Annotated in this window: 52 protein-coding genes (1 of these 52 cut by a window edge); 14 read left to right on the top strand and 38 right to left on the bottom strand. The window is 70.4% G+C overall.

Annotated elements, in window-relative coordinates; translation table 11 throughout:
- Positions 1–7: 7 nt before the first annotated feature.
- Positions 8–631, bottom strand: coding sequence for an IS607 family transposase (locus ACFQ87_RS14825; protein WP_380611128.1), 624 nt, complete (start codon positions 629–631; stop codon positions 8–10).
- Between the two features lie 182 nt (positions 632–813).
- Complete coding sequence (locus ACFQ87_RS14820; RefSeq protein ID WP_380611127.1) at positions 814–1,035, bottom strand: hypothetical protein; 222 nt, start codon at positions 1,033–1,035, stop codon at positions 814–816.
- On the opposite strand from ACFQ87_RS14820, the gene ACFQ87_RS14815 reads away from it, so the two are divergent.
- The gene (locus ACFQ87_RS14815) at positions 1,024–1,374 is read left to right on the top strand and encodes a hypothetical protein (RefSeq protein WP_380611126.1); all 351 of its coding nucleotides are present in this window, start codon (positions 1,024–1,026) and stop codon (positions 1,372–1,374) included. The two genes, ACFQ87_RS14820 and ACFQ87_RS14815, sit on opposite strands and share 12 nt — an antisense overlap.
- A 1-nt stretch (position 1,375) precedes the next feature.
- On the opposite strand, the gene ACFQ87_RS14810 is transcribed toward ACFQ87_RS14815, so the two are convergent.
- The 3 genes from ACFQ87_RS14810 to ACFQ87_RS14800 form a co-directional block, all read right to left on the bottom strand.
- Positions 1,376–1,891, bottom strand: coding sequence for a pyridoxamine 5'-phosphate oxidase family protein (locus ACFQ87_RS14810; protein WP_380611125.1), 516 nt, complete (start codon positions 1,889–1,891; stop codon positions 1,376–1,378).
- Between the two features lie 166 nt (positions 1,892–2,057).
- On the bottom strand, positions 2,058–2,726 hold the full coding sequence (locus ACFQ87_RS14805) for a phosphatase PAP2 family protein (protein ID WP_380611124.1): 669 nt from the start codon (positions 2,724–2,726) through the stop codon (positions 2,058–2,060).
- Positions 2,726–3,355, bottom strand: a complete 630-nt coding sequence (locus tag ACFQ87_RS14800) for a DedA family protein (RefSeq protein WP_380611123.1) — start codon at positions 3,353–3,355, stop codon at positions 2,726–2,728. The genes ACFQ87_RS14805 and ACFQ87_RS14800 overlap by 1 nt, the downstream gene beginning before the upstream one ends.
- A gap of 153 nt (positions 3,356–3,508) precedes the next feature.
- Here ACFQ87_RS14800 and ACFQ87_RS14795 point away from each other — a divergent pair, with 153 nt between their 5' ends.
- From ACFQ87_RS14795 to ACFQ87_RS14785, 3 genes are all read left to right on the top strand, one after another.
- Complete coding sequence (locus ACFQ87_RS14795) at positions 3,509–3,916, top strand: BlaI/MecI/CopY family transcriptional regulator (RefSeq protein ID WP_380611122.1); 408 nt, start codon at positions 3,509–3,511, stop codon at positions 3,914–3,916.
- A complete protein-coding gene (locus ACFQ87_RS14790) occupies positions 3,916–5,040 on the top strand; it encodes a M56 family metallopeptidase (protein ID WP_380611121.1) in 1,125 nt (374 codons plus the stop codon). The genes ACFQ87_RS14795 and ACFQ87_RS14790 overlap by 1 nt, the downstream gene beginning before the upstream one ends.
- 137 nt (positions 5,041–5,177) lie before the next feature.
- The gene (locus ACFQ87_RS14785) at positions 5,178–6,740 is read left to right on the top strand and encodes a GAF domain-containing protein (RefSeq protein WP_380611120.1); all 1,563 of its coding nucleotides are present in this window, start codon (positions 5,178–5,180) and stop codon (positions 6,738–6,740) included.
- Here the strand turns inward: ACFQ87_RS14785 and ACFQ87_RS14780 are convergent.
- On the bottom strand, positions 6,656–7,159 hold the full coding sequence (locus ACFQ87_RS14780; RefSeq protein WP_380611119.1) for an SsgA family sporulation/cell division regulator: 504 nt from the start codon (positions 7,157–7,159) through the stop codon (positions 6,656–6,658). The two genes, ACFQ87_RS14785 and ACFQ87_RS14780, sit on opposite strands and share 85 nt — an antisense overlap.
- A gap of 330 nt (positions 7,160–7,489) precedes the next feature.
- Between ACFQ87_RS14780 and ACFQ87_RS14775 the strand changes: the two genes are divergently transcribed.
- From ACFQ87_RS14775 to ACFQ87_RS14760, 4 genes are all read left to right on the top strand, one after another.
- Entirely contained in the window at positions 7,490–8,758 is a 1,269-nt protein-coding gene (locus ACFQ87_RS14775) for a hypothetical protein (protein WP_380611118.1), read from the top strand.
- A gap of 197 nt (positions 8,759–8,955) precedes the next feature.
- Entirely contained in the window at positions 8,956–10,266 is a 1,311-nt protein-coding gene (locus ACFQ87_RS14770) for a TerD family protein (protein ID WP_380611133.1), read from the top strand.
- A 134-nt stretch (positions 10,267–10,400) separates the two neighbouring features.
- Positions 10,401–11,366, top strand: a complete 966-nt coding sequence (locus ACFQ87_RS14765) for an SGNH/GDSL hydrolase family protein (protein WP_380611117.1) — start codon at positions 10,401–10,403, stop codon at positions 11,364–11,366.
- 71 nt (positions 11,367–11,437) lie between these two features.
- The gene (locus ACFQ87_RS14760) at positions 11,438–11,926 is read left to right on the top strand and encodes a GNAT family N-acetyltransferase (protein WP_380611116.1); all 489 of its coding nucleotides are present in this window, start codon (positions 11,438–11,440) and stop codon (positions 11,924–11,926) included.
- 16 nt (positions 11,927–11,942) lie between these two features.
- On the opposite strand, the gene ACFQ87_RS14755 is transcribed toward ACFQ87_RS14760, so the two are convergent.
- Entirely contained in the window at positions 11,943–12,635 is a 693-nt protein-coding gene (locus ACFQ87_RS14755) for an RraA family protein (RefSeq protein ID WP_380611115.1), read from the bottom strand.
- Between the two features lie 149 nt (positions 12,636–12,784).
- Between ACFQ87_RS14755 and ACFQ87_RS14750 the strand changes: the two genes are divergently transcribed.
- The gene (locus ACFQ87_RS14750) at positions 12,785–13,384 is read left to right on the top strand and encodes a Uma2 family endonuclease (protein ID WP_380611114.1); all 600 of its coding nucleotides are present in this window, start codon (positions 12,785–12,787) and stop codon (positions 13,382–13,384) included.
- Between the two features lie 739 nt (positions 13,385–14,123).
- The gene (locus tag ACFQ87_RS14745; protein ID WP_380611113.1) at positions 14,124–14,738 is read left to right on the top strand and encodes a GntR family transcriptional regulator; all 615 of its coding nucleotides are present in this window, start codon (positions 14,124–14,126) and stop codon (positions 14,736–14,738) included.
- Between the two features lie 42 nt (positions 14,739–14,780).
- On the opposite strand, the gene ACFQ87_RS14740 is transcribed toward ACFQ87_RS14745, so the two are convergent.
- From ACFQ87_RS14740 to ACFQ87_RS14730, 3 genes are all read right to left on the bottom strand, one after another.
- Positions 14,781–14,948, bottom strand: a complete 168-nt coding sequence (locus ACFQ87_RS14740) for a hypothetical protein (protein ID WP_380611112.1) — start codon at positions 14,946–14,948, stop codon at positions 14,781–14,783.
- A gap of 42 nt (positions 14,949–14,990) precedes the next feature.
- Complete coding sequence (locus tag ACFQ87_RS14735) at positions 14,991–15,473, bottom strand: hypothetical protein (protein ID WP_380611111.1); 483 nt, start codon at positions 15,471–15,473, stop codon at positions 14,991–14,993.
- An 88-nt stretch (positions 15,474–15,561) separates the two neighbouring features.
- Positions 15,562–15,735 (bottom strand): hypothetical protein, encoded by a 174-nt coding sequence (locus ACFQ87_RS14730; RefSeq protein WP_380611110.1) that lies wholly within the window; start codon positions 15,733–15,735, stop codon positions 15,562–15,564.
- 500 nt (positions 15,736–16,235) lie between these two features.
- Here ACFQ87_RS14730 and ACFQ87_RS14725 point away from each other — a divergent pair, with 500 nt between their 5' ends.
- The 4 genes from ACFQ87_RS14725 to ACFQ87_RS14710 all read left to right on the top strand — a co-directional run bounded on the left by ACFQ87_RS14725 (position 16,236) and on the right by ACFQ87_RS14710 (position 18,384).
- Positions 16,236–16,997: a helix-turn-helix domain-containing protein gene (locus tag ACFQ87_RS14725; protein WP_380611108.1), complete on the top strand. Its 762-nt coding sequence runs from the start codon at positions 16,236–16,238 to the stop codon at positions 16,995–16,997.
- On the top strand, positions 16,984–17,451 hold the full coding sequence (locus ACFQ87_RS14720; RefSeq protein WP_380611107.1) for an NUDIX hydrolase: 468 nt from the start codon (positions 16,984–16,986) through the stop codon (positions 17,449–17,451). The genes ACFQ87_RS14725 and ACFQ87_RS14720 overlap by 14 nt, the downstream gene beginning before the upstream one ends.
- A 35-nt stretch (positions 17,452–17,486) precedes the next feature.
- On the top strand, positions 17,487–17,747 hold the full coding sequence (locus ACFQ87_RS14715) for a hypothetical protein (protein WP_380611106.1): 261 nt from the start codon (positions 17,487–17,489) through the stop codon (positions 17,745–17,747).
- 94 nt (positions 17,748–17,841) lie between these two features.
- Positions 17,842–18,384, top strand: coding sequence for a hypothetical protein (locus ACFQ87_RS14710; protein WP_380611105.1), 543 nt, complete (start codon positions 17,842–17,844; stop codon positions 18,382–18,384).
- 243 nt (positions 18,385–18,627) lie between these two features.
- Here the strand turns inward: ACFQ87_RS14710 and ACFQ87_RS14705 are convergent, their stop codons facing one another.
- From ACFQ87_RS14705 to ACFQ87_RS14570, 28 genes are all read right to left on the bottom strand, one after another.
- Positions 18,628–19,134 carry a CopG family transcriptional regulator gene (locus tag ACFQ87_RS14705; protein WP_380611104.1) on the bottom strand — a complete coding sequence of 169 codons (507 nt, stop codon included), beginning with the start codon at positions 19,132–19,134 and terminating at the stop codon, positions 18,628–18,630.
- A gap of 24 nt (positions 19,135–19,158) precedes the next feature.
- Positions 19,159–19,674, bottom strand: coding sequence for a hypothetical protein (locus ACFQ87_RS14700; protein WP_380611103.1), 516 nt, complete (start codon positions 19,672–19,674; stop codon positions 19,159–19,161).
- A gap of 110 nt (positions 19,675–19,784) precedes the next feature.
- Entirely contained in the window at positions 19,785–20,027 is a 243-nt protein-coding gene (locus ACFQ87_RS14695; RefSeq protein ID WP_380611102.1) for a hypothetical protein, read from the bottom strand.
- A gap of 26 nt (positions 20,028–20,053) precedes the next feature.
- Positions 20,054–20,335 carry a hypothetical protein gene (locus tag ACFQ87_RS14690; protein WP_380611101.1) on the bottom strand — a complete coding sequence of 94 codons (282 nt, stop codon included), beginning with the start codon at positions 20,333–20,335 and terminating at the stop codon, positions 20,054–20,056.
- Between the two features lie 12 nt (positions 20,336–20,347).
- Positions 20,348–20,569, bottom strand: coding sequence for a hypothetical protein (locus ACFQ87_RS14685; protein WP_380611100.1), 222 nt, complete (start codon positions 20,567–20,569; stop codon positions 20,348–20,350).
- A complete protein-coding gene (locus ACFQ87_RS14680; RefSeq protein ID WP_380611099.1) occupies positions 20,566–21,267 on the bottom strand; it encodes a glycoside hydrolase family 25 protein in 702 nt (233 codons plus the stop codon). The genes ACFQ87_RS14685 and ACFQ87_RS14680 overlap by 4 nt, the downstream gene beginning before the upstream one ends.
- Entirely contained in the window at positions 21,267–21,545 is a 279-nt protein-coding gene (locus ACFQ87_RS14675; RefSeq protein ID WP_380611098.1) for a hypothetical protein, read from the bottom strand. The genes ACFQ87_RS14680 and ACFQ87_RS14675 overlap by 1 nt, the downstream gene beginning before the upstream one ends.
- Entirely contained in the window at positions 21,542–21,988 is a 447-nt protein-coding gene (locus ACFQ87_RS14670) for a hypothetical protein (RefSeq protein WP_380611097.1), read from the bottom strand. The genes ACFQ87_RS14675 and ACFQ87_RS14670 overlap by 4 nt, the downstream gene beginning before the upstream one ends.
- A 51-nt stretch (positions 21,989–22,039) precedes the next feature.
- Entirely contained in the window at positions 22,040–22,375 is a 336-nt protein-coding gene (locus ACFQ87_RS14665) for a hypothetical protein (RefSeq protein WP_380611096.1), read from the bottom strand.
- A 12-nt stretch (positions 22,376–22,387) separates the two neighbouring features.
- Positions 22,388–22,885: a hypothetical protein gene (locus ACFQ87_RS14660; protein WP_380611095.1), complete on the bottom strand. Its 498-nt coding sequence runs from the start codon at positions 22,883–22,885 to the stop codon at positions 22,388–22,390.
- Between the two features lie 47 nt (positions 22,886–22,932).
- Complete coding sequence (locus ACFQ87_RS14655; protein WP_380611094.1) at positions 22,933–25,770, bottom strand: hypothetical protein; 2,838 nt, start codon at positions 25,768–25,770, stop codon at positions 22,933–22,935.
- A 9-nt stretch (positions 25,771–25,779) separates the two neighbouring features.
- The gene (locus tag ACFQ87_RS14650; protein WP_380611093.1) at positions 25,780–28,572 is read right to left on the bottom strand and encodes a phage tail tape measure protein; all 2,793 of its coding nucleotides are present in this window, start codon (positions 28,570–28,572) and stop codon (positions 25,780–25,782) included.
- 39 nt (positions 28,573–28,611) lie between these two features.
- Positions 28,612–29,043 carry a hypothetical protein gene (locus ACFQ87_RS14645; protein WP_380611092.1) on the bottom strand — a complete coding sequence of 144 codons (432 nt, stop codon included), beginning with the start codon at positions 29,041–29,043 and terminating at the stop codon, positions 28,612–28,614.
- 16 nt (positions 29,044–29,059) lie between these two features.
- The gene (locus ACFQ87_RS14640; protein ID WP_380611091.1) at positions 29,060–29,284 is read right to left on the bottom strand and encodes a hypothetical protein; all 225 of its coding nucleotides are present in this window, start codon (positions 29,282–29,284) and stop codon (positions 29,060–29,062) included.
- 26 nt (positions 29,285–29,310) lie between these two features.
- The gene (locus tag ACFQ87_RS14635) at positions 29,311–29,655 is read right to left on the bottom strand and encodes a hypothetical protein (RefSeq protein WP_380611090.1); all 345 of its coding nucleotides are present in this window, start codon (positions 29,653–29,655) and stop codon (positions 29,311–29,313) included.
- Positions 29,656–29,767: 112 nt separating this feature from the next.
- A complete protein-coding gene (locus ACFQ87_RS14630) occupies positions 29,768–30,937 on the bottom strand; it encodes a hypothetical protein (protein ID WP_380611089.1) in 1,170 nt (389 codons plus the stop codon).
- Entirely contained in the window at positions 30,934–31,155 is a 222-nt protein-coding gene (locus tag ACFQ87_RS14625; RefSeq protein ID WP_380611088.1) for a hypothetical protein, read from the bottom strand. Before ACFQ87_RS14625 ends, ACFQ87_RS14630 begins: the two co-directional genes overlap by 4 nt.
- Before the next feature lie 29 nt (positions 31,156–31,184).
- The gene (locus ACFQ87_RS14620; RefSeq protein WP_380611087.1) at positions 31,185–31,688 is read right to left on the bottom strand and encodes a hypothetical protein; all 504 of its coding nucleotides are present in this window, start codon (positions 31,686–31,688) and stop codon (positions 31,185–31,187) included.
- Positions 31,685–32,191, bottom strand: coding sequence for an NUMOD3 domain-containing DNA-binding protein (locus tag ACFQ87_RS14615; protein ID WP_380611086.1), 507 nt, complete (start codon positions 32,189–32,191; stop codon positions 31,685–31,687). The genes ACFQ87_RS14620 and ACFQ87_RS14615 overlap by 4 nt, the downstream gene beginning before the upstream one ends.
- Positions 32,192–32,283: 92 nt before the next feature.
- Entirely contained in the window at positions 32,284–32,952 is a 669-nt protein-coding gene (locus ACFQ87_RS14610) for a hypothetical protein (RefSeq protein WP_380611085.1), read from the bottom strand.
- Positions 32,953–32,955: 3 nt separating this feature from the next.
- Positions 32,956–33,165, bottom strand: a complete 210-nt coding sequence (locus ACFQ87_RS14605; RefSeq protein WP_380611084.1) for a hypothetical protein — start codon at positions 33,163–33,165, stop codon at positions 32,956–32,958.
- A 73-nt stretch (positions 33,166–33,238) separates the two neighbouring features.
- Positions 33,239–34,612: a phage major capsid protein gene (locus ACFQ87_RS14600; RefSeq protein WP_380611083.1), complete on the bottom strand. Its 1,374-nt coding sequence runs from the start codon at positions 34,610–34,612 to the stop codon at positions 33,239–33,241.
- A 133-nt stretch (positions 34,613–34,745) separates the two neighbouring features.
- Positions 34,746–36,245, bottom strand: coding sequence for a DUF6582 domain-containing protein (locus ACFQ87_RS14595; RefSeq protein ID WP_380611082.1), 1,500 nt, complete (start codon positions 36,243–36,245; stop codon positions 34,746–34,748).
- Positions 36,246–36,247: 2 nt separating this feature from the next.
- Positions 36,248–36,637, bottom strand: a complete 390-nt coding sequence (locus ACFQ87_RS14590) for a hypothetical protein (protein WP_380611081.1) — start codon at positions 36,635–36,637, stop codon at positions 36,248–36,250.
- 13 nt (positions 36,638–36,650) lie between these two features.
- Entirely contained in the window at positions 36,651–37,448 is a 798-nt protein-coding gene (locus ACFQ87_RS14585) for a hypothetical protein (RefSeq protein ID WP_380611080.1), read from the bottom strand.
- Positions 37,449–37,565: 117 nt separating this feature from the next.
- The gene (locus tag ACFQ87_RS14580; RefSeq protein ID WP_380611079.1) at positions 37,566–39,164 is read right to left on the bottom strand and encodes a phage portal protein; all 1,599 of its coding nucleotides are present in this window, start codon (positions 39,162–39,164) and stop codon (positions 37,566–37,568) included.
- Entirely contained in the window at positions 39,143–40,744 is a 1,602-nt protein-coding gene (locus ACFQ87_RS14575; protein WP_380611078.1) for a phage terminase large subunit, read from the bottom strand. Before ACFQ87_RS14575 ends, ACFQ87_RS14580 begins: the two co-directional genes overlap by 22 nt.
- Positions 40,659–41,110, bottom strand: the 3' portion of a protein-coding gene (locus ACFQ87_RS14570) for a hypothetical protein (RefSeq protein ID WP_380611077.1). The gene runs 16 nt beyond the window's last position; only the last 452 of its 468 coding nucleotides appear in the window; the start codon falls outside the window, past its right edge; the stop codon is at positions 40,659–40,661. The genes ACFQ87_RS14575 and ACFQ87_RS14570 overlap by 86 nt, the downstream gene beginning before the upstream one ends.

Below are 41,110 nucleotides of genomic sequence, written 5' to 3'. Positions count from 1 at the left end.
TTTCGGCTCATCGGACATCACCGTCCGGCAGGCACTGCCCGGACTCCGCCAGCAGACGCCGGCGGGCGTCCGCTGAACGCATCCCGTACAGTCGAGCGGCGAATGTGGTGACCAGGGAGATGAAGTCCTCCAGGAGTTCCTGCCGCCCGCCGGTCTTCTTCGGATGCAGGATCTCCACAGCGGCGCCGTGGGCGGCGAACAGGCGCTTGAGCCAGCCGACACCAAAGCGGGCCAGCCGGTCCTCGTGCGTCGCCCGAACCACCGTCACCGACCCGTCCGCCACTGCCGCAAGCAGCTTGTTCAAACCAGGCCGCTCCTCCCGCAGACCGGAGGCTCGATCCTTGAACACCCTGACGACCTTGCCCGTGGCAGTGGTCCGCAGTTCGGTCTCCTGTGCCTCCAGCGAGGACTCCTGACCGGTCGAGCCCGAGACGCGAACGTACAGGCCCTCCAAGCGAATCCGGTCACCACCACCAGCGGTGACCTTCATCGCCTCCACATCGACCGAGGAGAACCGGCGCTCACGCCCGACCCAAGTCACCGGGATCTTTCCCGAATCAGACCACAGGCGAAGCGTCACCGGGTGAACACCCAAGCACTTTGCGGCTTTTGACAGTCGGAGTGGCTCCACAGGGTAACCATATGATCACTGAGTGTCTTTAATCAAATTCGTGCGCCTTCCACCCCGTCACACCGAGGATCGGGGGGAGCATGGCGGGCAGGAGGACCCGGCGCGGGACCGTCGCGCTGGCGGGCGGCCGCGCTGGCGGCAGCGGTGCCCATCGGAACCTTCGGGCTGGTGCTGCTGAGCACCTACGTCAGCTGGGGCCTGGCCTGGTTCCTCGGCCTGGGGATCGGGATCGCCTGGATCGTGGGCGTGATCCGGCTGATCGGGCCGGTGGGCTGCTGGGTGGCGGTCGTGGCGGTGGCGCTGTGGGGCGGGGCGCTGGGGGAGGTGGTCGGGGCCCGGGACGCGGTGATCCTGAACGCCGCGGGGTCACCGTCACCGCCCGGGTCGCGCAGGTGCACGACCATCCGCAGGACAAGCACCCGAACTCGACGTACGACCTGGTCGGCGAGCTCGGCCTGCCGATCCCGAACGGCACGGTGTACGGCGGCCTGCACGCGCACGCGGTCGGCGACCGGCTGCTGATCCGCTACGACCCGGAGGGCGTCGCGGCCGCGAGCGCCCCGGACGACATCGACGCCGCCGCGCACCTGGCCGTCGCCGCCTCCCTGGACGCCGTCCTGATGGCCATCACCGCCGGCCTGGGCGTAGCGGTCGTCCGAAACGGCCGCCCGCGCCGGGTCCCGTTCCGGCGGGCGGGCGGCGTCGGCGGGACCCCCCGCGACTCCGCCCGCCCCCAGCGGTGACCTACCCCCGCGTGACCCGCGCCCGCAGGTAGTTGCGCCGCCCGAAGTTCGGCTCGTCCACCGCCGTCAGCTCCTCCACCTGGAACCGGTACAGCGCCGCCGCCCCGCCCCCGGTGAGGAACTGCCGCCGGACCTCCTCGTCCTGCGCGAAGGACGGGTAGCGCCCCTGGTACGCCGCCAGCGCGGCCTCCGCCTGCTGCCCCCAGGCCTCGCCGGCGCTCCCGGTCAGCTGCAGCCCGCGCAGCTGCTCGCCGAAGACCGGCGGCGGCAGGAAGACGGTGGCGGCGGCCCGGGCCTCCTCGGCGAGGTGGTGGCTGTGCCGGGTGGAGCGCTCGCTGACGAAGTACAGGACGAGGTCGTCGTCGTACGCGAAGAAGGCCAGGTTGGCGTGCGGCCCGTGCTCGTGGCCGGCGGTGGCGAGGGTGAGCACCATGGCCTCGGCGAGCAGTCCTTCGACGCCCTTGTGCAGCAGGTCGCCCGGCCAGTCCCCTTGCGTGATGTCGAGTCGGTACGGCATTCGGCAATCCCTCCGCTGGCACGCCCGGTGCCTTCGCGCACCGAGCACGACTGAGCCGGGCGGGCGCCCCCTGGAAGGGGGCCCCACGCCCGGCTCACATGCTCCACCCGCCGTCCGAAACCGGACAAGGGGCAGGGCGGAACACCGATCAGTACGACCGCTGGTACTACCGCGCCCGGTGCGACGCGTACCCGCGGGTCACCACCGGCAGCGCACCGGGGCCCAGCAGCGGACGCAGCGCGCCCGAGCGCATCCGGTCCACCAGCGGCCCGCAGCGCCCGGCCACCGGCGCCAGCACCAACGCGACCAGGATGCCGACCAGCGCGCCGACCGCCACGTCGTGCGGGTAGTGCACGCCGACCCAGACCCGGGAGGCGGCCATCAGCGCCGCGAAGACCGTGGCGACGACCCCGAGCCGCCAGCTGACGAACCAGAGCGCGATCGCGGCGGCGAAGGCGATCACCGAGTGGTTGCTCGGGAAGGACCAGTCAGCGCTGGTCGCGCTCGGGCAGGTCTCCAGCGAGACGCTGCCGCGGATCTGGTCGCAGGGCCGGAGCTCCTGGACCTGGCCCTTGAGGACGGAGTTGACGCCGTACGCGATGACCACGATCACCGGCGAGGCCAGCACCCTGGCCATCAGCACGGAGTCGGCGCCGCGCGCCCGCCACCAGGCGTGGAGCATGAAGAGCGCGAACAGTCCGAGGCCGATCGCCGACCAGACCTTGATCACGTCGTTCAGCCAGTGCGGCGCCGACTGCACCCACCCGTTGACCCGGGTGTACAGGCTGCCGTCGATGCCGCTGCCGTCGTAGACGGCCAGAGCCCGAGAAGACATCACACGTCACCTCCGTGACGGCGCGCCTTACGGGCGCGGAACAGTTCGAGAACAATGGGAAGCACGGAGACAACTACTACCAGACCGATGATCGGCAGCAGATATCGGTCGATGCTGGGAATCGAGGATCCGAGCCCGTACCCGGCCAGCACCACGCCGACCGTCCAGAGCGCACCACCGGCCACCTGCCAGAAGGTGAACGAGCGGGCCGGAACCTCCAGCACGCCGCAGAGCGGGTTCAGCACCGTTCGCACCACCGGGATGAACCGGGCCAGCACGATCGCCTTGCCGTGCCCGTACCTGCCCAGCAGTTCCTCGGCCCGCTCGACGCCCTCCAGCAGGCTCTTGCGCTTGGTGCGGCGCAGCAGCGCCCGGCCGCCGCGCCGGCCGATCACGTAGCCGACCTGGGCCCCGAGCAGGGCCCCGACCAGGGCGGCGGGCAGCACCTGCCACAGGTGCAGCTGCGGGCCCTTGGTGGCACCGGGCACGCAGAGCAGGCCTGCGGTGAACAGCAGCGAGTCGCCGGGCAGGAAGAAGCCGACCAGCAGGCCCGTCTCGGCGAACAGCACGACGGCGATGCCGAGCGCGCCGAAGGCGGCGAGCAGCGAGGACGCGTCCAGCGGGTTCACCGCTAGGTGAACGGCCGCATCCGCGGGGAACTGAAGCAAGGCTGGCGGACCTCCCGTACGTTGGAGGCGGTTCCCAGCGGAACCCGCCCCGACCGTCTACAGTGACGTAGACGGTCTACACGACTGTAGACGAATCCTGGAGGAAGCGCCGCCATGTCCGACGTACCGTCCGCCCGCCGGCCCGCCGGGGAGCTGGAGGCCGAGGTGCTGGCCGCCCTCTGGTCGGCCCGGCAGCCGATGACGCCACAGGACGTCCAGACGGCGCTCGGCGGGGACCTCGCCCGCACCACCATCGCGACGATCCTGGCCCGGCTGCACGACAAGGGGACGGTCGAGCGCACCCGGGCCGGCCGCGCCTACGCCTACACCCCGACCGTCCAGGACACCGCGGGCCTGGCCGCCCGCCGGATGCACACCGAGCTGGGCCGCGAGGCCGACCGCTCCACCGTGCTCGCCCGCTTCGTCTCCGACCTCTCCGCCGAGGACGAGCAGCTGCTGCGCGAACTGCTCGGCGACGGCGCGCCCGGACCGTCGGGCGGACCGGGGGCCGGCACCCCGTGATGCTCGCCGTCTGGGCCCCGTTGCTGCTGCCCGTCCTGGCCGCCCCGCTGGCCCGCCGCCTCGCCGAGTCGCTGGCACCCCGGGCCGCCGCCTGGCTGCTGGCCGGCACCGCCGTCGTCCTGGCCGGGGGCACCCTGTGCTCGCTCGGCCTGCTGGCCACCGCCGGGCTGCTCCACCTGCCCCCGGTCGCCGCCCTCGGCCACCTCTCGCTGCCCTGGCTCACCGCCGCCGCCCCGGACGCCCCGATCGCGGCCGCCGCGGCCGCTCCCGTGCTCGCCGCGCTCACCGCGCTGGCGGTCCGCACCGCCCGCCGCCGACGACTGGACCTGCGGACCGCCCGGGCCGCCCTGCCCGGGCCCACCGCGCCACCCGTCGACCCCGCCAACGCTGCCGACGTTGCCGACGCCGCCGACCAGCATCCGGACATGCGCCCCCGGCGCGCCTCCATGCGCCGGGCGCGCGCCGCGCGATGGCTGCGGCCCGGCGAGAACCCGCTCACCGCCGTGCTGTCGCGGCCCGAGGACCACCCGCTCACCGTGCTGGACGACGACCGCGCCGACGCCTTCGCCCTGCCCGGCCGCCTGCGCCGCCCCGGCCGACCGGGCGAGCCCGGCCGGATCGTGGTCACCTCCGGCATGCTGCGCGCCCTCAGCGGGCCCGAGCGCTCCGCCCTGCTCGCCCACGAGCGCGCCCACCTGGCCGCCCGCCACCACGTCTTCCTCGCCCTCGCCGAGCACGCCGCCGACCTCCACCCGGCGCTCCGCCCACTGCGCGCACCCCTCGGGTACCACCTGGAGCGCTGGGCCGACGAGGTAGCAGCGGCCCGGGTCGGCGACCGCGCCGTGACCGCCCGCGCGGTCGGCCGGGCAGCCCTCGCCGCGAACCGTTCGCCCTGGCCGGCCCGGCCCCGGCTGGTCGCCGCCGCGCACTCCGGCCCGGTCCCCCGCCGGGTCGCCGCGCTGCTCCAGCCCCGCCCCGCCGCCACCCCCGGCACCCGGCTTCGGGCCGTCGCCCTGGCCCTGGCCGCCTGCCTGGCACTGACCACCGGCGCCACCCTGGAGGCCACCGCGGACCTGCACCACACCGTCGAGGCCGCCCAGCACGAACCCGGCGCGGAACGCTAAGGCGCCTCAGGACGGTTTCCGTACCGACCGGTCCGGCGACTTGGCGGACCCCATGCCCACAGGCCCACCACACCCGTACGCTTTCGTCAGCGCGTCGACCCCGGCGCGCCCTCGATCGGCGGCGAGGAGCAACGCGAGTGCGGCAGACCGGACGGCAGTCCCGACGACCAGAGCGCCGCACCCCGCCGACCGCGGCGGAGCTGGCCAAGGTCCACGAGCGCACCCTCGCCGACGCCGCCGCCCGCGAACTCGCCCTCCCCGAGACCGGCGGGACCGGCGGGACCGGCCTGCTCGAACCCCGCCCCGAGATCGGCGACTCCTGGGCCCGACTGCGGCGCCTCGGCCTCGACCCCGACACCGGCGCCGCCACCGCCATGCTCGGCCCCGCCGAACTGGAGCGGCGCCGCCGGGCCAGCGGGCTGGACACCGTCCTGCCGGTGCTGCGCGAGACCCTGCTGGGACCGTCCGACCCGGCCCCGCTGATCCTCGCCGTCGCCGACGCCGAGGGCCACGTGCTCTGGCAGGACGGCGAACGCGGGCTGCGCCGCAGCGCCGACCGGATCGGCTTCATCACCGGCGCCCGCTGGACCGAGGAGAGCGTCGGCACCAACGGCATCGCCGTCGCACTGCGCGCCCAGCGCCCGATGCACGTCCACTCCGGCGAGCACTACCTGCGCAGCCACCACACCTGGACCTGCGTGGCCGCGCCCGTCCACGACCCGGCCACCGGACGGCTGGTCGGCGCGATCAACCTCAGCGGCCCGGCGCACAACGTCCGCCCGTTCCTGCTCCAGCTCACCGCCACCGCCGCCCGGCTCGCCGAGACCGAACTGCGCGCCCACCGATTGGAGGCGCTGAACCAGCTGCGCACCCTGGCCGCCCCGCTGCTCGCCCGGGTCGGCGGCCCGGCCCTGGTGGTGGACGCGGCCGGCTGGACCGCCGCCGCGGCCGGACTGCCGCCGCCCAGCCGGCTGCGCGTGCCCAGCGAGGGCTGGGCCCCGGCGGCCGTGCACTGGGTGCCCGGCCTGGGCGAGTGCGTGCTGGAACCGCTCGCGGACGGCTGGCTGGTGCGCCCGGTCCGCCCGCCCGAGGCGGACGGCTCCGGCACGGTGAGCGCCGAACAGGCCGCGGGCGCCCGGCTCCGGCTCGACCTGCGGCGCCCGGACCGCGCCGAACTGTTCGTCCGGGGCGCGGCCGACAGCTGGTCGCACCCGGTCAGCCCGCGCCACGCCGAACTGCTGCTCCTGCTGGCCACCTCGTGCGAGGGCAGCACCGCGGCCCAGCTCGCCGAGGCGCTGTTCGGCGACGCGGGGCGGACGGTGACGGTCCGGGCCGAGCTGTCCCGGCTGCGCCGCTACCTGGGCGGGCTGCTGGCCCACCGGCCGTACCGTTTCGCCGACTCGGTGCTGGTCACCGTCGAGGGGCCGGAGGACCCGTACGACCTGCTGCCCGCCTCCACCGCCCCGGCGATCCGGCGGCTGCGGGCCGGGCTCGCGGCGGGCACGGTACGGCTGCCGGGCACCGCGGCGCCCGTCCCGTCACCGCGCCCCGCAGGAAGCGGGCCGGAAAGCACGGGCAGTACGGGCGGTACCGGCAGTGCGGGCAGTGCCGGTGCTCAGCCGCCGCCCGCGAGCAGCGCGGCCAGCTGGTCGTCGGTCGGGCCGCAGTCGCGCTCCTCCTCGACGGAGACCAGCGCGTAGGTGCGGTCCAGCCAGGCCTGCACCCGGGGCTTGGAGGCCTCCAACAGGGCGCTGCCGTGCGGGGATTCGAGCGCCAGGTGCAACGTCGAGCCGTGGCAGGGGCAGTAGGCCGGCCACAGCTTGACGTCGCCCTGACCGCTCAGCGAGCGCAGGCCGTCACGCAGCAGGTCGCGCGAGAACACCCAGTCCGCCTCGTCCGGCCGCCCCAGATGGAAGGTCAGCAGCACCTCGCACGGGCGCGAAGCCTCGAAGCGGAACCTGGTGCGCACCTCGCCGACCACCTCCTCGCCCAGCGAGATCCGCAGCATCAGCACCTCCTCCACCGCCGCCGGAGCGGCGGTGGAGCCGCCCCCATCGCCGCCCGTGGGGGTGGCGGCGAGGGGGGCACTGGAGGCTGCGGACAGCGGGTCGGGCGACATGACGGTCTCTCCGGGAACGGCGCGGGATGCCACCAGCCTGCGCCACCAGCGACCGGGAGGGCAAGGGTTGCAAGGGGGTTGCAATAACCCCCGTCCAGGCCGGACACCCCTTACCGAACCGGCCAGACGGACCGTCAACTTCCGCCTGTCGAACGGATGTCCGGAAATTGGATGGATATTGTCCGCGGTCCGGCCGCCCGCTGGTACGCTCTCCCCCTCCCGATGCGGGCACGCGGCGGAACCGGTGCGAACCGGCCGGATCCGGGCCCTGCGGCAGCGCGTGGGAGAATACGGCCCAGGCGACGGCGACTTCGGGGAGGGAGGGGTCCGGTGGCTGCGCGCGAGGACACCGCGCGGGACGTGCGGCACGAGCCCGAACGGCACGGTCGGCACGGTCGGCCGCGCCCCTTCGGCGGCCGGTTCCGGCTGCCCACCCTGCGCTTCTCCGGCGCCGCCATGGCGATGTCCACCGTCGTCGGCATCAGCATCGCCACCACCCTCCTCCTCAACGAGCAACAGGGCATCGGCCGGCGGGCCGGTGTGGCCCGGGTCGGCAGCACCCCACCGCCCACCCCGAGCGCCACCGACCAGGCCGAGGCCGCCGCCGAGCGGACCCCGGCCACCCCCACGCCGTCCGGCCACCCGCACGACTCCCGGCCCACCGGGCGTCCCTCGGCGCACCCGTCCGCCCCGGCGAACGCCGCCGCCACCCCGCCCCCGGCCAAACTCCCGGCGGGCACGTCGATCCCGGTCGCCCCCTCGGCAAGCGGGCAGGCCTCGGCCGGGCACGAGCCCCGGCCCTCGGCGGACACCCCCGGCACCGGCACCGCCGCCGGCCCCTCGCCCTCGGCGCAGCCGCTCACGCCCTCCGACGGACCGGCAGGCGGGCAGCCGCAGGCCGACCCGTCCGGCACCGGGCAGCCGGGCGGCGCGCCGTCGCCCCAGCCGACCGGCTTCCGGCCGGTCACCCCGGCCCACCCCGCACCGGAGCAGCCGGCCCCGCCCGCACCGGCCCGCCCGGTGCCACCGGCCGCCGCCGCGGTCCCGGGCGCCAATGGCGGCGCCGGGAACAATGCCGGGGACGCCTCCAGGGACACCGACGCCGCCCGCGGCGCCGCCAACTCGGCCAACTCCGCCGAGTCCGCCGACACGGAGGCCGACCAAGCCCTCACCGGCACCGGCCAGATCACCCCGCTCGGGCGCGACGGCCTCCGGCACGCGCTGAACCTCGCCGTGGCCGAGCCGGTCACCGCACTGCAGGCCGAATTCCGGCTTGCCCCAGGCGAGTTGGCCCCCGGCGGCGGTGCCGCATGGACCGATCTTCCGGGCGCCGTGGTGACCGTCCAGCAGGAGCGCGGCACCCTGGTCTACCGCTTCACCACCCCGCCCGGGACGGACGTCAGGCCCGGCCGCTACAACTTCGCCGTACGCGGCGCCCGCCCGGCCGAACCGGTCGGCTCGGTGCGCAAGTCGGCCCCTGCGGAGAGCTGGAACGCCGCCGCCTTCGGCATCGACCACCCCCGGGCGGTCGCCGCGCTCGGCGGCTTCGGCCGGCTACTGCCCCTGCCCGCCCACCCGTTGGCACCCGCACACCGCTGACCCACGACGCTGACCCGCCGTCGGCCACTCCTCCCGTCGACTGATCCGATGTTCCGACGATCAGACAGCTCAGCGCTCCGGCCGGGCGCATCCCCGTACCCCCGTTCGTTACTGTGGGCAGCACCCGGCCCGGCGGCCCCACCGGCCCCGGCCCGGGCCGTCGTTCCGCACCCGAGGAGGAGTCCTTGTCCACCGTCCTGACCCAAGGCGGCAACGCACCGCTGACCGCCGCGCGGGTGACCGTCGAGGTCACCGCGCCCAAGGCGCTGGACGTCTCCGGCCTGCTGCTGACCGATACCGGCAAGGTCCGCTCGGACGCCGACTTCGTCTTCTTCAACGCCCCGCACGGGCCCGGCGTCAGCCTCCGCCCGGCCGCCGCCGGCGCGCCGGACGCGATCACCGTGGACACCCCGGCCGTCCCCGCCGACATCAGCAAGATCGTGGTCACCGCCAGCCCGGCCGACCAGTCCTCCACCTTCGCCGGGATCGAGCCCACCGCCACCGTCCGGGACGCCGACACCGGGGCCGTCCTGGTCACCTTCACCCCGCCCCGGCTGGGCCTGGAGACCGCGCTCATCGTGGTCGAGGTCTACCGGCGCAACGGGTCCTGGAAGGTGCGTGCGGTCGGCCAGGGCTACGCCGACGGCCTGGCGGGCATCGCCACCGACTTCGGCGTCAGCGTGGACGACTCCCCCGCCCCGGCCGCCGCCCCCGCCCAGGCCCCGGCCTCACCGAGCGCGCCGACCGTCCAGATCGCCTCCCCGGCCGCCCCGCCGCTGCCGCCCGTCCCGCCCGCGCCGCCGACTCCGCCGGTGAGCCCCGCCCTGCCGGTCGACCCGCGGATCGCCCTCGCCACCGCCCCGCCGGTCCCCCCGGCCCCGCCCGCGCCGCCCGCGCCGCCCGCCGCGCCCCCGACCCCGGCCGACCGCCCCAAGGTCACCCTGGACAAGGGCCGGGTCAACCTGGTCAAGGGCAGCTCCGTCTCCCTGGTGAAGAACGGCCGCCCCTTCCTCTCCTCGGTCCGGATGGCACTCGGCTGGGAGTCCGCCGCCCGCGGCCGCGACATCGACCTGGACGCCTCCTGTCTGGCCTTCGACGCCCAGCACAAGCGGTTGGAGACGGCCTGGTTCATGAAGCTGAACATCTTCAACGGCGCGATCGCCCACTCCGGCGACAACCTGGTCGGTGGTGACGGCGGCGACGACGAGGCGATCACCGTCCACCTGGAGGGCCTCCCGGCCGAGGTCCACGCGCTGGTCTTCGTGGTCAACTCCTTCTCCGGCCAGAAGTTCACCGAGGTGCGGAACGCCTACTGCCGTCTGGTGGACGTCCGGACCGAGGAGGAGCTGGTCCGCTTCGACCTCACCCGCTCCGAGGCGCGCACCGGCGTGGTGATGTGCAAGCTGGTCCGCCGCCCCTCCGGCGAGTGGGAGATGACGGCGCTCGGCGAGTACGTCGACGGCAAGACCGCCCGGGCGATGATCGAGCCCTCCGTCGCTCTGCTCTAGGCGGCAACGTCACGGGCACACCCGCGATTTCACCCCTCCGAGGCATCAAGTCGTCCACGGATCGACTCGATTGACTCTCAGGGGGGTGAATCGCACTCTCCCCAGCACTCGTTGAGACTCGTTGAGGAGAGACCGTGCCACGCTTCCCGTCCCGCCTCGCCGTTGCCGGCACCGCCGTCGTGCTCGCCGCCGGTCTGATCACCCCCACCACCGCCCAGGCCGCCGCCAAGCCCGCCACCCGCCCCGACGCGCTGCGGTGGGCCGCCCTCGGCGACAGCTACACCGCGGGCATGATCGAGGCCACCGGCGACCTGACCGAGCCCAACGACGGTTGCGCCCGCACCACCGGCTCCTACCCCGAGCTCATCCGCCGCGACCTCGGCTCCCCGGTCAGCCTGCGCAACGTCAGCTGCAGCGGCGCCACCAGCCTCGACGTGTACGCGAACAAGCAGAGCCCGATCGGCCGCCCGCTCCCGCCTCTCGGCACCGACCCCAACGCGCCCTACCCGCCCGTCCCGCCCCAGGTCGACGCCGTCGAGCGGGACACCGACGTGATCACCGTCGGGGTCGGCGGCAACGACCTCGGCTTCGGCGGGATCCTCAAGGACTGCATCGGACTGGGCGCCACCGCCCTCGGCCGCGGCACGCCCTGCAAGGACAAGTACGACGCCCAGCTGCCCGGTCGGCTCGCCGAACTGCGCGCCGACTACTCCACCATGCTCGGCGCGCTGCGGATGAAGGCCCCGTCCGCCAGGATCTTCGCCGTCGGCTATCCGCACCTCATCCCCGAGAACGCCAACCTCTGCACCTACGGCGACCTGCTGCAGTTCTCCACCTTCACCACCGGCGACCTCGCCTGGGCCCGTACCGCCGTCCTGGAACCGCTCAACGCGGTCATCGCGCAGGACACCGCCGCCCGGGGCGACACCTTCGTGGACCTCTACCCCGCCACCACCGGGCACAGCGCCTGCGACGCCGACCACTGGCTGGACGGCGTGCTGACCAGCATCCTCCCCCTCAAGTACGCCCTGGTGCACCCCAACGCCAAGGGCCAGGCCTTCGCCGCCACCCAGGTCGAGGACGCCGTCCTCGGCGGCTGACCCTCACCCCGTGCGAGCGGGGCGCCGAAATACCGTTGCCCCGCCCGCCCGTCAACGATCATCCTGATCGGATGCTCATTCGCGAAGCCACCCCCGAGGACTGGCCGGCCATCTGGCCCTTCTTCCAGGCCATCGTCGCCGCCGGCGAGACCTTCCCCTACCCCTTGGACATGCCCTCCGAGTTGGGCCGGGAGTGGTGGATGCACTCCGCCCCCGACCACACCGTGGTCGCGGTGGACGAGGACGGACGCGTCCTCGGCACCGCCACCATGAACCGCAACCGCCCTGGCAACGGCTCGCACGTGGCCAGCGCCAGCTACATGGTCGACCCGGCCCACCACGGCCGCGGCATCGGGCGGACCCTGGTCGAGTACTCCCTCGACTGGGCCCGCCGAACCGGCTACCGCGCCATGCAGTTCAACGCGGTGGTCGCCAACAACCACCACGCCGTGAAGCTCTACCAGTCGCTCGGCTTCGAGATCGTCGGCACCGTCCCCGAGGCCTTCCACCACCCGGTCGACGGCTACGTCGGCCTGCACGTCATGTACCGGCCGCTGTAAGGGACTTACCCCCGACCTACTCCTCGATCGCCCCGCCGACCCGTCGCAGGTGCTGCCGGAAGCTGTACGACGGGTCGGCCGCGCGCCGCTCCAGGTACTCGTCGAAGGCGGTCTGCTCGCGCAGCGTGTCCCCGGCGGCGATCCGCTCGGCCTGCGCCCGCTCGGTCCGGGCGATCCCGACGGCCGCCTCCAGCACCTCCTCGACCCGGTCGGCCGGCACGAACACCACCCCGTCCGCATCCGCGAACACCACGTCCTCAGAACCCACCAGGTGCGGCCCGACCCGCGCCGACACCAGCGCCTCCGGCTCCCGCCCGTCCAGCCGCACCGGCCCCAGCGGCAGCGCCCCGTAACTGAACACCGGCAGCCCGATCCCCACCAGCTCGGCCGTGTCCCGGTGCAACCCCCACACCACGATCCCGGCGACCCCGGCGGCCCGGGCCTCCAGCACCGCGAGGTCCCCGACGCAGGCCTCGTCCGTGCGCCCGCCGTTGTCGATCACCAGCACGTCCCCGTCCCGCGCCGCCCCGTACGCCTCCAGGAACACGTCCACGCTCCCGTAGTGCCGCACCGGCAGCACCCGACCCGCCACCCGGGCCCCCGGCACCACCCCGCCCACCCCCACCGGCGCCGCCCGCAGCCCCACCCCGACCCGCACACACGCATCCGCCACCACCGCGGTGGACAGCCCCTCGAACGCCTTCAGCATCCCCAACTCCTCCCACCAAAAGCCCAGTTGACCAGCACCGGAATCCTAAGCCGAACCCCAAACTCACACCATCGAGTGAAAGTCCGCCGTGCACTGCATAACCCGGCCTGGCGACGAATAGCGTGACGCCCATCTGAAGGAGGGGCATCATGAGTGCTGTGGCGCATGAGCAACCGATCACGGGCTCCCCTTCTCAGGCCGACATCCTGCTGGAGAGCTTCCTGAGCCTGCACTCCCCCGAAGGCTTCCGAGCCGAGCTGATCGAGGGAGAGATCATCGTGGCACCACCGCCGGACGGCAGGCACGAGTACTACTTCGACCTGCTGATCGACGAGGTGAAGGCGAAGTCAGCGGTCCGCATGCAAGGTTCCGGCAACAAGGGGCTTCGATTGGCCAGGGGTGGTCTCTGCCCCAAGAACTACGTCATCCCGGACCTGACCTTTGCTCCGAGGGAACTCGACATCCTCTGGGACGCCCCTCCCTGGATGGACCCGGACGGGGTCGCGATGGTCGCCGAAATCACCTCCAGCAAGCCCGACCAGGACCGGATCACCAAGCGGCACTGCTACGCCCGGGCCGGCATCCCGCTCCACCTCCTCATCGACCGCGAGAAGTCGCAGGTCAGCCTCTTCAGCAAGCCACATCGCGAGGAGTACACCGAGGTCCACCTGGCGGCCTTCGGCGAACCGCTCGCCCTCCCCGCCCCGTTCGACTTCGACCTGGACACCAAGTACTTCCTCCGGCGCTAGACACACGAAACGGCCCGCACCCCTCCCACACAGGGGGTACGAGCCGCTCCGGCTTGCGGTGCGCGTCAGTTGCGGGTGGCCATGGCGCGCAGGAAGAAGGTGAGGTTGGCCGGGCGCTCGGCGAGGCGGCGCATGAAGTAGCCGTACCACTCTACGCATCGCTTCCGTCGACCTGGGCCGATTCATTCGAGCGGCACTCGCTGTGCTCGAAAAGCTCCTGACCTGCTGAGACAGTCTGAGACATCTTGAGACGCAGTACTACCGCCCTATGACGACTGGGCCCCTACAGGCACCCTACGAGGGCACCCGCCCTACACAGACTCTACGGAGACTGCTCCCCCGGAACGTACGGCCAGCCGTACCGATCGGCCGCCTTCTCGCGGAAACGCTCCAGGATCAGAGTGCAGGTCTCGCACGCCCGGATCGGAACGGTGCCCTGCTGCTGAAGTAGCCGGCCGACCACCGCCGTCCGCTCCACGTTCCGCCCACAGCGGTAGCACGTTCCCGGCTCCCACTCGTACGCAGCCAACACAACCTCGCGAGGCGTGGGGGTGCCAGGCACGTGCATGTCCTTCCTGAGGGATGGGAACAATATCGAACACACGTTCACGCTTCGGGTGCGCCCACCGATGATCCGTGTTGTTGGTCCACCTGTCCAGATCTGCGTTAACGCAGATCAGAAGCCATCTCTACGGTGTTGCCCAATGCCTCGCACGCCGTAGCCAAGGACCGCCCGCCCATGCAGCCCGCGCCGTACCAGCGCGTAGCCGCCGAGATCCGACGCCGGATCGCCGTCGGCGTATGGCTACCCGGGGATCAACTACCCTCTCAAGCGGCGTTAGCCACCGATCTTCACGTCAGCATCGCCGAAGCCCGCCGCGGAATGGCGCTGCTCCGAAAGGCCGGAGAACTCGAGGGCCGGCCACGTACGCGCCTCTTCGTGGCGCATCCTCCTGCTGTGCGCACACTCCTCGACCCCGATCGAGACTGGCCATACCGCGGCGGTGACGGAGCCACCGGCAGCTGCCGGGCCGACACCGACCTCGCCGAGCGTCTCCACGTGCCCGTCGGCGCGCGCCTCCGGTGGCGCCGAGACGAATGCCTCGACCCCGACTCCAGGCCCAGCCACCTCGTCACCACCTGGTGGAGAGGGGCCCGCGCCCAGACCTGGGCGCGATGCGACGCCGAGGCCCAGCTCCACCAGCTGACCGCCGACGAAGCCGAACACCTCGGCCTACCCCAAGGCGTCCCGGCCTGGCTGATCCAGCGGACCCGGTTGACCGCATCGGGGCGCCCTGTCGAGACGGCAGATATGGTCCTGCCGGCAGATCGCTGGCGCGTACGCCTTCGATAGACCTGGCCGGCCGTACCGCCGTACGACCGGCCAGGGGGCGCGCTACTCGCTCAGCATCGGCTCCATCAGGAACCCGATCCGGGCCGGCGCAGGCTCACCGTCAGCCCGGAGGACCGGCCGACCGAGCGCCGGCTCCGGATCGGGGTTCACCTGCTGCTGCCGGTACCACTCGACGACGTCCGCGTAGCGCGGGTTGATGTACTCACCCATAGGGGCGCCTCCTTGTCGGCTGTCCGGCAGCGTACGCGCCCGTTAGATGACGGACGGCTTGTTGCAGGGCTTCTCCGGCTTCGGCATGGGCCGGATCGTGCAGGAGGGCGCGTGCTGGCAGTTCGCCGCCACGGACACGATGGAGTCGTCGGTGGGCGGGCGCCACAGTTCCGGGTCAACCTTGAACCCAGCGGCCCGGATGGCGTCCTGAGTCTGCTCCAGGATGTCCGGGTCGAAGTTCTCCGGGTCGAAGCCAGGGCTGTGGTGAACGAAAGCTCCTTCCCGCGCGCACAGTTCGGCGTAGGGCTCGGTGTGGATGATGAAGGCGTGCCAGCCCTCGTCCACGGTCCGGGACGGCGCCATGGCCAGGCGGGGGGTTCGGGCGCCGGTGACGACGAACGCGATCGCCTCGGTGGCGATGCGCTCCGCCATGTCGACTGCCATGCCCGCATTGTTGTCGAGCAGGGTGGACACGATGGAGTCGAACGTCGCCTCGCTCACGAGCGACCTCGGGGTACTGGACATGCTGGTGCTCCTCTCGGTGGTATGCGAGTGGTGCGGCCTCCCAGACCTGGTGTCGTCGTCAGGCCCAGGAGGAGACAGAGGGGTGGCGTCAGAACGGCTCGTCGTCCTGGTCGCCGTCCGGGTCGGGGCAGTGTTCGACGATCGCGATGTGTGCGGTCAGGTCCTCCACCCATGGGCCGTAAGTCCATGCCCCGCAGAATCGACACTGGCCGAGCTCGACCCGCCCGCCGGCTTGGACCGACGGCCCGGCGTCGGCGCTCATCTGGTGCCGCCGGGCAGGTGTCGGGCACAGGAACAGTCGCCGTGGCCACAGAGGCATGTCAGTACACGAACGCGGGCCTCGTTCCAAATGCCGCCGGGGCACCCGTGATGAGCGCCGAGCTGGCACTCCGGCGAGACGTACCGGCCGGCCTGGCTGACATCGCAGCGGATGATGATGCTGTCCGGCGGGGGCGGCCAGGACGCCACGACGGCAGTCACGGCGCCTCCTCGAGACACTGGGGGTGGGCCACCACAGCCCAGCTGAGCGGGGCGGACCCTGGTCTCGTCTCCATGGGGTAGTGGCCGGCGGGAATCAGCTCGCCGTCCTCGCCGCCGCATCGAATGCAGGCGATGCCCTGGAGTTGGGCTCTGCTGGGAGAAGGTGATTCCGTCACGACTGAATCGTCGGCTCACCTGGCGGGACGTCATACCGCGTTTGCGGGACGTTTGGGACGTCTCTGCGGTACACCTTGAAACGTCCCGACTGTGAGAGGCGAGCCCGTGACCAGCCCACTCCGCGACGCGATGGCCCGTGCCAACATGACCGAGTCCCAGCTCGCGCGGGCCGTTGGCGTTGACCCCAAGACGGTCAGTAGATGGATCTCCAACCCGCAGCGCGAGCCTCACGCCCGGCACCGTGCGGCGGCCAGTCGGGCCCTCGGCGAGGAGGAGACCGTGCTCTGGCCGTCCGTGCAGCAGTTGGTGAAGTCGGGCCCGGATCGGGAACTGGTGCAGATGTACCCATACCGGTCGGCGGCACCCGCCACGCTGTGGCGTCAGCTCGCGAAAGAGGCGACCCGAGAACTCGTGTTCGCCGGGTACACCAACTACTTCCTGTGGCTGGAGCACGCTAACTTCGGGGCTCTCCTGCGCAAGAAGGCAGCGGCGGGCTGCCGCGTCCGGTTCGTCCTCGGCGACCCGGCCAGCCCGATCACCCGGCAGCGCGAGATCGAAGAGGACGTGCCGCTCACCCTCTCCACCCGCATCGAGGTCACTCTCTCCGAGCTGGCCAAGCTTCGCGACACCAACATCGAGGCCCGGTACGAGACTGGGCACGTGAGCCTGTCGGCGTTCCGCTTCGACAACGACATGATCGTCACGCCGCTGCTGCCCGGTAGGATCGGCCACGACGCCCCGATGATGCACCTCAGGCGGGCCCAGGACGATGGCGTGTTCGACCGATTCGCCGGTCACATTGAGGATCTCTGGGGGCGCGGCCGCGACGTGTGGACGATCCCGGAGGTGGAACATGCCCAGGCGTGACTACGAGGACGACCCGAACGCCCCGAAGCCGAACTCGCTGGTCCCGGCCGCGAGCGTCGTCGTGGTCGACGATGCCGGCCGCGTGCTTCTCCAGCGTCGCACCGACAACGGCATGTGGGCGCTCCCAGGCGGCAAGATGGACCTGGGCGAGTCCCTCGGCGACTGCGGCGTCCGCGAGACGTACGAGGAGACCGGAATCCGCGTTGAGATCACCGGCATCGTCGGCACCTACACCAACCCTCGGCACGTTTTCGCCTACGACGACGGGGAGGTCCGCCAGGAGTTCTCCATCTGTCTGCTCGGCCGACCGGTCGGCGGTGAACTGCGTGTCTCCGATGAGTCCCACGAGGTCGCATGGTTCACCCCGGCTGAGACGGACGGGTTGCCGATGGTGCCCAGCATCCGCAAGCGGCTGGCCGACTGGCGGGCTGGAGCCATCCCGGTAGTGCGCTGACCTGCCCTGTCTGCCGCCGCCCGTACCATGGCGGTATGCCCAAGCCTCTGCCGCTCCCGGATGACCTGCTGCCCCTCCACGTTGCCGTGGTTGAGGCCGACCGGGCGATGACTACGACCCGCGAGGCCGGCGGCGACGTGGACGCCGCACGGGACACCTACATCGACCGGGCACTCGCCCTCCGCGCCCACCCCATCTGGGAGGAAGCCCGGTCCGGGGCCTGCTACGCGCAGACCTGGCAGGCCAGCCTCGACGCCGCCAAAGCCCACCTCGACGGCGAGCAGGCCGCGGCCTGACCCGTTTGGTCACAGCTCGGCCAAACCACCCCCAAACGGCACGCCCACGCCGATACGGTCCCCCCACCACCCGCACCACGTCCCAGGGGGGACCATGCGCCGCACCACCCTCACCCTCCTCACCACCGGCCTCCTCGCCGCCACCGCCGCCTGCTCCAGCAGCACCACGGACAGGCCGGCCGCCCCAACCCCGACCCTCACGGCCGCAGCGTCGGCCGCAGGCACAGCGGCCGCAACCGGGAGCCCGAAGGCCGCCCCGCCCGCCGCCGGTCAGGACGCCGCAGCCATCGCCGCGAAGATCAAGAAGGTGGTCCACACCGCCGCCACCACCACGAACATCACCGCCGCCGACGACCCCAACAAGCTCCTCGGCCGGCCACACCAGTACACGTCCGCGACCGTCATCACCGACAGCCGCATCGAAGACGCCAACGCGAAAGGCGCCGACCGCGGCGCAACCGTCGAGGTCTTCGCCACCGCCGAGGACGCGAAGGCCCGCGCCGCCTACATCGAGGCCATCGGCAAAGCCCAGCCGATCTTCGCCGAGTACGACTTCCTCCATGGCACGGTGCTCGTACGCGTCGCCAAGGCACTGACCCCGGACCAGGCCGCCGAGTACGACAAGGCCGCCGGCTGACGACACGACGAAACGCCCCCGCCCTCCCGGAGGAGAGCGGGGGCGTTCTACTGCCCGCGAGCGCGGGCCCAACAAGTCGTTGAAACAAGGCCATGAGCCATCCCCGCGAACGCGGGGCCGGGGCCCTGACACCCCCGCATCGGCGGGGAGAGCTACCAACCTGAGCGAAACGCTGCATCGCCCTGCGGTACACCCCCGCAGCGGCGGGGAGGGCACTACTATCCCACATCGGGTGGTGAATCGTCAGCCGGTCGCCTCAAGGCGTGCGGACGCTGCCTCCCGCAGCCACTGGGCCCGCGACACGCCCGCTGCCTTTGCCGCCGCGTCGATGCGCTCCAGCAGCTCCTCCGGATACGCAACGGCGATCTGCGGCCCGACCGCCGGCCGGCCGACAGCGGGCCCGGCCTCCTCCTCCAACGCCCCGAAGTACCTCTCCAGAACGTCGGTGGACTTGTCGGTGTTGTTCCTGACCAGCCATTCCTTGGCCTGTTCGTCGGTCAGGTACTCGTAGTACTCGGGGCCGTTGAACTCGCTCCGGCTGTCGTAGTGCCTCACCCAGCGGCCTCGACTGGTACGCAGAAGCTCCTCGTACCCGACCTGAAGACCGGACATGACACCGCGGTGATTGTTGCCGTCCCACTGCCGGTCCTCATCGATGGCCTCAGTGCAGGAGTCGCGGTCGAACCATCCGACCAGCTTGCCCTGGTCGTCGCTGTACGTGTCGCGGTTGTAGACGTTGATGCGCTTCATGGTTGGGCTCCTAGGGTTGGGCGATCAGAGGGCTGCGATGGCGGTACGGATGCCAGCGGCCACAGCGTTGAAGAGCTCCTCGCGAGAGGCGATGCGGGACTCGGTGTAGCCGTAGCGGCAGTGAAGCTGTCCGTCGGCAGCGTCGAACCAAATCTTGTCGATCGAGCCGAGGAGGAGGCCTGCCTGCCGGTTGGAGATGAGTTCGCCCTCGTAGATGGCGGAGGCGATGTTTCCGGTCTTGTAGTGGCTGGTCTCCAGGCCTGCGAACTCGGCCCAGTTGTTGATGTAGACGCGGTCCTTGCCGTTCTTCTGCCAGCGGTTGCCACCGATCGCAGTCATCGTGTCGACGCTGTAGATGACGGGTCGGCGCTTGCGGAAGATCTTGCCAAGGTCGATGCGCCTAATGAGGGAGTGGGAGTCGATGACCCAGCGGCCGGCCTGCTTGACGGCGGCAACGACCCCGCGGCGGCACCAGGTGCGGATGGTGGCGATGGTGACGCTGGCCTGGTCGGCCGCCGCAGTGGTGGTGATGGCAGTCATCCTCGCCCTCCTCGCGATTTCTAATATTGAGAATAGGAGCCGCCTGACTGGTTGTCAATATGGAAAAGGCGCCCCCGCCCGGCACGTGGCCGAGCGGGGGCGTGGTGGTGTCAGGGGTGGAGTGCGGCGTACACGGCCGCGGCCGCCCCGACGAGACCGCCCAGGGCACCCAAAGCCGGTAGCGGCCAACGGTTGCGTTTCAGGGACTCAACGTCGGCTCGAAGTTGGGCGATCTCCGCCTCGGTGACGGCAGACTGTTCGACGGTACGGAGCCGGGTCTCGTGATCGGCGATGCCGGCCGTAGCCGTGTCGAGCTTCGTTTCGAGCCTGGTCAGCACCACCAGCAGATCCACCGTCGTCGGGCTCGGGGAAGGGCTCGTCACTCACGGCTCCCAGTGGGCGGGGCGGCCAGCGGCGGCACAGCCGGGGCCGGCGGCATCGGCACCTGCGGCGGGGCCATTCGCAGCCAGGACGGCAGCCACGCGTCCACCCCCGGCAGGGCCATGACGTGGGTGATCGCGGCGGCGACCGCGAGGACACCACCGACGCCAGGCAGCGTGTCCGACAGGCCGGCGGTGTGGACGAGTAGCGGCAGGTTGGCGGCGAACGAGAGAACGAGAGCGAAGACCGTACGGACGGTGCGGCGAGCGGAGTCGGACATCTCGGCCTCCTGTCAGGCGCGCAGGGCGCGGTCGTAGGCGGCGAGCTGGTTGAACTCGTCGTCGCTGCCGAGGGCGATGTAGTAGTCGGGGGTGGGCTGGCCCCAGAGACTCCACTCTGCGGCGGTGATCTGCCGGGTGAAACCGGTCGGCCAGATGCCGAAGACCTCGTTGCCGTGGCCCTGCTGAGGGTCGCCCTTGACGAGGATGATGCCGTCGGGACGGTTCATGGTCATGCTCCGATCGCGTGGTAGGCGCGCGGCCGGCGGCGGCGCGCGGGTGCAGGGGCGGGTGCCGGCGTCGGGGTGGGCACGGACGCCGGGGTGCTCGGGATGGGCGCGGGCGCGGGGCTGGCGAACGAGAGGGCCCAGCTGCGGAGTTCGGTGGCGGACCCGAGGTGGCAGTAGTCGGAGTCGACGGGCTGGTCGGAGTACTGGTGGAACAGCCACGGGGCCCGAATGCCGGGGTCGCCAGCAGCGCGGCCAGCGGTAGCGATCCACAGGAAGTCGCCGAAGTAGCCGGTGGTGTCGATGCCCTGCCAGTAGCTGGTGTTGCAGTACATGCCGACGGGGTTGTGCGGCATCCGGGCCTTGACGTAGCGCAGCCACGCTTCCTTGTAGGCGAGCTGGGCGGCTCGGCTCACGCCCTGGTTGGCCGGGTCATAGCCCTCCCAGTCCAGGACAATGAGGTCGCCCGGCTGCCACGCCACCTGGGAGAGGAAGTAGTCCGCCTCTGCCTGGGGCGAGTTGGCCATGTGGGGGTAGTGGTAGCCGCCCCACACGAGGCCGGCGACCTTGGCGTGGTCGCGCTGCTGTACCCAGCGGGGGTTGGTGTACGACAGGCCTTCGGTGATCTTGGTGAACACGAACGAGAGGCCCGAGGCATCGGGCTGAGCTCCCTGGTAGCTGGCCCAGTCCTGGCCGTAGATACCCATCAGATGGTCTCCTGGGTCTGGGTGACATGGGCCTTGAGGTCCTCGTGACGGTCGGCGTGACGGGCCTCCGCACGCTTCTGCTCGGCCAGGACCAGCAGCGACACCGTGGCGGAGATGACGTTGGTGTAGTTACCGCCAATCAGCTCGAACGCCTGGTTGCCACCCTGGGTCAGCAGACCCGCCCCGAGGAACAGCAGGGCGAGGATGTGCCACCGGCTGATGGACAGGGCCTCGACCGCGGCCAGCAGCCGGTCGACGGCCACGTTGAGGCGGCTCACGTGATCAGCCCCGGCACGTACAGCTGGGCGGTCCAGTCCGCGTGGGACGCGGTGTGCGCGCCGCCGTGCCCGCGGTGGTGGAACGAGCACAGCCACCGGAACTCACCCGGGCTGGACTCCAGCCACTGGGCGACCTCCTCGGCCGTGGCGTGCTCGCTGATCTCCGGGAAGTCCCGGTGCAGAGCCACCGGGTCTGCCGCGTTAGCGGTGGCGAACTCCAGAACAGCGTGGTGCAGTTCGAGGCCGCCGGCGCACTGCTCATGGCCAGCCCGCTCGCCGACGTAGCACACCGCGCCCTGGCGGTGGTGGCGGCGGAAGGCCTCGAACGCGGCGTAGTGCGGGTCGTCGGTGCGGGGCTCGTGGGCGGGAAAGTGCATGGTGTACCGGTGGGTGGCGGCTTGGTCGTGCGCCGCAACCTCGGCGTGCTGGTGGGAGGGGCTCATGGTGTCTCCGGGCATGGGAAAGCCCCGGCGTCGGCCAGGGCAGGAGAGCGGTCAGGAGAGAGCGGTGGGCCCCGCCGTCGGCGCCGAGGGCTGGATCGGCACAGCCGGGGCGGAAGCCGGCGTGGGAACGACCCAGCCGGTCGGGAGGGTCTCGGTGGCGTGGGTCGGAGGCGCGGTGGTGCTGATCGGTTCGGGGGTGCAGCCGCAGGCCGGGAGGCTGCCTGCCGTACCGACGCAGCTGGGCTGATGAACGTGGGCGGCGCCGTCGAGGGTGATGGTGTGGCCAAGGCAGGCGAAGACGGCGTCGATGTCGTCGTCGGCGCGGCGGCGGCGCCACTGGACGGCAGGGGGCTGGGTGCAGCCGGTGATCCAGCAGGCGGTGGTCATGGTGAGCTCCTGTCAGGCGTGCATCCAGAAGACGAACATGCCGGTCTGGCCCGGGTTGGTGTTGAGGGAGCTACCGCAGGTCTGGTAGCCGAACATGTCGATGTAGTCGGTGGTGCCGTTGCATAGGACGGGAGCAACGGCACGGATGGTGGTTGTGATGCTGGCGTCCGCGGCCTGGTTGGCGCTCTGTCCGAGGTTGACGGTGCTGCCGTTCTTGCGGATTTCGAGGTCGCGGCCCCCGGTGGCGTTGGCGGCAAACCCGATGGAGGCAACGACGAGGTACCAGCCGGCCACGGTCGGGGTGTAGCGGTTGTTGTTGGTGACGTTGGAGTGCCCGGCGTAGGTGTCGATGACCGTGGTGTCCATACCGATGGTGGTGATGCTGCTGTTCGGGATGGACTGCACGGCGGACTGGTAGGCCACGAACACCGGCGGGTTGAGCACGAAGCTGAGGCCGTTGTAGACGTTCGCGTTCCACAGGGCGGCGGTCTCGTAGCTGCCGGGTGTCACGCTGGCCGGGATGGGGACGGGCAGGGGCAACGGGTCCTCCGGCTGGGTTAGTAGGAAAAGGCGGTGGAGTCGAATCGGGCGACGCTGTCCCAGGTGGTGGGGTCGGTGACGCCGGCCGGGAGCGGCTCGCACACCGTGTCGCCCACGCTGTGGTTCTGGGCGGTGGCTGCGGTGAGGGTGATGACCGCGGTCGTCCAGCCGGCCGTGGTGGTGCCAACTGACTTCACCGTGACGGTCTCCTGGTTGGCGGTACCGAGCCCGAGGACGAGCTGCTGGCCCTGCCCGAGCTGAGATGCGGCCGGGTTGGTGTTGTCCGCTCCGGCGTTGATGGTGATTGTGGTGGCACCGGCCGCCGGGGAGCCGTTCAGAGTGGTGTGGAAGCTCGCCAGCAGCCCGTACGGGGTCAAATCTGCGGGCGAACACTGCAGGGTGAGGTAGGCGTCGCCGTTGTCGCCGAACTCCCAGCTCAGGGATTCGATGAAGCATTCGATCTGGATCGGGCTGGCAGGTGCCGGGGGACGCCGCATCACCCGCACCCGGGTGCCGAGTTCGAGGCCCAGGCACGCTGCCCAGATACTCGGGTTGGCGCTCACGTGGATCTTGAGCGCCGCGATCCGGACAGCCGGCTGCTTGTATCGGCTGGTCAGGTAGTTCGCAGCATCCTGGCACTCCTGCGTACTGCTGGAGTTGATGGTGCGGGTCAGAGACCTCTGGAAGTAGCTGGTTTGGGACGCACTGTCCGACCCGGTGAAGATCTGGCTGCTACTTGCCTGGGTGATCTTGACAATGTTGGCCAGCCGGGTTGGATCGTAGTCCAGCTGGCAGTCCTCGTAGGGCACTTCGCCGGCCGCAGCCTGCTCGCCGAAGACGACGGCCGGGGTAAGGGCGTTATACCGGGCACTTCGGGCCCGGAACGTCAACGTCCCGTCGGCCGCGAAGAACTGCTCGCCGTTCTCCGTGTCGGTGACCGACTGGAGCGCGGTCATCACGTCCTGACCTGCGACAGCTGCAGGGCCCATGCTCCGCGTCAGCCCGGACTGGATTTTTGTCGGGCCGGTGTAGCCGGCCCACCCAAGGATCCGCTGGTACCTGGCATCCGAGGAGTCGCCGGTGAACGAACTCCGCCAGGCCGTGTACACCGCCGTGATGTCGTTCCCATAGAACCCGAACGGCCATTCGGCGACATAGCTGATGTCGCCCTGGTAGTTCCACAAGGTCTCGCCGCCATAGACGGGGTCAACCCAGTTGCCCACTGAGTCCCACTGCAGCCCGGTGGGGGTGATGGTCGTTGGCGGAGTGAAGTAGGAAGCGCCGTTGCCGTCTTGGGAGATGAAGACGAAGCTCCCGGACTGCGACAAGCCGAAGATCAACAGATGCCAATTGCCATCGGCACAGTTCGTGGCGCCGCCGGCGGTGTAGTTGGTCGAGACCCCGTTCGGCCCCGACAGGAAGAGACCAGGCTGGCCCGCCGAGTTCAGCGCGACGGTGATCTGCGACCCCGCCGGGTAGTGGCCAGACCGCTGGCTGTCGGTCGAGCACCAGATCGTGGCGTGGTCGGCGGGGAGCGGGCCGGTGTACCGGAAGGCAATCATCCGGGTCCACTCAGCCGGGTTGGCCGGCCCCCGAATGCCGGCCTGGTCCAGGCTGATGAACGTCGCCGGGTTGGTCGCGTAGACCCCCGGGTTGGGATTGGTGACCGTGGCCACCGTGCCGCTGCCGCCGATGTAGGTGCCGCCCGGACTCACTGAGGTGATCTGGCTGCCGAGGACCAGACTTCCCGGGCCGAACTTCGAGGCCGCGAGTGGAGCTGGAGGATAGGCGCCGATCGAGTCCGCACACGACTGGGAACCCTGAGGATCCGCAAGCGTATACAGGAACCGCGGGTTGCGGGTGTCGATCTCCTCAGTCAGCGGATCCCGCAGGATCTGCTGACTGAGCAACGAGATCGCGTCCACCGACGTGGTCTGGACCGTGCCGTACGTGCCGTTCATCGTCCAGGACGACGGGTAGCGCTCGACATACCCGGCGTACAGGGGATACCAGGTGTTGGGCGCCGTCCAGGTGGAGGCCGTGGCGCCGCGCTCCAGCTGCCAGCCATCCACCTGGACGTTAACCGCCGCAGTGGTTGTCGCAGCGAGAGCGAGACCGGTGATGAGGAGAGCTGTGTTGGCCCCGAGGGTGACGGTGACCGAAACCTGGGTCCAGGCAGCAGTCGCGGAGCCGACCAGCGTCACCGGCGTGCCCGTCGTACGGGTGGCCACCCTCGCCGCGTTTCCCCACGAGATGTACGGCGCGACCTGGACCGTGGTCGACGGGGTGATATTCCTGACCTGCAACTGGACGGTGTAGGTGGCGAGTCGCTCGCCACTTGCCTGGTACGTGAAGACGACAGGTGTCGCGGAGGCCGAACCGTTGGGTACCGCGAACTGGAAGACGCGGTTTCCCTGCCACGCGCTGGGCGACGCGACGATCTGACCGTTGCCGCTATCCGTAGTCGAGTAGATCCCGATGCCGAACTGGGAGTTGATGGTGCCGATCGAGAACCCGCCGAGATCGCCCCCGGTTGCCTGAACCTGCGTCAGCAAATTTGGGGTCGGCGGCCACTGGGCCCGCACCCGCAGCGGCTGGTACGGAGCTATGTGGCCATACCAAGGGCCGCCCGTATTCGCCGGGTCCAGCGCCCCATCCGTGTTGACCAGCGCCAGATCTGTTGTGCCGGCCCGGATCTGGTCCAGCTCATACTGCCGACCCCGTCGAATGGCAACCCGCCCCCGGCTCCTGGACGTGACATCCGCCAACAGCTCAGACGGAACGGCAGCCCCGTTGACGTTCCAGGCGGCCCCCCAGCTGTACTGCATGAGCGGCCAGGTCCCATTGGTGGCCATGGGGACCTCCTATCGGCGTGCGTAGTTCTGCCAGGTCGTGGAGTTGCGCATGCCGAGCTGGTACATCTGCTTTTCCAACGTGTCCCGCAGGTCAGCCTCGGACAGGACGCTGCCCTGGACGGTCACGTTGACCACGACGACCGATCCACCCCCCGCTGAGGCGCCTCCGGCCACGGCAAGCCCCGATGCCCCGCCGGCGGCGAGCCTGCCGGTGAGACCGCTGGCGAGGTTCGTCACCGAGTCGGCGGCAACCTGCCCGTGGTCGTCGATCCCCTGGGCAATACCGTGCGGGATCCACTTCCCGACCTCGGCCGCGAACACCTTCGAGGGAGAGGAGATACCGAGGAAGCTTTTCGCCGCGTTGAGCGCGTCCTCGGCAATTCCCTTGAGGGCATGCGCGATTTTGCCCGCCCCATTTTTGATTCCGTTTACGATCCCCATGACGAGATCTCCCCCGAGATGCCAGAATTTCTCTGCGATGCCGGAAACAGCGTTCCAGGCGTCGTTGAACGCGTTGCTGATCACCTGGGATATCTGGTTGAAGATGTCAGAGACCTTGTGCCAGACGTCCATCGCAGGATCGACGATCTGCTGCCTGATCCCGCTCCAGATCTCGCTGGCGAACCCCTCGATCTCGTGCCACTTCCGGGAGAGCCACGATGAGGCCTCCGACCACAGGCCCGCGACGATGTGCCAGCCGGACACCAAAGGTTGGACGATAGCGTCCTGAACGAGACCCCAGACGAAGCGGGCCGCATCCAAGATGTAGTTCCAGGCGCCGACGAAGAAATCACTAACGGCGTTCCAGACGGTCGTGGCAACGGAAATGATCTGCTCGTGGAAATGATTCCAGATCGCAATGATCACTGCCAGGACCGGGAAGAAGATCACCAGGAGCAGTGGCCACCATTTCCTGAAGAACGCCGAGATGCCGTTCCAAATGGTCGTCGTGACGCTCGCGATGGCATTCCAAGCCCGCTCGATTCCGTGCCAAACCTTCTCTGCGGCGCCAGCCAGAGAATCCCAGATCGACTGCAGCGTGTGCCACACCGCCGCCGCCGCCTGCTCGACAGCGTGGAACGCCGACAGGACGATCCGACGGAAGGCTTCGCTGTGGTTGTAGGCGTAGACCAACCCGGCAACAAGCGCAGCCAGCGCGACGACGATTAGAACGATCGGGTTCGCATCCATCACCATGTTCAGCGCGGCCTGGGCCGCCGCCATGACCTTGGACGCCGCCGCGGCCAGCTTCTGGCCGAGCTCAAAGTCCCGAACCGCCCGCGTGGCAGCCGCGAGGCCCGTGCCGATGTCTCGAATTCCCTTGACCGCCCCCACGACGGCGCCGGTGGCGAAGGTGACGACAGCCGCGGTCAGGACGCCGCCGATGACTGCGGCCAGTGCCTCGGCCACAAGCTTGTGCTGCAGGAAGAAGTTCGTGACCGACAGGACGACCGGGATCAGCTTCGTGCCGATCGTGATGGCCGCGGTTTCCAGACGCTCCTTCAGCTGGGACATCTGGAAGTTGAACGTCTTCTGGATGTCAGCCCAGCCGTTGATGTCCTTACCGGCTCCCTGCCCGGCGGCACCAACGGTTTTGACGTTCTTTTCGAAATCCCCCATATTTTCGCCGCCGAGCATCAAGGCGGTATTCAGGCCGGTAGCCCCGCCCATCATTTTTTTCATGCTCGCGTTGAAGGTTTCCTCGGCTGGGCCGCCGGCCTTCAGCTGCTGGTTGAACCCCTGACTCTTGTTGATCAAGGTCGCGAACTGCGAGGCCAAGTTGGCCTGATCGACCGGCAGACCCTTGAGGTCCGCCCGCCAGTCGCCCATCGAGATCTTCCCAGCCTGGAACTCCTTGGCCAGGCTCTGGAGGGACTTCGGCATCGACGCGATCATCGCGTTCGCGTCGGCCGCCGCCTGCTTCGAGGTGTTGAAGGTTGACAGCAGCACCGTGCCCGCGGGCCCCATGTGCTGCAGCACTGCCTGCTGCAGCAGGTCGATCGTGCCGGTCAGGCCGCGCTCGCCCAACTTGGTGGAGATGTCGACCGAGCTGAGCCCGAGGCGCTGCATCTCCTGCACGGCGACGTTGTTCGGTGCTTGGAGGGATCGGATCGAGAACGCGAGTTCCTGGGTCGCCTCGCGCGCCGACGTGCCGTGGTTGGTCAGCGTCGCGATCGCGCCGCCGACCTGGTCAAAGCCCACGTGCGCGGACGAGGCGATCGGCAGAACCGTGGCGAGGCTGGACGAGAATTCGCTGAACGTCATCTTGCCTGCGCCGACCGCCGCGACCATCTGGTTGGTGATGGTCGTCGCCTGCTCGGCCGGCAGGTGGTAGGACTTCAGGGCTGACGTGACCGCGTTGGACACCTCGGCCAGCGGCGCCTGCTCAGCTCGGGCGCCCTCCGCCGCGGCCTTCAAAACGGTCAACCCGTCCGCCCCGTGGAAGCCCGCGCTCTCCACGAGGTACATGCCGTCAGCGAGCTGCTTGGTGCTGGTGCCCGTGTCAACCGCGAGGCGCTTGACGCCCTCGGACACCATGCCGAGGTTCTTCTCACTCTCACCCGCGGTCGTGGTGAGCTTGAGCATGCTGGCCTGGAAGTCGCCGGCCATCTTGATCGAGACGCCAGCAACGGCGATGCCAGCAGTCGTGGTTGCGGCACCGAGCTTGGTCATCATGCCGCCCAGGCCGCCCATCTTGGCGACGAAGGACTCGCCCTCCTCGGAGGCGCCCTTCATCCCCGCCATGAACGGCGCGGTCTCGGCCCGCAGGATCACGAACAGGTCGGCAACCTCGGAGGCCATGAGTCACCCCCCGAGTGATCTACTCCGAATCGGAGTCAGCTAGAGCTGCTTCCAGCCCTCGCCGTAGGCCTTGCGGTAGATGGCGGGCGCCGCGACGTGCACCCCGAAGGCGAAGGCCGTGGTCAGGAAGGGGTACTTGGCGCCGTTCTTGAGTCCGTTCTCCAGGTAGGAGCCGTACTTGCTGCTCGGGGTCCGGCCGTACGGGGGCGCCATGCCGGGCTGGGTGCCGACGCGGACCTCGGCGCCGGTCGCCGTGCGGGCGACGTTGGTGCGGGCCAGCGAGCGCACCAGGGTCCCGGAGATCTGCGCGGGCCCCTCGCCAGGGCGGGCCGGCGTCGGGGTCCCCCAGGCGTGCGAGCCGTTGCTGGCGTTGGTCTTGGCCTGTTTGAGGATCGCGTCGGCCAGCTCCGCGAGGGCGATTGGCGTTCGGGCGATGCCCTGCGCGCCGACCTTCGCGAAGACCGCTGTCATCACCCCAGGTTGAAGCTCAGGCACCGGCCCCCCTCCCGTTCGCACGTTCCTGGGCGGCTTGCTCAGCCTGGCGGCGGGTGAGCAGTAGATCCCACGTGAACTGGCGCACGTACCAGGGCGTGTTCTGTAGCTCCCGCCACGTCCAGCCGGTGGCCAGCATGATTTCGAAGTCGACGACCTCGTCCGGTGGCGGGCCGGAAGACCACGTCCCGTCGTAGATACTCTCGGCGGGCCAGAGCACCTCATTCAGGTACGGGTCATCCGGCCCTAGGCTCCCGCGCTGGTGGTCTCCTTGAGCTCGGCGGCCATGCGGTTCTGGATCTCCATCGGCAGCTTCGCGACCAGGTCGGCCGTGGCCGGCAACGGCAGCGGCGGCTGGTCGTCGTCGAGGCTGGTCGCGTCGTAGACGTGCCAGCCAATGACCAGCTTCGCGAGGATGGCGATGCCGGCCTGGAACGCCTCCTCTGGGGTGGCGTCGTTGGGGGTGTCAGCCATCAGCGCCTGAGCCGGCACCGTCTTGGGGTTGCGCATGACCACGCGGATGGGCTCGTCGCCAGGCTCGGTGAGCTCGGGGAAGTTGAGGGTAATGACGCGGTTGGCGTACCCAGCCATTTGTGCTCCTTGAGGGGGGTGGGGAAGGGGTCCCGGCGCGGCCTTGGGCGCGTCCCCGCGCCCTCAACGCTTGCGCGCCCGTGGCCGCGCCGGAACGTTTGAGGGACCGCCGTTAGTAGGCGGTGGTCTGGAAGTTCTGCAGGACGGCCTGGACGGCGCCGCCGTCGGTGGTGTTGTAGATCCCCGCGATGCTGAAGTCCGCCTGGGCGTACGTGCTGCCCAGGTCGCGCTTGCCCTTGAAGTAGCCGCTCTTGGACATTGTCAGGGCGAGGGACTGGCCGCCGCGGGCAACGGGCTGCTGCAGGGTCGCGGTGGTCGCGGTCTGCGTGTAGTTGAGGTACAGGCCGAGGTCGGTCTGACCCTCGAAGATCGCCTTGTAGGTGCCATCGCATTCCAGTGGTCCCGCGAAGATCTCGCGCGGGGCCTGGACACCGTCGCTCGACTGGATCGCTTCCACGGCCCGCTTGATGGTCATGTCGAGCGTCAGACCGCGGGTGCTGGACGACCCCGCGTTGCTCATCAGCCAGCTCCAGCCGAGCAGCGGGTCGTACGTGCTGAAGGTCGGCGTTGTCGGGGACTGCGTCACCGACGGCATGCTCGTCGCCTTGGCGGAGAGCTGAACGCCGCCCTTGGGGTCGATCTTGAGCTGCAGGTCACTCCACCGCACGTACGAGCAGCTGACCGTCTGCGTCGTGTCGAACAGCGTCAGGCTGTACGTCGGCAGCGGGCTGGAGGACTGCTTGAAGGTGTGCGTCGTCGGCGTCGTCACGGCGGCGCTCGACGCGTGCGCCAGTGTCAGGCCAACGCGGTTGGCGCCGATCTTGCCGAGCACGGTGGTCACGTTGCTGGTGTACGGGCCGGTACCAGTCGCGGCACCGTCGGTCCACGCGTACTCAACGTTGGTACCGGTGTCGAGCCGGATCACGGAGCCCGCCGGGAGGGAGACCGCCGTCTGAATGGCCGTGGCGCCCACTATGGTTGCCGTCGACAGGGTGGTCACGGTGGCCGGGGTGACGGTGTCCGGGCCGATCATGCCCGCGAAGAAGTGCCCGGCGAGGTCGGGGTAGACGAGCAGGTCGAGGGACCAGGTGGCATGCACGGTGCCCTGGTACATGCCCTGCAAGATCGTGTCGTTGCCTCTGATGCTCTCGTCTTTGATCTCGGTGAACTGATCCTCGAATTCGCCCTTGGTGAAGGGAATGCCGACGGTCGGCGCCACGTAGGTGCCAGCCACGGTTTCCCTGGCGAGGCCGAGTGTGGCGAGACGGGAGATCTGGGTCACGGCGTGGGCTCCTCACCGGACGGGGCCGGCGCGGCGGCGGCCTTCCTGCTGGGCTTGGGGTCCGGCGCGGGGGCCGGGTCGGCGGGGACGGGCTCGAAGCCGGCGATCGGGATGTGCCAGTTGACGGTGTCGCCGGGGCCGACGGTCGCCGGGATCGCCGGAACGTCCACCGGATCCGGCCCGGGGTTGCGCTGCAGGTAGGGGGCCGTGTCGGACACGGGGATCCTCCGGGAGGGTGGGGCGGGTGTCAGGCTGTGTAGTCCTGGTCGTCCGCGGTGTAGGTGACGGTCGCGGTGAGGACCCCGGCGTTGACGGCCTGCGCCGGGTCGCCGTACTCGACGGCGATCACCGTGTTCGGGGGCGCCTCCGCCACAGTGAGGAACCGGCCGCCGTGGCTGTGGTCGGTGACGAACCCCTCGATGCGCTGCACCAGCAGATAGAGGGCGTTGTCGAACGCGGTCTGTTCGGTCTCGGCGATCTGGGTACCAGTCGTGGTCGCACCGATCGGCCAGTACGCCACCAGGTGCATCTGATAGCTCGGCAGGCGCCGGCCGATCGAGAGCCGCTCGGTCTGCCAGCGGCGCCGCAGCACGTACAGCTGGGTCTTCTGGGCGGCGGGGGTTCGGGGCATGTACGCCTGGATCACGTCCCACGGGCCGCCGTTCGCGGTCAGCAGGGAGGGAAGGCCGTCTCCGTGGGCGGACAGCCAGGCGGCCTCTCGCGTGACGGCGTTGGCCGGGGTGTTGGTCACCGTCGCCTCCTGCGGGTCTGCGTGCGACGGTGGGCGCGCCTGGTTGCGGCGGCCTTGGCGCGGGCGGCGGCGGACATGCGGTGCCCGCGGCGATGCTTGCCGCGCATCCGAGCGGAGAGCTTGGCCCTGGCGGCAGGCGACATGGGCTTTCGGTGGCCGGGCTTGCGGTGGCGGCCCTTCATCCGGGCGGCCAGCTTCGCCCGCGCGGCCGGGCTCATCTTGTGGTGCGCGCCTTTGTGCTTCCGGCCCTTCAGCTTGGCGCGGGCAGCCGCGGACAGGGTGCGGTGCTTGCCCTTCAGCTTCGCGGAGAGCTTGGCCTTCGCGGCCGAGGAGAGCTTGTGCCCGGGGTGGTGGCGGCCCTTGAGCTTGGCGGACAACTTCGCCCTGGCGGACGCCGACAGCTTGTGGCCAGCGTGGTGCCGCCCCTTGAGCTTCGACGAGATCTTCGCACGGGCCGACGCCGACATGGCGTGGCCACGGTGCGGCCGCTTGCTGCCCTTCATGCGAGCGGAGATCTTCGCCCGGGCCGCAGCGGACAGGTGGCGCCGGGTCGTGTGCTGGGCGCCCGACGGCTGAGGAGTACCCCACACGGCGGTCAGCCCTGGTAGTCGGCGCAGATGGCGTGCGCGTCCGCAGCGAGAGCGTCAGGGTCATGCCCGTGGCCGGCCATCGTCGGGTCCAGCTCCCGGACCGCAATCGAGGCGGCCATGTACTTGCAGGCCCTGACCAGGTCGGCGGGGCTGGTGCTGTAGCCGCCGCCGTACACGTACGTCACGTAGCTTCCGACCGGCAGGAACGTTCCGATCGGGTACCAGATGTGCCCGGTGTCCGGGTCCGGGCCCCGCACGTTCGCGAGGTTCACCACCTGGTCGCCACCGTAGGAACGGTGGATGGTGATCGACTGCAGACTGTAGGTCCACATCTCTGGGTAGTGCGGGGCGAACTGCTGCAGCCACCCGTGGCGGACGAGGCTGGTGGTGCCCATGGCGTCGGCGTAGGAGCGTCCCAGCGTCCCGGCGAGGTCGAGGGGTACGTTCCCCGAAGCGATGTACTCGTCCGGATCGATGCCGGTAGATCGCTCGGTCTCCGTCAGGCCGGTGAACGGCGCGAGGCGGCGGCCAGCGGCGCGCTCACAGAGCCGGGTCGACTCGAACATCAGGTCTTGCTGCACCTGCGGGGAGGTGTAGGAGCGTACGAGGTCCGCGAACGCACCCTCCTGGAGCTGCGCGAACGTTGCGAGCGGGGTGGGTGTGTCCGCGGCCATCGGCTACTCCTCCACGATGGTTTCGGCGGCCGGGGCGGCGGGTGCCACGTAGGCCTTGACGCCCTTCGGCAGTTCCGGCACGGCCTCGAACTCGCCGGGCTGGATGGTGACCAGCTCGTGGGCGTGTTCGGGGCTCATCTCGACGTACTCGCCGCCCTTGGGCCACTGGTAGCCGTGGGAGGTGGAGCCGGGGTTGCGCTTGGTGACGAACACGAGTGCTCCCGCTAGGGGTTGGGTGCCGGCCGCCGCGTGGAGTAGTCGCGGCGGCCGGACGGGGACAGGCTGCTTACAGGGCCGGTGCGACGCGCGAGAGGCGGCCGATCCACTCGAAGCCGCGGACAGCGAGGCAGGTGTCGCTCACGATCGCGAACGGCATCGAGTCCGGCGAGGACGTGGTCGGGTAGACGTCCTTGGGCTGCAGGTCACGCACGTACGGCCGCAGCACGTTGTCCCGGTCGCGGCTGATCAGGTAGATGTCCTCCTGGCCGACGGAGCGGGGCTTAAGGCCGGTGTTGGTGCCGATGTAGGTGGCCGGGGTCTGCGCGGGGACGGTCGCGCCGTTCTGCGGCACCAGGGCCGTGCCGGTGTCCACGATCGAGGTGGTCAGGATCGGGGTGATGCCGTCGGCGGCCAGGCCCACGGTGGCGTCTACGGCGCCGAGGAGGGTCTCCTGGCCGGCCGCGGTCGACCGGTACAGCATGTAGTGCTGCGGGGTGGAGGCCTGGAAGCCAGTCGGCGGAGTGAACGCCAGCGTCGCCGTCGAGGTGGCGGTGGTGGTGGTGACGGTCACCTCGGCAGACGCGGCGGCCTCTCCCTGGCGGGACATGACCGGCGCCAGCTTGTAGTAGTAGGTGGCGGCCGGGAGGGTGCCGCCGGTGGTGGCCGGGGTGCCGGTGACGGTGCCCATGCTGGTGCCCTTGGTTCCCAGGTAGGAGGACCGGACGATGGGGATGTTGCGGTAGCTCGGGACGACGAGACCGGGGGTGACCTCGACGTCCATGAACCGCTGCTGGTTGGTGAACAGCGAGGCGAGCGCGCCTTCGGCGGTGCTGGACATGACGAGCATCCAGTCCGCGCCGCCGGTGGTGACCTGCGCGGCGGTGTACGACTCGACGAGGTCGATCAGCTGGTTGAGCAGCGACAGGGAGATGTTGCCACCGGCGGCGTCGATGCTGTTCTGCCCGGCGCTGCCGGTGGCCGTGTACTGGTTGATCAGCGACGCGAGGCCGTCGAACTGCGGGTACGGGCCGAACTGGGTGGCGCCCGCGTTACCGGCGACCAGCATCTGCTCGGTGTCCCAGCGCAGGCCCTTGATGCCGCCCATGATTTCTCGGGCTCGCAGATCACCGATGGCGTTGGCGACCTCCTCGGCGTAGCCGGTGACCGCACCGACAACCTGCAAGTTCTTGACGGTGAACGCGCTCTGGTTGTACGTGCCGGTAGACACCTGTCGGGCACCACCGTCGGTGGTGGCGCCACCACTTGCGAGGCCGTTGCGGGTGTTGAAGTAGTACGTGGTGGTGTTGATCTTCTGGCTGGGCAGCGCCTCGATCAGCGGCGAGTAGCGCCTGATGCGCTCGAAGAGGTTCGGGTCGATGACCTTCTGGACGAGCGCGGATGCGCCAGCCGCGGTCAGTGCCTCGCGGAGCTCGGCAGACATGGGGGTGCCTCCAGGGCGGGGAGATGGGCATGAAGAAACCCCCGGCGCGGCGCGCTGCGGGGGTGGGGACCATTCCTGCCGTGGCCGGCACCACCCTGCTGCGGGTGGCGGTCAGAAAGCTGAGGGGTGTGAGTCAGTCGTCCAGCGAGTAGCGGCCGTTGGAGACCCAGGAGAGGAGTGCCTCGTTGGTGTTGCGGCGGATTTCCTCGGGGCCCGGCTCGCCAACGGCCGGGCCGCCGGGCGTCTCGGTGCGCAGGCCCTTGCGGGCGGGTCCGCTCTGGCGGACCTCGTTGCGCAGCGACTCGACGAGCTGCTCGCGCTCGGCGGCGAGGCGCTCGGCGACGATGCGGGCGATGCGCTGCTCGTCGGTCTCCTCGACCGGTTCGGCGGCCGGCGCGGGCGGGGCCGTCTCGGTGGTGGCGGCGGCCGGCGCGGTGCGGTCAAGGAGCTGCTGGAACTGCTCCTGGGTGAGGGTGATCATCGGCGGGGTGCTGGCCGTCTCGACGGCCGGGGTGGGCTCGCTCACGGCGGGCACCTCCTGAGGTGTGGTGGTCTCCCCGGCCGAAGTCGGCGGGGCGGTCTCGGCGAGGGGCGGGGCAGGCGCGGCTTCCATCCGGTTGTCGTCCGGGCGCCGGGACTCCATGTCGCCGTCGCTGTCGGCGTTCGGGGCGCCGGGTACGTCGATGTCGGCGTCCATGTCCGGGTCGAGGCACTGCAGGGCGCTCACCGCGGCGTCCATTGCGGCTGCGGCGATGACCCGCAGCTCGGCCGGGTCGATTCCGTAGCAGCGGAGGGTGACGCTGATCGGGCCGTTGTGGGCGTCGATGCAGAACCCGCCGTCGGCCCCTGCTTGCTCGTCTCCGTAGAACTCGGTGACGTCACCGAAGCTGGTGGTCTCGGACACGTTCACTCCGAACTTCTTCAGGGCCGCCTTGATGCGCGAGCGGATCCGCTTGAGCTGCTGGGGCGTGTAGTCGGCCGCATTCGACGCCTCGTTGATGTAGGACCAGGCGGCACGGGCGTGCCGGGCAGTGTCGATCGGGTACCGCTTGACGCTGCCCCGGTAGCCGGGGTCGGCGTACTGCACGGGCCCGTACGGGGCCTTGACCTTGGCGGCGGTGGCCTCGGTGACCGACTCGTACACCAGGCGGCCAGGCTCGGCGGTCTCTGCCGGGGCCGCACCGGGCTCGATTCGGGCGGCCAACACCCCGGGGGTCTTGGTGAAGTCGAGGCCGAACAGGTCGAGGTCGTCGGCGGTTTCGACCGTGCGGCCCTCGTGCTGTTCGCGGCGGACCGGTCCGCGCCAGGCGCCGCGGATGCTGACGCCGTCGAGATACGGCTGGTCGCCGGTCACGAGGGCGGCGATGTCCCGGCCGTGCGCGGTGTCGGCGATCTCGGCCTCGAACGCCACCGAGCCGTCGTCGCGCTGCGACAGGAAGGTGACGCGGCCGACGATGCGGGTGGAGTCGTCCTCCGCACCGTGGTGGGTCAGCATGGTGTGCGGCTCGCCGCGCGCAATCGCCGCGTTGGCCCGCTCAACGGCCCGGCCGAGCACCTCGGCGGTGTACAGGCGGCCGTTGCGGGACACCCCGGGCGCGATCGCCGTGCCGCGGATTGTGGCGATGGCTGCCACCGTCACCTCCCAATCACGGAGAAGTCGACGCCAGCGAACGACGGGGTGGTGCCCGAGACGGCCCAGCGGAAGCGGCCGACGCCGGTCAGCACGTAGCCGGTGCCGGACGCGGGCCCGAAGTTGCCGAAGGTGAAGTTGGGGCCGGATGTGAGCGCGACACCGACGGTGGCGATCTGGTACCAGTGGCCGTTGGCGTCCTGCACGTCGATGTAGCAGGTCAACGAGGGGCTGGTGCCGGAGGCTCCCGCGACGAACACGGAGGCGAGGCCGGAGCTGATCGCGGTGAAGTCCAGCGGGCCCGAGTCGCCGGAGGCCGTGATGGTCTGGCCGGTCGCGGTGTAGACCGTGAGCGGGTCCCTGGGGCCGGCGTTGATAAGCGGGCCGTGGGCCATGGGGAACCTCCGGTCAGATGCGGGCGGGCTGGAGAGTGCAGCGGCAGCGCGGGTGCAGCGGCGGCTGGGGGGCAGAGCCTGCGGTGTACGGGCTGTGGTCCTCGGCGTTGGAGCAGGTGGCGCACACGCGTCCGTCCCCGGCGGTCACGTAGTCGACGTGCCGGACACCCCGGGTCAGATACGTGTCGGCCAGGCCAACTGTGAACGCAGCAGCCGCCACCGTGACGGCGGCCAGGGACCAGGCCGAGCCGGTGTTGAGGTCGGCGTCGGCCTGGTCCTGCATCGCCTGCTCGTCGTCCCCCTGCTCTGCCGCGGTCAGGAGGTTGCTGGCGATGGTCTGTGCGGTGCCGCGCAGGGCGGCGGCGGTGATGGTGTAGGCGGTGGCCAGGTCTGCGTCCTGGTCGCCGTCGTCGTCTTCGTCGTCGGGGAGGTCGGTGTCGCCGGTGTCGTCGAGGACGGCATCGGCGGCGGTACGGCCTGCGGCGCGGGCCCGGCGCAGGACACTGGTGATGGCCCCGATCAGGCCGGCCCACCCGGGCAGGCGGGTCAGCCCGGTGAGCCGGGCCAGGACTGCGGCGGCGGTGACCTGCCGGAGGTGCCGGCGCCGTTCCTGGTCCGCGGTCTCGGTAGGGCCGACTTGGTCTCGCAGGACGGCGATGACGTCCGCCAGATCGAGCCCGGCGGCGACCGCCCGCCACGCGGCCACGACCTGCTCGGCCGCGTCGGCTTCCAGCTGGTCGCGGCGCCGGTAGACCGCTGCCCATGTCCCGGTCAGCTCGCCGAGCACCAGGGTGGGTGCCCGGTCGGCCATCAGAACACCTGCTTGCGGATCAATGGCCACGCTCCGGCGGCCGTGAGTGCCCCGTTCGGTGCCTGGTGTGGTCCGGTGCGGGGCGGCTCGGGTTGGTTGCTGGTGGGCCCGGGTGGGTCAGGCGGCTGCGAGGGCTCGGCGGAGGCGGGAGGCGAAGTCATTGGGGTCCTCCTCGTCGGTCGTGTCCTCGTAGTGCCGCCAGTCGTACAGGGACTCGCGCGGGCTGCCGGGCGGTGCGGGCGGCTGCCCAGGTGCCGGGGGCTGGCCGCTGGCCATCGCCGCGGCGTGCGCGGCGAGTTCCGGCGGGACCGGCTGCGGCTCCGGTTCGGGCTTCATGTCGATGCCGTCGATCAGAGCACCGGCCTGCAGACCGGGGGCTGCAGCCTTCGCGATGACGGCCTTCGACATGATCGCGATGTCCCGCCAGAGCACGAGGTTCTGACGGTCGATCAGGACCGCATCGTCGCCACCCTCGACCGGCGGCTCGCCAATATCGGCTCGGCCGCGGTTGAGGAGCCACAAGCCGTTGCGGATCCGCAGGTCACGGATCTGTTCGATCGTCAGGCTGTCGCGCATGTCGACCTCGCGCAGCTTCAACGTCCAGCCGTCGATACCGAAGCCCTGCTTGGTCAGGTGGAAGTTCAACTTCTCCAAGATCAGGCTGGCCACGGGGGCGCAGGTGTTCATCATGAACGTCTTACGCTGGGAGTCGCCGGTTCCACCGCCGAGATTGCCAGACTCGATGACGCCGACCTGGGCCGGCGGGACGCCGTACTCGGAGAGGATCTCGTCGCGGGCTTGGTTCTTCGTGGCGTGCAGGTCTGGGACGCGGGAGGGCTGCAGCTCGGTGACCTTGCCGCCGCCGATGGTGGTGACGGGCTCGCCCTTGTTCTTGGGCCCGAGGTTCCGGACCCGGAACTGGCTCAGCCAGCGCTTGATCGCGTTCTCGGACATCGACTCGGGGAAGTCGACGTGCAACGTAGGCGGGTCGCCCTTGCGCATCGTCTCCTTGAGCAGCCCGGACGCGTACAGCCACGTTGTGATCGGCAGCAGGGCCTTCTCGGTCGGCGATGTGCCGTGCAGTCCGGACCGGGGGGTGTCCATGGTGATGTGGATGATCTCGTGCGGCTCGAAGTAGGCCTTCTGGCCGTCGTCGGTGATCTGCACGAACTGGGTGACCTGCCCGTGCGGGTCGGAGATGATCCGCATGGACGCTGCGTCGAGGCTGTACAGGGCGATCGGCTCACCGAGGAACCACACGACCTCGATGTACGCGTCGGCGGCGACTTCGAGGTCCGTGACGGCACCACGCAGCAGCTGCTGCATGTCCTCGTACGGGTTGCAGTAGTCGATCAGCTGCTGCAGGCGCTGAACGTTGGAGGGCCGGGCCGGGGCCTTCTTGTCGCCCTCCAGGTCGTCGCTGGCCCAGTCGATGTACAGACCGCCGGCGGTGACGGTGCGGGCGATGGCGTCCACGCAAGCCGAGGCCCAGGTACACGTGTTGTACACCTGGTAGAGCTGCTGGAGGAGTTCACGGCGGTCTCCGCCGAGGTCTCCGCCGCCTTGGTTGTTCTCGGTGGTGCCGCCGCGGGGGATGCCGTACTCGTAGCCGCGGCGTGCGACCTGCTGCGGCGTGGGCCCGGAGGAAGCCGTCGTGGGGGCGGTGGCCTCCTCGACGGGGTCGGTGCGGCGGGTCAGGCGGGACCAGAAGCCCACGGAGACCTCCTCACCGCCCCACGCTCGGGCACGTCGTCGTCGCGGTCAGGATCGTCGGGGGCGGACGCGACCGCGTACCGGCCAGCAAACGGGGCCTTGAGGTCTTGCTCGATGGCTGGCGGCGCGTTGTCGTCCAGTAGCGGAAAGCGTGGTCCGCCGCCGAGGTTGATCAGCAAATAGCGAAGGGTGTCCGGGGCGTGGTCCTCGGCTTTGGTGTCCGCGTCCTCGGGGTCACCAATCTGCGCGTGCGGCAGGGCCGGCAGGGTGCGGATCAGCTCCGCACAGGTGGTGAAGACGTGCACTTTTGGGCAGGTCTCCCAGCCGAGCGCACGATGGTGCGCGCACGCCGGGGCCTCGCCGAGGTAGGAGTGCACGCGCTGCCAGCCCGGTACACGGCCGCCCTTGCCCGCCGGCGTGAGGGACACGCCGTTCTCGGCGTAGACAGACGCAATCGGCCGGGCGTCGCCACGCGTGGCCCACATGGCATCGTCTGCGTACCGGAGTCCGACCTGCTCGCCGGACTCAGCTGCGAGGATCTGCCGGGCCTGCTCGGCCTCTCCGACTTGCGTTTTATAGATCTCGCGGTAGACCCAGACGCGGCCGTCCTCGTCGACCGCGGCCCACAGCACGCACCAAGGAGCGGAGAAGCCCCAGTCGATGCCGTTGTAGCGCCGCCAGTCGGCCGGGAGCGTGATCGGCTCCAGGGTGTGCCGCTCGCGCCGCCACTCGGGGAACATCATCCCGGCGAACTGGTCCCAGTCGCCGTCGCGCATCGCGGCGCGGCGTTGCGGGTCTGGGATCGAGTTCAGCCGGCGGTGGTAGCTGCCGTCGAGGTGCGGGTTGTCGGTGGCCTTGGCCTGGACGAACCGGACGGTGAGGCCCTGGTCGTCGCTGACGATGTTGGCGCCGTGGGCGGTGCCGTCAATGTAGCGCTGTTTGACCTGGGCGTGGGAAGGGCCGCCGGGGTTGCAGGTGGAACGGGTGCCGATGACCGGCACCTTGCCGCCCGACCGGAGCCGCTCGAACTTGAGGATGTCGACCACGCCGGGGGGCATGAGCGTGGTCTCGTCGACAAGGAGGAGTTGGTACTCGCCGCCCTGCCGGCGGGAGGCGTCGGCGAGGTTCTCCATGTACCGGAACCGGAACAAGCTGCCGTTCGGGAAGCGGAGCTCCCGTTCGGTGCCGTTCCAGCGAGCCCCGAGATCGCCGGCGTAGCCGAACTTCGCGAGCACCGGGAACACGGACTCGGCTAGTTCGTCGTAGGTGCGGCGGATCAGCAGGACCCGGATCCCGGGGTGGCGGACGCAGGCCCGCAGGCCCTCCATGACGATCGCGACGGACTTGCCGCCGCCGGCCGCCCCGCCGTAGAGCACGTCGTCCTCGGTTGCGCCGTGGAACTCGGCCTGCTGCTGGTGGGGCTGGTAGCCGAGGATGCCGAACACGTCGACCTGTGCGAGGCGTTCGGCTTCCAGGCGCTGCTTCTCGGCGACCAGCTCACGGAGTTTCGTCAGCTTCGCCAGCTTGTGTTCGAGCAGCGTCGACCTGGGCTGTGAGGGCCGCGATGCTGGCGTCGATGACATCGAGGCTCAGCACCCCCTCGGTGCGGGTCGGCGCGTCCAACCCGAGGAGCTTGGCGCGGCGGTCCATGAGGCGTAGAGCGGTGTCGATGGCCCGGGTGTCGCCGTCGAGAACCTTCGGCCAGAGGGCGTCCTGCATGGCGTCGAGGCGGTCGAGTTCGAGCTGCCGGTACTCCTCCAGTGGCAGGGCAAGGTCGGTGACCGCCTTCTGCAGGGCCCTGGAGACGTCCTTGCAGGCCCCGCCCTTGGAGTCGTAGCCGAGTGCGTCGGCGATCTCCTGCCAGGACTTGCCCTCGATGCGGAGCCGGACGGCGGCGCGACGGCGTTCGACCACGGGGACCTGGTGGGCGGCGCGGTGGTTGGCGGGTG

Origin of the sequence: Kitasatospora sp. NPDC056531 (assembly GCF_042794375.1) — a bacterium.
Lineage (GTDB): Bacteria > Actinomycetota > Actinomycetes > Streptomycetales > Streptomycetaceae > Kitasatospora.
Note: the sequence above shows the minus strand (reverse complement) of the source record. Positions and strands in the feature narration are given on the sequence as shown.

Excerpts from the sequence above, each read along its gene's own strand:
- ACFQ87_RS14820 (WP_380611127.1), bottom strand. The coding sequence starts at position 1,035 with ATGGTCGTGCACCTGCGCGACCCGGGCGGTGACGGTGACCCCGCGGCG.
- ACFQ87_RS14705 (WP_380611104.1), bottom strand. The coding sequence starts at position 19,134 with ATGAAGCGCATCAACGTCTACAACCGCGACACGTACAGCGACGACCAG.
- ACFQ87_RS14780 (WP_380611119.1), bottom strand. The coding sequence starts at position 7,159 with ATGTCGCCCGACCCGCTGTCCGCAGCCTCCAGTGCCCCCCTCGCCGCC.
- ACFQ87_RS14750 (WP_380611114.1), top strand. The coding sequence starts at position 12,785 with ATGAGTGCTGTGGCGCATGAGCAACCGATCACGGGCTCCCCTTCTCAG.
- ACFQ87_RS14805 (WP_380611124.1), bottom strand. The coding sequence starts at position 2,726 with ATGTCTTCTCGGGCTCTGGCCGTCTACGACGGCAGCGGCATCGACGGC.
- ACFQ87_RS14590 (WP_380611081.1), bottom strand. The coding sequence starts at position 36,637 with ATGGCCCACGGCCCGCTTATCAACGCCGGCCCCAGGGACCCGCTCACG.
- ACFQ87_RS14610 (WP_380611085.1), bottom strand. The coding sequence starts at position 32,952 with ATGGCCGCGGACACACCCACCCCGCTCGCAACGTTCGCGCAGCTCCAG.
- ACFQ87_RS14810 (WP_380611125.1), bottom strand. The coding sequence starts at position 1,891 with ATGCCGTACCGACTCGACATCACGCAAGGGGACTGGCCGGGCGACCTG.
- ACFQ87_RS14655 (WP_380611094.1), bottom strand. The coding sequence starts at position 25,770 with ATGGCCACCAATGGGACCTGGCCGCTCATGCAGTACAGCTGGGGGGCC.
- ACFQ87_RS14715 (WP_380611106.1), top strand. The coding sequence starts at position 17,487 with ATGCCCAAGCCTCTGCCGCTCCCGGATGACCTGCTGCCCCTCCACGTT.
- ACFQ87_RS14790 (WP_380611121.1), top strand. The coding sequence starts at position 3,916 with ATGCTCGCCGTCTGGGCCCCGTTGCTGCTGCCCGTCCTGGCCGCCCCG.
- ACFQ87_RS14740 (WP_380611112.1), bottom strand. The coding sequence starts at position 14,948 with ATGGGTGAGTACATCAACCCGCGCTACGCGGACGTCGTCGAGTGGTAC.
- ACFQ87_RS14720 (WP_380611107.1), top strand. The coding sequence starts at position 16,984 with ATGCCCAGGCGTGACTACGAGGACGACCCGAACGCCCCGAAGCCGAAC.
- ACFQ87_RS14685 (WP_380611100.1), bottom strand. The coding sequence starts at position 20,569 with ATGACCATGAACCGTCCCGACGGCATCATCCTCGTCAAGGGCGACCCT.
- ACFQ87_RS14690 (WP_380611101.1), bottom strand. The coding sequence starts at position 20,335 with ATGTCCGACTCCGCTCGCCGCACCGTCCGTACGGTCTTCGCTCTCGTT.
- ACFQ87_RS14755 (WP_380611115.1), bottom strand. The coding sequence starts at position 12,635 with ATGCTGAAGGCGTTCGAGGGGCTGTCCACCGCGGTGGTGGCGGATGCG.
- ACFQ87_RS14635 (WP_380611090.1), bottom strand. The coding sequence starts at position 29,655 with ATGGCTGGGTACGCCAACCGCGTCATTACCCTCAACTTCCCCGAGCTC.
- ACFQ87_RS14730 (WP_380611110.1), bottom strand. The coding sequence starts at position 15,735 with ATGAGCGCCGACGCCGGGCCGTCGGTCCAAGCCGGCGGGCGGGTCGAG.
- ACFQ87_RS14600 (WP_380611083.1), bottom strand. The coding sequence starts at position 34,612 with ATGTCTGCCGAGCTCCGCGAGGCACTGACCGCGGCTGGCGCATCCGCG.
- ACFQ87_RS14665 (WP_380611096.1), bottom strand. The coding sequence starts at position 22,375 with ATGACCACCGCCTGCTGGATCACCGGCTGCACCCAGCCCCCTGCCGTC.
- ACFQ87_RS14645 (WP_380611092.1), bottom strand. The coding sequence starts at position 29,043 with ATGACAGCGGTCTTCGCGAAGGTCGGCGCGCAGGGCATCGCCCGAACG.
- ACFQ87_RS14575 (WP_380611078.1), bottom strand. The coding sequence starts at position 40,744 with ATGTCATCGACGCCAGCATCGCGGCCCTCACAGCCCAGGTCGACGCTG.
- ACFQ87_RS14760 (WP_380611116.1), top strand. The coding sequence starts at position 11,438 with ATGCTCATTCGCGAAGCCACCCCCGAGGACTGGCCGGCCATCTGGCCC.
- ACFQ87_RS14670 (WP_380611097.1), bottom strand. The coding sequence starts at position 21,988 with ATGAGCCCCTCCCACCAGCACGCCGAGGTTGCGGCGCACGACCAAGCC.
- ACFQ87_RS14745 (WP_380611113.1), top strand. The coding sequence starts at position 14,124 with ATGCAGCCCGCGCCGTACCAGCGCGTAGCCGCCGAGATCCGACGCCGG.
- ACFQ87_RS14710 (WP_380611105.1), top strand. The coding sequence starts at position 17,842 with ATGCGCCGCACCACCCTCACCCTCCTCACCACCGGCCTCCTCGCCGCC.
- ACFQ87_RS14585 (WP_380611080.1), bottom strand. The coding sequence starts at position 37,448 with ATGGCCGACCGGGCACCCACCCTGGTGCTCGGCGAGCTGACCGGGACA.
- ACFQ87_RS14680 (WP_380611099.1), bottom strand. The coding sequence starts at position 21,267 with ATGGGTATCTACGGCCAGGACTGGGCCAGCTACCAGGGAGCTCAGCCC.
- ACFQ87_RS14735 (WP_380611111.1), bottom strand. The coding sequence starts at position 15,473 with ATGTCCAGTACCCCGAGGTCGCTCGTGAGCGAGGCGACGTTCGACTCC.
- ACFQ87_RS14615 (WP_380611086.1), bottom strand. The coding sequence starts at position 32,191 with ATGAAGGGCAGCAAGCGGCCGCACCGTGGCCACGCCATGTCGGCGTCG.
- ACFQ87_RS14700 (WP_380611103.1), bottom strand. The coding sequence starts at position 19,674 with ATGACTGCCATCACCACCACTGCGGCGGCCGACCAGGCCAGCGTCACC.
- ACFQ87_RS14650 (WP_380611093.1), bottom strand. The coding sequence starts at position 28,572 with ATGGCCTCCGAGGTTGCCGACCTGTTCGTGATCCTGCGGGCCGAGACC.
- ACFQ87_RS14795 (WP_380611122.1), top strand. The coding sequence starts at position 3,509 with ATGTCCGACGTACCGTCCGCCCGCCGGCCCGCCGGGGAGCTGGAGGCC.